Raw genomic sequence first — 56,033 nt, forward strand, 5'->3', positions numbered from 1 at the left:
TCGAGGTCGATGGCGTCTAGTCCACGCTTCTATCAAGTCAGGCCAGCCAGGCCCGGACCTTGATCACGCTGGACAGTTCTTTCACAAGCCAGCAAGGCAGTGGCTTTCTGAGTCACCACGCGACCAAATCCGGACCCTAACCACTCACACGAACAGCGCAACCACCCTGACACTGAGTGGCTTTCGCGACGGTCGGAGTCGGTACCGGAGTGAGGGCGCGAGCTTCACGGGTGACGGCGGCAGTGGGCGTTGCGAAAGCCACTTTCGCAACCTTCAACGTTGCGAAAGTGGCTTTCGCAACGTCACCGGCACGGCAAGTGCCCTCCTTCCCGCATTTAGTCCTCTGAATGCGGGAAGGGGGCCTCACTCGCCGTCGGCATCGAGGCCGTCCCGATCGGCCCATTCGAGCAGGGTGTCGAGCGAGTACGCCGTGTCGTCGATGCCCGCGTGCAGGTCGCCGAGTTCGGCGAAGCGCGCGGGCACGGTGGCGATCGTGAAGTCGCGGGGATCGACGTCGCCCACCTCGTCCCACCGGATCGGGGTCGAGACGACGGCTTCGGGCACGCCGCGGACCGAGTACGCGCTCGCGATGGTGTGGTCGCGGGCGTTCTGGTTGTAGTCCACGAACAGCTTCGAGGGATCGCGGTCCTTGCGCCACCAGGTCGTGGTGACCTCGTCGGGCATCCGCCGCTCGACCTCGTGCGCGAAGGCGAGCGCCGCCCGGCGCACCTCCTGGAAACCCCACCGCGGTTCGATCCGGACGTAGACGTGCAGGCCGTGCCCGCCGGAGGTCTTCGGGAAGCCGGTGATGCCGAGTTCGTCGAGGATCTCGTGGACGGTGCCGGCGACCTTCCGCACGGTGGAGAACGGGCAGTCGGGCATCGGGTCGAGGTCGATCCGCCACTCGTCGGGGCGCTCGGTGTCGGCACGGCGGGAGTTCCACGGGTGGAACTCGACGGTCGACATCTGCACCGCCCAGATCACGTCGGCGGGATGGGTGACGCACAGTTCGTACGCGTGCCTGCCGGAGGGGAAGTCGACCCGGACGGTCTGCAACCAGTCGGGGGCACCGTTCGGGACCCGTTTCTGGTGGACCTTCTCCCCCGAGACCCCGGAGGGGAACCGGTGCAGCATGCACGGTCGTTCCCGCAGCGCCCGCACGATCCCGTCGCCGACCGCGAGGTAGTACTCGACGAGGTCGAGCTTCGTCTCACCCCGCGCCGGGAAATAGACCCGATCCGGGTTCGAGACGCGCACCGTCCGGTCTCCGACCTCGATCTCCACCGCCGAGCTTTTCGCCATACGGGGAAACTAGCCCGAAAGCCACCGATCCGCGCTCTGCCAGGACGATCGGCATGGCACCCTCGGACAGCGGGGTCAGTGCGCCGGGCGTTCCGGAAAGCGCCCGCGATCACGACGACCGGAAGCAGTTCCCCGCCGGGATGACCGGTGGATCGCGGCGACCATGACCGCGAACACCGCGCCGAGGAAGGTCACGTCGACCGCGGGCACCCAGCGCACGTCACCACCCTTGACCACATAGGCCCCGACGGGTCGCGCGGCGAGAATGAAACCGCCGCCCTCACCTTCCTTGCCCTGCTCGCTGCCGTGCCCGCCGCCTCCACCGCCGATGACGCTCGCGGCCGGGATGATCACGACGCCGTCCTTCTCCACCGGTTCGCCGTAGACGCGCCGGACGGTGAGGTTGTCCCGCATGACACCGACGATCTTCTCGAGCCCCATCAGGTCCCCGCCCTGTCCAGTTCCAGCGCGATCGCGCCCCGCAGGAGCTTCCGCGCCCGGTCCAGCTCCATCGAACCAGAAAGCCATCGCTCGCTGAGCCCTTCGACCAGGGCGGTGAGCCGTTCCGCGGCGTCTTCGGCCTCGATCCCGGCGCCGTCGACGCGCCGGATCACCTCGGCGACCTCGTCCACCCAGATCCGGGTCGACTCCGCGAGCGGTTCGCGCAGTTCCGGCGTGAACACGGCGCTGGCCCGCAGTTCGCCCCAGGCGGTGCTGTTCTCCCGCACCGCCTGGGTGTCCTGAAGTTCCCCGAACAGCAGGAGTTCGAGCTCGGCGCGGGGATCAGCCGCGTCGGCCGCGGCCTCTTCGGTGTACGCCGCCGCGCGATCGCTGACGAACTCCAGGGTTTTCCGCAGCAGCCCGGCGCGGTTGGTGAAGTGGTAGTAGATCAGCGACGTCGAAATCCCGGCCTCGGCCGCGATCTTCTCGACCCGCAGGCCCCGCACACCGCTGCGTGCGATCACTCGCACGGCCGCTTCCAAGATCTTCTGCTGACGTTCGAACACGGGTGATCACCCTAGCGGTTTCATCCTGACTGAATTTTCAGTCAGGATGCTATCGTGTCCTCACCGGCCCGACCAAGGAGTGCAGAGTGTTCGCTTCGTCCCTTCCCCGTCGCACGGTCCTGCGTGCGCTGACAGCGGTGGGAGCCGTCGCCGTCGGGAGCGCGGGATGCTCGGAGAACCCGGCCGCGCCCGCCGCGGCGGCAGGCTCAGCCGAGCCCGCCGCCGCGGCGGCTCGCAGGCTGGGCGCCGAATGGGAAAGTCACGCACGCACCTACCTCTCATGGCCCGCGTCGAAATCCATCTGGGCGGACGATCTGCCCGCCGTCCGAGAGGAGATCGCCGGTCTGGCCAAGGCGATCGCCGACTACGAACCGGTGGTGCTCCTCGCCCGGCCCGAGCACGCCGAAGCCGCTCAGCGGGCTTGCGGGGACACCGTCGAGGTCGTCCCGATCCCGGTCGACGACCTGTGGGCACGCGACACCGTCCCGGTGTTCGTCGAGGAGGCGGGCAAGGTCGCCGGGGTCGACTTCAACTTCAACGGCTGGGGCGGCAAACAGAAGCCGCACGACAAGGACAACGCCGTCGCGAGGTCCGTGCTGGGCAAGTACGGCCTGGCCCGCACGGAAACCTGGATCACCGCCGAGGGTGGCTCGTTCGAGAGCGACGGGGCCGGCACGTTGCTGGTCACCGAAAGCTCGCTCGTCAACGACAACCGCAACAAGGGAAGGAGCCGCCAGGAGATCGAAGACGAACTGAAGAAGGTGCTCGGTGTCCGGAAGGTCATCTGGTTCGCCGGAGTACGCGGCGAAGACATCACCGACGCCCACGTCGACTGCCTGGCCCGGTTCACCGCACCCGGCGTCGTCCTGCTGGACAAGGCCGCACCCGGCACTCCGCCCGATTCGTGGTCACGGGCGGCCGATCAGGCGAGGTCGGTGCTCGCGAGCGCCACCGACGCCGGCGGAAGACCCTTCAAGGTGATCGATCTCGTTCAGCCGGATCCGGACAAGGTCGAGGGCTACGGCGAGGACAGCGTGATCTCGTATGCCAACTTCTACGTCGCGAACAAGTCCGTCTTCGTGCCGAAGTTCGGCGACGCCGAGGCCGACGAGCGCGCCCAGCAGGTGCTGCGCGAGCACTTCCCCGGCCGCGAGATCGTGCCGGTGAGGATCGCGACCATCGCCTCGGGCGGCGGCGGGATCCACTGCTCGACACACGACCAGCCGGGTCAGCCTTCCTGAGGCAGCACCGACATCACTTCGGACACCGGGCGCAAGTGCTCCTCCAGCAACCGCGACGCCTCTTTCGCGTCGTGGTCGTTCAGGGCGGCGACCAGCGCCCGGTGTTCCTCGTTGATCACGGTCAGCCGTTCCGGGCGGGCCTCCAGCGCGCGGACCGTGACGCGCTGCTGCCGCGAACGCAGGGTGTCGTACAGCTCGGTCAGGACGGTGTTGCCCGCGGCGTTCACGATGGCGCGGTGGAAGCGGCGGTCGAAGCCCGAGACGGCGAACCAGTCGCGTTCCGCGCCGGAGCTCGCCATCGCCTCGATGAGTTCCGGCAGTTCGGCCGGTGCGCCCGCCCGGTTCGCGCAGAGCGTCGCGATGGCGTGCCCTTCGATCAGCCGCCTGCTCTGGTAAACCTCTTCCAGCTCCCGCGCGGTGACGGTGCGCACCTGGGCGCCCTTGCGCGGCAGCAGGCTGATGAACCGCTCCGCGGCCAGCCGGTGGAACGCCTCGCGCACCGGCGTCCTCGACACGCCGACGACACCGGAAACCCACATCTCGTCGAGGAAGCGGCCGCCTTCCAGCTCACCCGAGATGATTCCGTCGCGCAGCCACGTGTAGACCCGCTCGCGCGCCGGGCCGCCCCCTTCGGCGGTCACAGTCATCTCGTTCCCCCTCTATGCCGTCACTTTCCGCGACTGAGCCTACACCTGGACCTGGCAAGTATCCATCATGTATACAAGAGTTCCACTTATTGGAAGGGGTCCCATGGTGCACGTCGCGGTGGCGCAGTTCGCGCCCGGCAACGACAAAGAGGCCAACCTCGCCCGCGTCGCCGCCCTTGTCGGCGAAGCGGCCGACCGCGGTGCGCGGGTGGTCGTGCTGCCCGAGTACTCGTTGTTCACCGTACCGACGATGAGCCGGGAATTCGTGACCTCGGCCGAAGAACTCGACGGCCCGTTCGTCACCGAGCTGCGCGGGCTGGCGAAGGACCGGCAGATCACCGTCGTCGCGGGCATCAACGAAGCGCTCCCCGGCGGCGAGCGGATCTCGAACACCCTTGTCGCGGCCGGTCCCGACGGCGCCATCGCCGCGCTCTACCGCAAGCTGCACCTGTACGACGCCTTCGGTTTCCGCGAGTCGGAGCTGGTCCGGCCCGGCGACATCGAAGCGCCGGAGACGTTCGAGGTCGATGGGATCACCTTCGGTCTCCAGACCTGCTACGACCTCAGGTTCCCGGAGGTCACCCGTCGCCTGGTCGACGCCGGCGCGGACGCGGTGCTGCTGCCCGCGGAGTGGATGCCCGGCCCGCTCAAGGAAGACCACTGGACCACCCTGGTCCGGGCCAGGGCGATCGAGAACACGATCTACCTCGTCGCAGCGGGACAGGCCGCGCCCGCCGGTTCGGGGCACAGCATGATCGTCGACCCGATGGGCGTGGTCGTCGCCTCGCTCGGCGAGCGCACGGGGACGGCGACCGGCGAGGTCTCCGCCGAGCGGATCTTCGAGGTGCGCGCCAAGAACCCGGCGTTGGAACTGCGCCGGTTCGCCGTCACCCCGAAGTCCTGAGTATCTTCAGACCCGGAGGTCCGTTCGTGAAGACACGCCCTCGGGCGTGGTGACGCGGCTTCCGCACGCCTGGGTGCCGGGTGGCCGCCCGGCACCCAGGCTCGTTTCACGGCACCAACAGTCCCCAGTGGACGGCCCACGGGACGAACAACGCCGCGCCCGCCAGCAGCAGGCCGACCCGGACTCCCCCGCGTTCCTTGCCCCGCCACCACGAAACGACGGTCACCGCACCGGCGGCGACGACACCGACCGCGATCAGCTGCAACGCGAGCCAGGGCAACGTCCGTCCGAAAAGGACCGGCCCCGGCGCCATCGCCGCCCCCATCGACAGGGCGATGTAGTAGACGAGGAACCCAGCCGTGGCCAGCGTCCCGGTCGACGCGAGCCAGCGCGCGGGCCCGGCGAGCGGAACGCTCTCGCGGCGGCGGAACAACGCCGTCACCGGATAGGCCGCGAACGCGAGTAACGCCAGCGCCCAGACCCCGATCTGCACCCACGGCCCCTCGTACCAGGCGAGCGGTGCGAGGGCGACGCTCTGGCTCGTCTGGACCGGAGGCGGATCAGCCGACGGCCCCTCCTTCGCTCCGTTCACCCAGTCCGCCACGAGTTCGAGGTAACCGGGAGCGAAGCCGTCGAGCTTGTCGAAACCGTCGGTGGTCTGCCGGAGCCCGTGCTGGGCCTGTGGGAACACCTTCAGCGTGTACTGACGGTTCCCCGCCCGGTCCAGCGTTTCCCGGAAGATCCGGACGGCCTCGCCGGGCGGGGTGAGCCGGTCCAGTTCCCCCCACAGGCCGAGCACGGGCTGCCGCACTTTCTCCAGCACCGGCACCGGGTCGTATCCGGCCTCGGGGAAGGCGCCCGCCCCCGCGAGGGTGCGCATGTTCGTCGACGACACCATGTCCACCATCGAGCCGGTGACCCCGCCCCGCCGCAGATAGGTTTCGAGCGCCCACGCCTGCTGACGATCGGGCGAGACCCCGTTGGCGCCGACGGTGACCGCGAAAGCGACGTCCTTCGACTTCGACGCCGCCAACGGCGCGACCCAGCCGCCTTCGCTCAAACCCCACACCCCGACACGAGCGGGATCCACGCCGGGACGCGAGCGCAGCGCCTGCACGGCGGCGAGCGCGTCGTCGGCCAGGACCGAGTAGTCCCGCTCGAACAGCGAATAGCCCTCGGTCCGCTTGTCGTAGATCAGGGTCGCGATTCCCGCCTTGGCGAAGGCTTCCGCCTCGGCACGGTAATCGTCCCGGTCGTGTTCGCCGGACCCGTGCACCATGACGATGCCCGGCGCCGGTCCGCCGCCCTCCGGCGCGACCACCGTTCCCCGCAGGGTGACCCCGTGGCTGGTGAACGAGACTTCGCCGTCCGGAGCCGCGGCCGGCAGCGGTGACGACACCGCCACGACGGCCGCGAGCACAGCGGCGATCATCGCCTGCTCACCCGGACCACCTCGAGCGACGGCGACGCGAGGATGTCCTTCTCGCAGTACCGTTCGGTGACCCACTGCTTGCGCGAGTACAGCTCCGTCTGGTCGCTGTGGTGCGCCGACTTCGGATTCGCGGACTGCGAGTAGGTCATCAACGTCGTCGTGTCCGGGCACCCGGTCCCGTTGAACGCCACGACGTGCAGATACGTCCCGCCGTGCGTGAACTCGGTGTATCCACGGGCCGGATCCCAAGGCCCGCCGACGGTGTTGTAGACCCCGCGTCCCGCGGTTCCGCCGCCCAGCGGGATCTTCCGGCCGTCACGGACGACGTAATGGTTGTCACCGTACGGCGCGTCGAGTGGGATCTTCGCCGCTCGCAGCTCCGAAACGGCGTCGGAGAGCGCTTTGCGGATCGCCGCGTTCCCCGTGTCGAGCGTGTTCGGCGTGTGGACCGGATCCTTGACGTCGAACGGGTTCTTCCAGATCTCCGGCCCCATCCGGTCCACCGCGGCCCAGAACCGGTCGAAGAGCAACGCGCCCCGGCTGCCGGCGTCCGACCGGCCGTCCCAACCCGCCAGTGCCGCGCAAGCGTCGTCCAGTCCCGGCATCGTGCGGCACATCGCGACGACGTCGGGCCGCGTGAGTTCCGCGGCGTGGTCCCGGTTCGAGAACATCAGGTCCCGCATCGCTTGCCCCGTGAAACCGCCCTTCTTCAGCTGGTCGGCGATCTCGACGAGGCCGGCGCGCGTCCGCATGTTCTGCTCGTACCGGACCGGGCCCACGATCCTGGGGAAGCCGGTCCGCGGCTCGGTGGGATTGACGAGCCACGAGCTGTCGTTCGAGTTCGCCACGTAGTCCGACCGGCTCAGGCTCGGCAGGCTGGACGGCCCGAAAGTGCCCGGCCGCAGCGCGTCCCGGTCGCGGCCCCAGGCGCAGGCCGTCTTGGAGCCGTCGAGCACCGCGACCCCGTTGGCGTCGAACAGTTCCTTGCCCAGCGGTGTGTTGCAGCGCGCGGCCTTCTCGTCGGTGACGTGCGGTACCCCGTGGATCTGGCTGAACTCCACCCGGCCGCGGTCGTCGGTGGCGAGGATGTTCATCCACGGCAGCCCTTGCGTCTCGCGGACCGCGCCGATCATCTCCCCCGCCGTCCGGGCGCGGGCGATCGAGAACATCGAGTTCGTCATGCCGAGGTTCGTGGCGTTGGCATCCGCGATGGCGAAGGCGCTCGACGCCGTCCACGGCAGCTCGCGCTGCCCGAGCCTGGTGGTCACCGGGCCGTACCGCGTCGTCCACTGTGGACGTACGACGCGTTCCAGGCTGCCGTCCGCCTTGCGCGACAGCACACTCACGTCGGAACGCCGCATCCGCTCGGGCTTCCCGTCGACCAGGTACGTCGTCGGCGAGCCGGGCACGAGCTTCAGCTCGAACAGCGTGTACGTGCGCGTGGTGTCGGTGGCGGTGCCGCTCCAAGCCGCGGTTTCGTTGTGTCCCAGCCACATCAGCGGAATGCCGGGGATACCGGCGCCACTGACGTTGAGCTTGCCCGGCAAGGTCACCTGCGACTGCCAGAGCCTGGTCCCGCTCAGCTGCCACGGCAGATGCGGGTTGGCGAGCGAGACACCTCGTCCGTTCGCCGACGCGGCGGAGCCGATCGAGATCGCGTTGCTGCCGATCCCGGTCTCCCCGAGCATCTGTTCGGTACCTCGGCCCGCGGGCGGGGCGCCCGGCAGCGACGCGGTGATCGAGTCCGCGACGCCGCCCTGCCCGAAGATCATCCCGATCGCGTGAGCGTGCCGGTGGACGTCGAGTTCGGTGATCGGCTTCAGCCAGCCCGCCCCCCGGCAGGCCGGGTCGGTGATCTCGCCGGTGCGCAGGTACTTGTTGACCCCCTCGACGTAACCGCGGATCAGCTCGCGGACCTCGCGGTACGGCCCGCGCGGCGCGGGCTCCGACAGGAGCCGCTCGACGGCGCCGCTTTCGTTGAGACCTTGGAAGTACAGGTCGCTCGCGAGGTTCGTGCTCGCCTGGCTCACCCCGCTCGTCGGCGGGGCGTCCGGCCCCAGCCAGCGGGAACGCTCGGCCCGCGTCGTGACCGCGACGTCCGCGATCGCGCAGATGTTGTCCTTGGCCGCGGCGAATCCCTGTCCGAAGCCCAGGCTCGCCCAGTCGTTCGCGACGATGTGCGGGATGCCGAATTCGGTGTAGCGGATGGTGGCGTCCGACCGGGATCGCCCGTCCGGCGGTTGCGCGGCCGCCGCGGTCCCCGCCGCGAGCAGGCTCGCCGCGGCGCAGACGGCCGCGATTCTCTTCCAGAGCAGCATGCTGCTCCCCCTTTGCATGTGGAGTCGTTCGTGAAGACACGCCGTCCGGCGTGGTGACGCGATGCCGGTGGTCGAGTGGCCGCTCTCCCACCGGTTCTTCAGTTCCCTTCCTGCACCTCCCCGTCCGCGTCCGGGAACGCGGTCCAGCGCACGAGCACCTTCCGCGCGTCCGGGCCCGGCTCCGGACGCCAATAGCGACGGAGCAGTTCCAGGTACTCGTCGAAGAACTCCTTGAGCTCTTCGAGGTTCAGATAGACCGAGCCGCGCGAGAACACCAGCGCGTCGCCCCATTCGCCCAGCTCACCGCGACGCTCGAGAAAGGTCGCCAGCTGTTCGAGGTCTTCGGTGAACGCCGCGCGCTGCGCCTCGTCGAACACGGCGCGCATCTCGTCGTTCTGCTCGCTGTGCCGGGGCCAGCGGATCTCGCGCTGACGGGCACGCCACCAGCGCTCCTTGCCATGCGCGAGTTCGGGCGCCTCGTCGACGAAGTCGTATTTCGCCAGTTCCCGCAGGTGATAGCTGGTCGCGCCCGAGCTCTCCCCCAGCTCCTTGGCCAGCTTCGTCGCCGTCGCGGGACCGCGGCCCAACGCCTCCATGATCCGGCGGCGCAACGGGTGCATCACCGCCTTCAGCACGGCGGCGTCGGCGATCTCTTCGGGTGGCGGCGGACCGGTCATGACACCAAGGTAGCCGTGCAAAGGAGATTGTGCAAAGGTGTCTTTGCACGCGGTTCAGACCACCGCACTGGACGGCCGGGAGATTTTGCTGACGATTCCGTGAACTCAGCGTGAAATTGACAACTTCACTACGAAGGTCTTGTGCCGCGAGGACGAAAACTCGACAGGATCGCGGGTTTTTCGTTGCGTCGTCCCCGAAAACCGGCTCTATCGGATAGTTTTGCGCGGAGTCGACCTTGCGGGAGAGAACATGCCGAAGCACCGCCCTCGACAGACGGACAAGTTGTCCGCCCGGCACCGGACGGCCTTCGCGCTCGCCGGCGGCCAGCTCGCCGTGCTGCCCGCGGTCACCGCGTCCGCGGGCCCCGACGCCCCGATCGCCGCGCCGAAGCCTGCCGCACCGCAGAACCAGGCCGCGGCCTGGCAGCCACCGGCGGGCACGGTCCCGGAGATCGCCGTCGACGGCAGCCTCCCCGAGCCGCCGACCCCGGATCCGCTGACCGTCCCCGGGCATTCCGGCAACGTCGGCGGCGCGTTCGCACCGTCGGGCGCGCTCGGCATCCCCGCCAGCATGATGAAGGCTTACAAGAACGCCGCCGACATCCTCGCCAAGGAACTGCCCGGCTGCCACATCGACTGGGCGCTGATCGCGAGTATTGGCCGGATCGAGTCGAACCACGCGCGTGGTGGTTACGTGGACGCGAAGGGCAACACGCTGGAGCCGATCCTCGGCCCGCAGCTCAACGGCGCCGGCCCGTTCGCGGCCATCCCGGACACCGACGGCGGCAAGTTCGACGGAGACACGGTCTGGGATCGCGCCGTCGGCCCGACGCAGTTCATCCCGTCGACGTGGAAGGGCTACGCCTCCGACGGCAACGGCGACGGCGAGTCGAACCCGAACAACATCTACGACGCGACGCTGGGCTCCGGCCGCTACCTCTGCTCCGGCGGGGTCGACCTGACCTCCGAGCAGACCCAGCGCGTGGCCGTGTACCGCTACAACCACTCACTGTCCTATGTGGACACCGTGATCCGCTGGGCGGTCGCCTATCGCGGCGGCGTCGCGACGATGCCGGACAGCCAGGTCCCCGTCGGCGCGCCCGACTCGCAGGACGTCGCCGCCGGTACGCCCGACGGTCAGGTCCCGGTGCCGACGCTGCCCGGCACTCCCCCGCCCGGCACGACCAACCCGGGGCCGATCCCGTTGCCCGGTACGTCCCTCCCGCCGAGCAGCAGCACGCCGCCGAGCAGCTCGTCGCCCTCGAAGCCGACCAGCACGCCGCCTTCGTCGACGCCTCCCTCGTCGACTCCGCCTTCCTCGACACCGCCTTCGAGCACCCCTCCGTCCTCGACGACGCCTCCGCCGTCCAGCACTTCTTCCGCGGCGCCGTCCTCGACCCCGGCGGGGGACACCGGTGAGACGTCCCCGACCAGCAGCACCTCCCCGACTCCGTGACGCTCGCGACCGGACAGGCGCTCACCTGAGTTTTCGTGAAGGGCCCCTTTGAGACGATGAAGGCCTCAAAGGGGTCCTTCACGACATAAGAGCTCGGCGCCTGGCACATCGGAAGCACTGAAGGAGCCTCGCTCATCATCGCGTCTCGTGAGTGGTACGGACGCTTAGAGCCAAGGGTGTCTTAGGTACCTACGCGGAGCGCGGCTGCGGCTGATCCAACCTGCGTCAGTAGGTACCAGCGGAGTGGTGTGGGCTGAAGGCTCCCTTCACCGAGTCTGATGCGACGAAAGGAGCCTTCGCCCCCGGTCGGCTACGGGAGCGGCGGTTCGGTCGCAGGTGCCGCCTCGTGAGTGTTTTGGGTCGTCAGGGCCAAAGGTGTCTTAGGTACCTACGCCGGGTGCCGGTCCGGGACCTGCGGTCCGTGAAGGACCCCTTCATGTACCTAGGCGCAAGGAAGGGGGCCTTCATGTACTTCATGCGAGCAGCGCCGGAATGCCCTGAAGACGGGCCGCGTTGTCGCTTGTCGTAGCTCACCTACGAGAGAAGCGAGACACGGATGTCGTCTTTCGTCATGACCGCCGAGGAACGGGAAACCTTCCTGAGCGAGGTCCACATCGGGGTCCTGGCCGTGGAGCGGGAAGGACGGGCGCCGCTGGCCGTGCCGGTCTGGTACGACTACGAGCCCGGCGGCGAACTCCTGATCTGGATGGACGGCGGTTCGGTGAAGGACAAGGCGATCAAGAAGGCGGGCAGGCTCAGCCTGGTCGCGCAGTCGGAGACGCTGCCGTACAAGTACGTGACGGCCGAGGGTCCGGTCATCGCGAACGACACGCCACCGACCAGGGAGCAGGCGCTGAAGATCGCGCACCGCTACCTGCCTGAAGACGAGGGCACGAAGTACGTCGACGGAGCGCTCAGCGACAACTCGGTGCTGGTCCGCGTCCGGCCGGAGAAGTGGCTGAGCAACGACCAGGGCAAGGCCTGACCGGACGGCGGTGTCCCGGCGGGCGAGCCGCCGGGACACCGTCGTTCAGCCCGCGATCGGCTCGAACTCGACGACGCTGTCGAGTGCCTTGCCCATCGCGGCGTTCCCTTCGCGTTCGATCATGATCTCCACCAGCACCGGCCGCGACGTCCGCTCGGCCTCCTTGCGCGCCCACTCCAGCGAAGCCCGGATCTCGCCCGGCTCGGTGACGCGGGTGCCGGAGCAGCCGTAGGCCTCCATGACCTTCACGTTGTCCGTGCCGATCTTGTCGTAGTGGATGTCGACCTCGAAGTTCATCTCGTAGCCGGTTTCGGCCTGCCGGATGAGCCCGAGATACTCGTTGTTCAGCATGATCAGCACGAACCCGACGTCGTACTGCGCGGCCACCGCCAGCTCCTCCACCAGGAACTGGAACGAGTAGTCCCCGACGACGCCGACGACCTCGGCCTCCGGTTTCGCCTTCTTGACGCCGATCGCCGCCGGGATCTCCCAGCCGAGCGGGCCCGCCTGGCCGCACACCTGGTAGTGCCGCGGCTTGTGCGCGCGCTGGAACTGCCCGGACCAGATCTGGTAGAGCCCGATCGCGGTGACGAAGTAGGCGTCCTCGCCGTAGAACTCGTTGATCTCCTTGAACACCCGGGGCGCCTTGATCGGCGTGTCCTCGAAATCCTCGCGCCGCGGCAGGCTCTCCTTGAGTTCGCCGATCCGCCGGGGCCACGCGCGGTCTCGCGCCGGGGACCGCTTCGACGCCGCCTCGATCAGCGCGTCCAGGAAGGCGCCCGTGTCGGACACTATGCCGAGGTCCGGCCCGAACACCTTGCCCAGCTGGGTCGGCTCGATGTCGACGTGGATGAACTTCCGGTTCCCCCGGTAGACGTCGAGGTCGCCGGTGTGCCGGTCGCCGAACCGCGCACCCAGCGCCAGCACCAGGTCCGCCTCCAGGAAGGCCGCGTTCGCCCAGCGCTGCGAGGTCTGGATGCCCGCCATGCCGGCGAACAGTTCGTGATCTTCGGGGAAGCTCCCCTTGCCCATCAACGTCACGCCGACCGGGACGCCGAGCAGTTCGGCCGCGGTGCGCAGCCGGTCGCTCGCGTCGCCGAGCACCACGCCGCCGCCCGCGAGGATCAGCGGCCGCTCGGCGGCCATCAGCAGGTCCAGCGCTCGCTCGACCCTGGCCGGGGACGGCGTCGCCCTGGTGACCGGGAGCGGCGAGTCGATGCTGGAGTCCCATTCGATCTCCTGCCGCTGGACGTCGATCGGCAGGTCGATCAGCACCGGGCCCGGGCGCCCGGACCGCGCGATCCGGAACGCCTCCCGGAACACCCACGGCAGCTGGGCCGCCTCCTTGACCTGCACCGCCCATTTGGTCACCGGCTTGGCGATCTCGACGATGTCGACGGCCTGGAACGCCTCGGTGTGCAGCTTCCGCGAGTCGGCCTGCCCGGTGATGCACAGGATCGGGATCGAGTCGGCCTGCGCCGTGTAGAGGCCGGTGATCATGTTCGTCCCGGCGGGGCCGGAAGTGCCGATCGCGACGCCGACGTTGCCGGTGGTCCTCGCCCAGCCGTCGGCCATATGGGTCGCGCCCTCCTCGTGGCGCACGATCAGATGCTCGATGCCGCTGTCCTGCATCGCGTGGTACAGCGGGAGGATCGCGGCGCCCGGGCAACCGAAAGCGGTGTCGACGCCCTCACTGACCAGGACGTCGACGACGGCCTGCATGGCGGGGATTCTGGGCATTCCTCACTCCTTGTTTTCCGCGCCGGACAGCGATTCGACGACCTTCAGCAGGGCGGAGTGATCGAGCGAGCCGTGACCCATCGCCCGTCCGGCGGCGACGAGCTGGGCGACCAGCCCGGTGAGCGGCAGCGCGACGTCGGCCTGCCTGGCGGCGGCGAGCGCGATACCCATGTCCTTGTGGTGCAGATCGATCCGGAAGCCCGGCGCGAATTCCCGCGCCACCATGGACTTCCGCTTGAGTTCGAGGATCCGGCTGCCGGCCAGGCCGCCCGCGAGGACGTCCAGACCGACACCGGCGTCCACGCCCGAGGCTTCGAGCAGCACGATGGCTTCGGCGATCAGCCCGTACGTGCCGCCGACGACCAGCTGGTTCGCGGCCTTGACGACCTGACCCGCGCCGTGCGGCCCGACGTGCACGATCGTCTTGCCGACCGCCTCCAGGATCGGGCGCCCGGCGGCGAAATCTGCACCGTCGCCACCGACCATAATGGACAGTGACGCCTGCTCGGCGCCGGCCTGGCCACCGGAAACGGGCGCGTCGAGCACCCGGATCTCGCGTTCACCAGCGCGCTCGGCCACCTCGATGGACGTCTCCGGCCGGATGGTGCTCATGTCGATCAGCAACGTGCCCGGCTTCGCCGATTCCAGCACCCCGCCCGCCGCGAGCACGACGGCTTCGACCTGCGGGTGGTTCGGCAGCATGGTGATGACGACTTCCGCGTCCGACACGGCGTCGGTCACCCCGTTCGCGGCCCGGCCGCCCGCGGCTTCCAGCCTCGCGAGCGCGTCCGCGTTCGTGTCGAATCCGCTCACCTCGTGGCCGGCCGCGACGAGATGTCCCGCCATCGGCCCGCCCATGATCCCCAGGCCGATGAATCCCAGCTTGGTCATGCCAGTCCCCTTCGTTCGAAAGGCAGCCACGACAGCGAATCCACGCTCGGGCCGTCGGGTTTGTACTCCACGCCGACCTGCCCGCGATAGCCCGCCGTCTGCAGCTTCTCCAGGTATCCCTCGATGTCCAGCGTTCCGGTCCCCGGCTGGTGGCGCCCTGGGGCATCGGCGATCTGCACATGGCCGATCCGTCCGGTGTGGACGGTCGTGACCGTGTCGAGGTCGTCACCGTTGACCGCCAGGTGGTACAGGTCGGCCAGCAGCTTCACGTTGTCCCGCCCGAGTTCGTCGAGCACCTTCAGTACGTCGTCCGCGGTCTTGAGCGGGTACTTCTCCGCCCCCGACAACGGTTCGAGGACGATCTCCGCGCCGATCCGCGCGGCCGCGTCCGACGCGAGCGCCAGATTCGACAGGCCGAGCTTGTCCTGCGCGGCCGGATCCGCACCGTCGATCCGGTTGCCGTAGAGCGCGTTGAACCGGCGGCAGCTGAGCCGCTCGCCGAGGTCGATCGCGGAGGCGATACCGCGGGCGTACTCGTCCTCGCGACCGGGCCAGGTGACCAGGCCACGATCACCGCCCGCCATGTCTCCGGGGAAGAAGTTCAGCCCGGTCACCGCGACACCCGCCCGCTCGACCGACGCCACGAACGCGTCGACCTCGGCGGCCTCCGGCTCCGGCGTCTCGAACGGCCACCAGTACTCGACCGCGGTGAAGCCCGCCGCGCGCGCCGCCTCCGCACGGTCGAGCAGCGGCAACTCGGTGAAGACCAGCGACAGGTTCAGCACGTAGGGCAGTGCGTGACGCGAACCGGCAAGATCAGCCATCGGAACCTCTGCAATTTCGCTCTGCGGAAACTTTCTTTCGTATATCGAGAATAGCTCGCTGACCTGTCCTCGGTCAACGGACGGCGGACCGCCAAACCGGGGAATTGTCGGACCCCTTCGTTAGCGTCAGCCGGCATGGACAGCACGCCGTTCCAAGCCCGGATCCCGGAGGCCGACCTCGAAGACCTCCGCGATCGGCTCCGCCGTGCCCGCTGGCCGGAAGACGAGACCGTCGACGACTGGTCGCAGGGCGTACCCGCCGCCTACTTGCGTGAACTGTGCGCCTATTGGGCGGAGGCCTACGACTGGCGGGCAGCCGAGTCCCGGCTCAACGCGTTCCCCCAGTTCCGAGCCGAAATCGACGGGCTCGGCATCCACTATCTGCACGTCCGTTCCCCGCATCCCGGTGCGCTGCCGTTGATCCTCACCCATGGCTGGCCGGGCTCGGTCTTCGAATTCCTCGACGTGCTCGGCCCGCTCACCGATCCGGTCGCCCACGGCGGGGACGCGGCGGACGCCTTCCACGTCGTCGTCCCGTCGCTGCCCGGGTACGGCTTCAGTGACAAACCCGCCCGCGCCGGCTGGTCGATCCAGCGCATCGCCGACGCGTGGATCCGGCTCATGGACGGCCTTGGCTACGAGCGCTTCGGTGCCCAGGGCGGCGATTGGGGCACCAGCATCACCACACTCATGGGGCGGAAGGCGCCGGAGCGGCTGGCGGGGATCCACCTCACCCCGCCGCTGGCCGCGCCGGATCCGGCGACGTTCGGCGAGCTGACCGAATCGGAACGGAAATCGCTCGACGACCTCGAAGGCGCCAAGGCGGACGGTTCGGGTTACGCGATCCAGCAGGCGACGAGACCGCAGACGATCGGTTACGCCCTGGCCGACTCGCCGGTCGCGCTGTGCGCGTGGATCGTCGAGAAGTTCCAGGCGTGGACCGATTGCGACGGTCATCCGGAGAACGCGCTGAGCCGGGACGCGATGCTCGACGACATCACGCTCTACTGGCTTACCGGCACCGGCGCGTCGTCCGCCCGCCTGTACTGGGAGAGTTTCGCCGAAGTCTCGGGCTGGTTCTCCGAATCCACCGTGGACACGATCGCCGTGCCGACGGGCTGTTCGGTCTTCCCGCGCGAGATCCCGCGCCCGTCGCGCCGGTGGGCCGAACGCCGGTTCACCGATATCAGGTACTGGAACGAACTGGACCGGGGCGGTCACTTCGGGGCGTTCGAACAGCCGGCCGTCTTCACCGAGGAGGTGCGTTCGTTCTTCCGGCTCGTGCGGTGACCGTTGACTGTGACACCGTGTCAGGCTGTCTGGTGGGAGGACCATGTTCAGTATCGGAGACTTCGCCAAGCACGGCCGGGTGTCGGTCCGGATGTTGCGTCACTACGACGCCATCGGGCTGCTGCGGCCCGCCCACGTCGATCCGTTCAGCGGCTACCGGTCCTACACCGGCGACCAGCTGGCCCGGCTCAACCGGGTGATCGCGCTCAAGGACCTCGGCTTCACGCTCACCCAGGTGCAGGAGATCCTCGACGCGGAGATCGGCGTGGACGAGTTGCGCGGGATGCTGCGGCTGCGGCGTGCCGACCTCGAAGCGGCCATCGCGGCCGACGAGGCGCGGCTCAAAGCCGTCGAGGCGAGGCTCCGGTCGATCGAAAGAGAGGGAACCATGCCTTCCGAAGACGTCGTCGTCAAAAGCCTCCCCGCGGTGCGCGTCGCCGAGCTCACCGCGACGGCGGGCGGATACGTGAACGACGAGATCGGGCCCATCGTCCAAGGGCTCTACAAGGATCTGTTCGGCGCGCTCGGCCCGATCACGCCGTCCGGACCGCTCCTCGCCTACTACGAAGACGACGCCGACGGCGAACGAGTGGTGATCCACGCCGCCGTCCCGATCTCGGCCGAAACCGACGGCACCGAAGGATTCTCGACCGTTCGCCTCGCCGAAGTCGAGACCGCGGCGACGATCCTGCACCGCGGCTCGATGGAGACCGTGCTTCCCAGCTACCAGGCGCTGGCGAAGTGGGTCGACGCGCACGGCTACCGCGCGAACGGCCCGGCGCGGGAGTTCTATCTCGAGTGCCCGGACGACGGGGACAAGTGGGTCACCGAGTTGCAGCAGCCGATCACCAAGGCCTGATCAGGACGGGAATTGCCCGCGTGTCGTGAGTGGTAAGGACGGTTCTAACCGTCTTTACCACTCACGAGGCCGGCGAGGAAATCGGTCACGGCGGCCCGGAACTCGCCAGGCGCCTCCAGCCAAGGCACGTGCCCGACCCCGTCGAACCGCACCCGCGTCACCGAAGGCAAGGCCCGTTCCAGCGAGTCGACCGCCCACCGTGGCCGGTTGTCCGCCATCCCGTCCACGATCAGCGTCGGCACCCGCAGCGACCGGCAGGCCGAGACGAGTTCCACCTCCGGCACCGTCCGCATCTCCTCGCTCAAGGCCGCGTTCGCCTCGTAGTTGACCGGAAACCAAGGCGTCGCCATCGCTTCGGCGTGGCGCTCGCCGTCGGTCACGAAATCGGCGGTCCATTGCCGCACCGCGCGTTCGCGCCCCTCCCCGCGAAGCTCCTCACCCAGCGCCCGCTCGAAGTTCCGCTTGAACTCCGCGTGCCACTCGTGGCCGAGGCCGACACCCGACACGTAAACGAGCGCGCTCACTCGTTCCGGGTGCGCGAGCGCGTACAGCAGAGCGAGGTGCGCGCCCCACGAATGCCCGAGCACCGGGACCCGGTCCACGCCATGCCATTCCCGGACGGCTTCGACGTCGGCGACCATCCGCTCGAGCGTGTACGGGCCGCGCGCTTCCGAACGACCGGCGCCGCGCTGATCCCACCGGATCAACCGGAATCGCGGACCGAGGTCGAGCGTGCCGAACATGTCCCACAGGCCGGGACCGCCGTGGCAGCACAGGATCGGTTCTCCTCGACCGGTCGCCGAGGTCCACAGCTCACGTCCGTCGTCGGTGATCATCACGGGATTATCCGATAGGCGACGGCGCCTTCGTTGGCTATGTTCCGCGGCATGACGACCTTCACGCCGCCGCAGCGGACGGCCACCCTCGCCGACGCGCCCGCCATCGCGGCGCTGATGCGGGCCTCGGTGCTGGAGTTGTTCCCCCGGTTCTACGACGAGCGGCAGACCTTGAGCGCGGCCGAACACATCGCGAGCCTCGATCTGCGCTTGATCGAGGACGGCACCTACTTCGTCCACGAGGCCGACGGCGAGATCGTCGCGTGCGGAGGCTGGAGCAGGCGCAACAGAACGCACGCCGGCGCGGGCGACGCGGCGGACGACGACCGTCCCCTCGATCCGGCCACCGAGCCGGCCCGGGTGCGCGCCATGTTCGTCCGCGGCGACTGGACCCGGCGTGGGCTCGGGCGCGCGATCCTCGAGTCCTGCCGTCTCGCGGCGAAGGCCGAGGGCTTCAGCTCGCTCACCCTGACGGCGACCCTGCCCGGTGTCCCGCTGTACCTCTCGTTCGGCTTCACCGAAGTCGAACGGGTGACGGTGACGACGCCCGACGGCGTGGACGTGCCGGGCGCCGTCATGACCAGGGACATCGACGAGCCGGATAGCATCGAAGCATGATCTCCGGGGCCACCGCACTCTCGTTCGTCCTCATCTGCCTGCTCGGCGCGATGGCACCGGGCCCCGATTTCCTGGTGGTGACCCGCAGCGCGATCCTCGGCGGGCGCAAGGCAGGGATCTCCGCCGGCCTCGGCATCGCGCTCGGCGTCTTCGTCTGGGTGGTCGCCATCGCGCTCGGGGTCGCGGCGATCCTCACCGCGTCGGCGATCGCGTTCACCGTGGTGAAGCTGATCGGCGCCGCGTACCTGATCTTCCTCGGCGTCAAGGCGTGGCTGGCGGTGCGCCGCGGCGACTACAGCGAACTCAAGGACAAGGTCGCCCCGGTCGTCTCGCCCAAGGAGGCGTTCCGGCAGGGACTGTTCACCAACCTGCTCAACCCGAAGGTCGCGATGTTCTTCCTCGCGCTCATCCCCCAGTTCCTCCCGCATTCGGCCTCGACCGCGCAGACCCTGCAGCTGGCCGTCCTGGCCACCACGGTGGCCGTCGTCTGGACGTTCGTCCTCTCGACGCTGGTCGGTTCGCTGCGGAGGTTCTTCAGCTCCGGCCGCGTCCGGCGCATGTTGGACGCGGTGATGGGCACCTTCCTGGTCGGACTCGGCATCCGGGTCGCGGTCCAGAACTGACGAAGGCACCCATCACACGGCGTCAGAGTGCTTCGGCGGCGAGACGTGTGCCCTCGACGCGGGCGGCGATCTTGGCGAACGCGATGTCCCGCGACGTCGAGGTGTCGTCGGCGAACGGGGAGAATCCGCAGTCGTCACAGGTGCCCAGCCGGTCCGGCGGGAGATACCGCGCCGCCAGGAGAACCCGGTCCCGGACCTCCTCGGCGGTTTCGACCCGCGGGTCGATCGGGTCGGTCACGCCGACGAAGACCCGCTGGTCCGGCCGCGCGTGCTCGGCGATCACGCGCAACGCCCGCTCGGGATCCGCCTCACTGGCGAGCTGGACGTAGACATTGCCGACATTCAACTGGAACAGCGTCGGCAGTAATCCGGCGTAATCGACATCGAGGCTGTGCACGGAGTCCTGATCCCCGCCGGGACAGGTGTGCACCCCGATCTTCTTCCGCTCCTCCTCGGAGAAGCGATCCAGTACCGCGTTGTTCAAGTCCACAAAGGACCGGAGCAGGCCGCCGGACGGATCGAGCTTCAGCGACAACCTGCCCTCGGTGAAGTCGATCTGAACGCTGTCCGCGCCCGCGTCGAGACTGCGGCGGATATCGGCCTCGGCCTCGTTCACCAGGTCGGCGATGAACTGTTCTTTGTCATATCCGGCCAATTCCTCACCGGGATAGACGAGGCTGACCGCCGAAGCCGCGATCACCGCCTGCTTCACCGGTTTGGTCGCATACTTCTTCGCCTCACGCAGATAGGCGTCCGCGTAGGCCTGATAGCGGAACGGCCCGGCGGTGAGCCTCGGAAGCTGCCGGGTGTGCCCGTCGGCGAACGGGATCACGACGCCGTCCGGCGCCAGCGATGTGAGGCCGGCCAAAGGATACGTGGCGAAGCTCGGCTTGCCCTGCTCCCCGTCGGTGATGACCGGGGAACCGGTCTCCTCCAGGCGTTTGATGGTGTCCACGAGAGCTTTTTCGCGTAACTCGCCGAGCCCGTCGGCGTCGAGCCGCCCCGCCGCGTGCTCGCCGAGCGCCTCGATGAGATAGCCGGGCCGGGGAATACTGCCGATCGGTTCGGTGGGCATGGTCATCGCTCGGGTCCTCCCAGATGGCACAACCGCGGCCGCCCTGGCCACAGGCGCAGAAAACTACCGAGATCTCCCCTCCTTGACGATCTTTTCGTGTGCTGAAACCCCCAATGGCGCAACCATTCGATCGAAATGGATCTTCTATGGCCGGAACGTATAGGTCGTTATACGAAAGGAAGTGGAATTCGATGCTTATCCAGCCCTCCTCCTGGGTATTCCGTGGTTGTCGACGGCCGGGGCGCGCCGAAGGAGAAACCGATGCTGAGCCATCATGATCGGCAAGAGCTGGAGAAGATCGAGCGCTGGTTCGAGCTCACCGAACCGGCGCTGGCCGCCCGGCTCCGCGCCGGCAGGCCCGCCCGGCCCCCGCTCCTTCGACTGGCCGTCCTCTTGAGCCTCGACATCACCGCGGGCCTGTTCATGCTGCTGGGCTTGATCCTGAACAGCCCAGCCCTTCTCCTGACCGGGATGATCACTGTGACCGCCGCGGTGATCGTGCATCTGTCCCGGTTCGGGCGCGACTGATCGCCTTCCCCGCCGCCGGTAGAGTCCGGGCGAAACGTCCGGTTCACTGGAAGGAAGACGTATGCGGTTCATGATCATCATCAAGGCGGACGAGGATTCCGAGGCCGGGAAGATGCCGCCGATGGAGGCCTTGACCGCCATGGCGAAGTTCAACCAGGAGATGCTCGACGCCGGGGTGCTGGTGGGCGGCGAAGGCCTGCAGGAAAGCTCGAAGGGCGCGCGGGTCACGCTCAGCGCCGCCGGGGCCACCGTCACCGACGGCCCCTTCACCGAGGCCAAAGAACTCGTCGGCGGCTTCTGGATCGTCGATGTCGCGTCGCGCGCCGAAGCGATCGAATGGGCGAAGCGCTGTCCCACTCCCCCGACCGGCGACACCGTGCTGGAGGTCCGCAAGATCCTCGAAGCCGAGGATTTCGGTGAGAACTTCACGCCCGAACTGCAGGAGAACGAGCAGCGGATGCGCGACGAGATCGCGGAACGGTCCTAAGCTCGGCTCATGGCCGTCCGGGAGTGGGTGCTCCACGTCGACCTCGACCAGTTCATCGCCGCGGTCGAGGTCTCCCGGCGGCCTGAGCTGCGCGGCAAACCCGTGGTCGTCGGCGGCACGGGCGACCCGTCCGAACGGGCCGTTGTGGCGACGGCGTCGTACGAGGCGCGGGAGTTCGGCATCCGGTCCGGGATGCCGTTGCGAACCGCCGCGAAACGCTGTCCTGACGCGATCTTCCTCGCCACGGACGCGCCCGCGTACCAAGAAGTCTCCGATCGGGTGATGGCGACGCTGCGGGAATTCCCCGTCGTCGTCGAAGTGCTCGGTTGGGACGAAGCGTTCCTCGGAGTCCGCACCGCCGATCCCGAAGCGCTCGCCGCCGACATCCGGCGGGCAGTGGCCGAAGAGACCGGACTCTCCTGCTCGGTCGGCATCGGGGACAACAAGCTGCGCGCCAAACTCGCCACCGGGTTCGCCAAACCGGCGGGGATCTTCCGTCTCGTCCAGGACAACTGGTGGGAGATCATGGCCGAGAAGCCGACGGACGCGCTCTGGGGCATCGGCGGCAAGACCACGAAGAAGCTCGCCGAAGCCGGCTACCACACCGTGCTGGAACTGGCGGGCGCCGATCCGGCGGACCTCGCGGCGCGGTTCGGCCCGAAGCTTGGCCCGTGGTACCGGATCCTCGCCGGCGGGCTCGGCGACGCCGAGGTCACCGCGACGCCCTACGTCGCACGTTCCCGCAGCCGCGAGACGACTTTCCAGCAGAACCTCACCGAGCCCGAGGTCATGGCCACCGAGGTCGTCGCGCTCGCGAGACGGGTCTCACAGGACGTCGCCGACGAAGGCAGGCCCGCCGCACGGGTCGCGGTCAAGGTCCGGTTCGCCCCGTTCCAGACCCATACGCACAGCGTGACCCTGCCCGCACCGACCTCCGACGCCGCCGCAATCGAGAAGGCCGCGCTGGCCGTGCTCGGCATGTTCGACCTCGGCAGACCGGTCCGGCTGCTCGGGGTCCGAGCGGAATTCGGCACGCCCGCGTCGCCTTGACAGCGCTCGCGGCGCTTTGCCATTCTGGTTCCGGGTCGAGAGGCGCTGCGACGGAATTCTTCCGCCACGCTCGGCCCGCCGCGACAGACGTAAGGGCGCCTCCCACTGTGGAGGTGCCTTTCTTGCGTCAGAACCCTTTTCCGGCCTTCGTCGTCGAGGCCGTGCGCTGAACCCCCGCACTGACACCGTCCTTCCCGCCACCGGCGAGAAGGACCGCTCCACCCTGCCTTCCTTGATGAATGGAGAACCAGTGAGCCCCACCCTGTCCAAGGTCAACGGGATCGAATTCGCCGTCGCCGACCTTTCCCTCGCCGAGGCCGGCCGCAAGCAGCTTCGACTCGCCGAGGTCGAGATGCCCGGTTTGATGGCGCTGCGCCGCGAATACGCCGACTCGCAGCCGCTGAAGGGCGCCCGGGTCGCGGGTTCGCTGCACATGACCGTCCAGACCGCCGTGCTGATCGAGACGCTCGTCGCGCTGGGCGCCGAGGTGCGCTGGGTGTCCTGCAACATCTTCTCCACGCAGGACGAGGCCGCCGCGGCCGTCGTCGTCGGCCCGAACGGCACCGTCGAAAACCCCTCCGGCTCCTCGGTGTTCGCGTGGAAGGGCGAGACGCTCGCCGAATACTGGTGGTGCACCGACCAGCTCTTCGACTTCGGTGACGGCCGCGTCCCGAACATGGTCCTGGACGACGGCGGCGACGCGACCCTGCTGATCCACAAGGGTGTCGAGTTCGAGGCGGCGGGCGCCGTCCCGCAGGCGACCGAGGAGGACGGCGAGGAGTACGGCCTCGTGCTGGAAACCCTGCGCGAGAGCCTCGGCCGCGACACCGGCCGGTTCACCCGCATCGCCAAGGAGGTCCGCGGCGTCACCGAGGAGACCACCAACGGCGTCAAGCGGCTCTACAAGCTCGCCAAGGAAGGCGAGCTGCTCTTCCCGGCGATGAACGTGAACGACTCGGTGACGAAGTCGAAGTTCGACAACAAGTACGGCATCCGCCACTCGCTCATCGACGGCCTCAACCGCGGCACCGACGTGATGATCGCGGGCAAGGTCGCCGTCGTCTGCGGTTACGGCGACGTCGGCAAGGGCGCGGTGGAATCGCTGCGCGGCCAGGGCGCCCGCGTGGTCGTCACCGAGATCGACCCGATCTGCGCGCTGCAGGCGGCGATGGAGGGCCTCGACGTCGTGGAACTCGACGATGTCATCGAGCGCGGCGACATCTTCATCACCACCACCGGCAACTTCGACATCATCATGGCCGACCAGATGGCCAAGATGAAGCACAACGCGATCGTCGCGAACGTCGGCCACTTCGACAACGAGATCGACATGGCGGGCCTCGCGAAGATCCCGGGCATCCAGAAGATCGAGGTCAAGCCGCAGGTGCACGAGTGGGTCTTCCCCGCGACGGCGGACCGCGAGGCGCACTCGATCATCGTGCTCTCCGAGGGCAGGCTGATGAACCTCGGGAACGCGACCGGCCACCCGAGCTTCGTGATGTCGAACTCCTTCACCAACCAGACGATCGCGCAGATCGAGCTGTTCACGAAGCCCGGCGAGTACGCCACCGACGTCCACGTGCTGCCGAAGCACCTCGACGAGAAGGTCGCCCGCCTGCACCTGGACGCGCTGGGTGTCCGGCTGACCAAGCTGACCAAGCGCCAGGCCGAGTACATCGGCGTGGACGTCGAGGGCCCGTACAAGCTGGACCACTACCGGTACTGAGCCCTTCACGCCTCGTGATTGCCGGTCGACGGGGGATCGGGGACGTTGAGTGTCCCGAACCTTCCGTTGATCAAGGTCCAAGACCAGGCGTCCCTGGCGACGATGGAGGATTTGGGACGTTCAACGTCCCAAATCCTCCATCGTCGCGCCCGGCAGCCGCGGAACCCGAATCGCCTCTCACGAGACCGGCCCTTGAAGCCGTTAGGCCGAATGCGTGAGAACTTCGGCCGGATGGACCTGTTTCTCGCGGGATCGAGGCGGGAATCCCTTGCGTAGCCACACCCCGGCAGCACTCGGGCCGGGCGACTACGAAGGAGAAGGTGTTCCCGTGATCATTCTCGGCGTCATCCTGATTGTCGTCGGTGTCATCGCCAGCATCCCCGTCCTGTACTCGATCGGGATCGCGCTGGCGGTCATCGGCATTATCCTGGCCGTTCTCGGGAACACCGGGAAGGCCATCGGCGGTCGCGCCCACTGGTACTGAGCACCGGACCGTAACCGGTACCGAGCCCCCGGTACCGGCGCTGAAACGGCCCGGGCACGCGGCGTTCCCCTCACGCCGCGTGCCCGGGCTGTTTCCGTTCTCCGTCCGCCGGGTATCCGCCCCGGACAAGGAGAAGGAGGGAGAGCCGATGCCAGGGACGGACCCTCGCCCGTACTTGACGGACGCGAAGTACCCGTGTGGACGCGACGAACTCCTGCGAGCCGCAGCGGCGGCCGGGGCCGGCGACGACGTCCTGGGCCCCTTGGGCACTTTGCCCGCGCGTGACTACGCGGACGGGGACGGTGTTTGGGAGGCCATACGCTCCTACAACGGGGCTCCGATCCACGACACCGCGAAGGAAGCACCGTGACATGAAGGGGTCCCCCGGCTCCGAGGGGGAGGGAGAGCCGGAGGACCCCGTCATAGTTAACACATTCCCGGCCGCGATGTACACGAACGCCTACACCTTCGAGTGGCAATCGGTCGCGATCACCCGAATCGGGCCGGATTGGTGTATTGGCCGCCGGTCAAGAAGCCCGCAGCAGCACCTGAGCCGAGATCTCCGCGCACGAGCAGCCGCCGTCGACGTCGAAGCAGTCGATCGTCAGCGTGTGCCGGGCGAAGTCGAAGTCCACGCAGCCGTCTTCGCTGCATTCCGTGAAACCGCCGTCGAGGTGGACGACCAGGGTGCCGTGGCAGTGGTCGAGTCCGACGGCGCAGAACGCGCACTCCATGCTCATACCGCCTCCCGCGATCAGGAAAGTTCTCCTCGATTGCCTTACTACCACCGAGGGGCGACAGATCCTGGCATACGCGCGGCGTGTCGCGGCACCCGGCGGAGTGACACCGGGCACACCGTCCACAAAGGAGAGTCAGGCGCTCTTAGGGGTTCGCTTGCCGGAGGCGGGTTTCTTCGCCGCGGTGGCCTTCTTCGCCGTCGACGGCTTCCGGCTCTTCTTCGCTTCGCTCACGCTGGCCTGCAAGGCCTCCATGAGGTCGACGACGTCGGCCTTCGCGCCGACGGCCTTCGGCTTCGTCGTCTCGTTCCCCGCGGCCTTGGCCTCGATCATGGCCTCCAGCGCCTCACGGTAGGAATCCGTGTACTTGTCCTGTTCGAACACCGGCTCGGACAGCGAATCGATCAGCGAGCCCGCCATCGTCAGTTCCTGCGGCCGCACCTGCGGCGGATCGTCGTGCAGGAAACCGAAATCCGGGACGCGGACCTCGTCGGGCCACAGCATCGTCGTCATCGTCAGGACGTCGCTGTGCACCCGCAGGATCGCGAGCGTCTCCCGCTGCCGGATGGCGACCTTCGCGACTGCCACGTGGCTCGCCTTCTGCAGCGCGTCACGCAGGACCACGTACGGTTTGACGGCGTTCTTCTGCGGTTCGAGGTAGTAGGTCTTGTCGAACTGGATCGGGTCGATGGACTCCAGCGGCACGAATTCGAGCACGTCGATCGCCCGCGACGACGCCAGCGGCAGTTCGGACATGTCCTCGTCGGTGAGTACGACCATCTCGCCGTCGGGCAGTTCGTATCCCTTGGCGATCTCGGCGTAGGGCACTTCCTCGCCGTCGATCGTGCAGAACCGCTTGTACTGGATGCGGCCGCCGTCGGCCTCGTGCACCTGGCGCAGCGAGACGTTCTTGTTCTCGGTGGCCGCGTAGAGCTGGATCGGGATGCTCACCAGCCCGAAGGACACCGAGCCCTTCCACATCGAACGCATCGAGCCGCACCTCCGCTGCCGTCACCGACCGTACTCACACACGGTGACAACGGTAGCCCGAAACGGCGCACCGCGACAGTCCCGCGCACCCGGACGCGGGACCGTCGCACTACCGGAATCAGGCCTCGGCCAGGTACTTCTCCGCCTTCGCGGGATCGAGGAACCAGTGCTGGAAATCGGTCGGATCGGAGAACCCGTTCGCGAACCGCTTCGCCACGGCGGGGTTCTCCCCCGCCGCGCCGATGATCTGGAGCACGTGCGGGGGCGGCGGCTGCAGCATCGCGTTCGTCCAGGTCGTCACGTGCTGGGCGTACTCCCAGTACTTCTCGAACGACGCGGTCATCCACTCCTCGTCGAACGGTTTGTCCCCGCGTTCGAGGATCGAGTCCAGATAGGACGCCGCGCAGTGGCTCGCGTTGTTGGAGCCCTGGCCGGTGATCGGGTCGTTGGCCACCACGACGTCGGCCATGCCGAGCACCGCGGTCCCCGAGCCCAGCTTGCCGACCGCGTTCCGCACGACCGGGGTGTACCCGCCCGCCAGCGTCGCCTTGTCGTCGGTCAGCACGGCGTTCCGCGAGCGCTCGTACTCCCACGGGAGGAACTGCTTCATCAGCGACAGGATCCGGTCGAGATGCTGCTGGGGCGTGGGCCTGTCGTCCCAGCAGTCGAGCGGACCGCCGGGAATCCCTTCGAAGAAGAGGATGTCGCAGTTCCCGCTCAGCGTGTACGCGGGGATCATGAACAGCTCACCCACGCCGGGGATGATGTTGAACCGCACCGCCGCCTTGTCCGGATGCTCGGGTCGGCGCTCCAGCCCGTGCACGTACGCCAGCGAGAGCGCGCGCTGCGGCTCGGTGTACGGCGAACGCTCCGGGATCCGGTCGAACAGCTGGACCAGCTCGCCCTTGCCCGCCGCGATGACCACCAGGTCGTACAGCTTCGCCAGCGGAGCCAGATCCGAGGTGGTGACGCCGTGGATGACGACCTTGCCGCCGCGGTCCTCCACCAGCTCCAGCCAAGCGGCCATCTTGACCCGCTGGTCCACCGACTGCGCGTAGTGCTCCAACGGCCCGAACCAGTCCAGCACGCGGCTGGAATCCGGGCCTGCGATGGAAACGCCGAGTCCCTCGACCTTGACGGTCTCGTCCTCCCACAGGTTCAGCTTGTGGTCCCGCTCGTGCTGCAGAGCGGAGTGGAACATGCACTGGGTCGACATCACCTTGCCGGAGCGGATCTCGTCCGGCGTCCGCGCCGACATCACCGTGACGTCGTAGTCGTGGGACAGCAGGCTCAAGGCCAGCTGCAACCCCGACTGCCCGGCACCGACGATCAGAACCTTGCGCATCCTCTGTGTTCCTCCCAGAACCCGTTCAGCTGAGTGCGGCGAACTCGCGGCCCGGCCCGGAGACCACCGCGAGGGACAGCGTGTGCGACACCAGTTCCTGCAGCGTCGCGACCGCTGACTTCGGGTCGCGGGCGTCGCAGGTGACCAGCGGGATGTCCGGGGAGAGCGCCAGCGCGTCGCGGACCTCTTCGAGGTCGTGCACCGGCATGCCCTCGAACTGGTTGACCGCGACGATGAACGGCAGCTCCGAGTCGTTCTCGAAGTAGTTGATCGCGGCGAACGACTGGTCGATCCGGCTGGTGTCGACCAGCACGACGGCGCCGAGCGCCCCGCGCGAAAGGTCGTCCCAGAGGAACCAGAACCGGGCCTGACCGGGTGTGCCGAACAGGTACAGGAGCAGGTCTTCACGCAGGGTGATCCGGCCGAAGTCCATCGCGACCGTGGTGGTGGATTTGGTTCCGGGTGGCACCAGCTCGTCGACCCCGGCCCCGGCCTCGGTCATCCAGGCCTCGTTGCTCAGGGGCGGGACCTCGGAGACGGAGCCGACGAACGTCGTCTTGCCCACGCCGAATCCACCGGCGACCACGATCTTGGCGGAGATCGCCAGCAGATCGGCGTCAGACCGGGAGGCGCTTGAGTCCATCGAGGATCCTCTCGAGCACGTTCGTATCGTGGTTGTAGGCGTGGGCCGTCGGGTGCACGAAGACGGCGCCCTGGGTGGCGAGGTCGCCGATGAGCACCCGGACCACGCCCAGCGGCAGATCCAGTCCCACCGAAAGCTCGGCGATCGACGAGCGTTCGCGGGCGCGCTCGTACAGCGAGCGCGACTCGGGCATCAGCGCCTCGGCCAGCGACGGGTCGTAACGCGGGACCGAGATCAGGGTCTCCACCAGCAGCAGCTGGCTGCTCTTGGTCCGGCCGCCGGTCAGCGCGTACGGCCGGATTCTGCGGCTGCGCATCTTCACGGGCCGGTCCGGAGATTGGTCGCTGGACACGGTCATCCCTTCCTTCTCCGGATTCTCAGGCCTGCGGCCGTCGGGCGGTCAGGACCTGCCGGAGTCCCGCTCGCACCTCGGGGGTGAGCGCGTGACCGGCGTTGGTGATGAACTGGGTCATCTCGTAGGCGACGACCTTCATGTCGCAGTCCGGTTCGGTGAGCACCGCGAGCCCCGCCTCGGCACCGATCCCCATGAACAGGAAGTACCCGCGGGTGAGCCGGATGATGATCTGCTCGCAGTTGCCCTTGCCGAACAGCGCGGCGCTGTTGCCCGCGAGGCTGAGCAGGCCGCTCGCGATGGCGGCGAGCTGTTCGGCGTCGTCACTCGACACCGATTCCGATGCGGTCAAAGGGAAACCGTCGACGGACATGATCAGCGCGTGGCTGGCACCGTGCACCTTGCGCACGAAGTCGTCGAGCAACCACGTGAAATCCGTGGTCGCGTCCTGGGCGGTCACTGGGTGTTTCCTCCGGTCTCACGCTCGTGCCGGTCGTCGAGAGCGGCACGCTCGCCGTCGGTGAAGGCATCGAGGTCGGCCAGCAGCGCCTCGTGCCCGTCCGCCGCGTCGGCGGGCGGGGTGGTCGGCGGGGCCGGTTCGTCGGGCAAAGTCCTGATACTGCGGGAAACCCGGCGCGGAAGACCGCTGGCCGTGGTGCCGCCGTCGGCGGGCGGCTGGAAGGCCGAGCGCGGACGCGGGCTGGGCTTCCGTTCGGGTTCCGGCGCGGCCGAGGGAGCGGGGCGGCGCCTTGGCAGCCCGGACGGCGTCGCGACCGGGTCGCCCACGGGCGCGCCGTTGGTGATCCTGGCCTGCGGCAGCACGACCGTCTGCGAACCGGACCACTGCTTCTCGGCCAGTTCCGAGACCACCGGGACCGGCAGCAGCACGGTGGCGACCGTGCCGTGCGGGGTACGGCGGTCGAGCTTCACGGTGATCTCATGCCGGTCGGCGAGCCTGCCGACGACCGCGAGTCCCATATGCCGCACGGAATCGTCGTCGAGCACCGGACCGGCCGCCAGCCGCTCGTTCAGCGCCGCGAGCCGGTCGGGCGGCATGCCGATGCCCTCGTCCTCGATGCGGATCAGCACGCTCCCCTGTTCGGTGAGATGCGCGCTGACGCTGACCGGCGAACTCGGCGAAGACTGGTTCGCCGCGTTGTCGAACAGTTCCGCGAGGATCCGGCTGACGTCTTCGGCGGCGAAGCCGACGACACCGAGCGAGACGACGCGGCCGATCGTGATCCGCGAGTAGTGGTCGATCGACGACATCGCCGCCCGCATCACGTCGAGCACGGACGAGATCCCGGCTGTCGTGTCGTCGGCGTCCCGGCCGGCGAGCACGCGGAGGTTCTCCGCGTTGCGCCGCAACCGGGTGGCCAGGTGGTCGAGCCGGTAGAGCTCGGCGAGGCGGTCGGAGTTCTCCTCCCCCGCCTCCATCGTCTCCAGCTGCGCGAGCAGCTGGTCGAGCAGATTGAGGTCGCGCAGCGCGACGTTGGAGCAGACACCGGCGAGCGCGCCGGCGTCCGGCGCCTCCACGGCAGGCCGCTGCTCCACTTCCGGTTCGACCGGTGGAGCCGACGGAGCGTGCCGGGGCGGTGCGGCGAGGAACTGCGCCGCGGCGACCCTGGAACGGTCCAGAAGAACCCGTGAGCGGTCAAGCAAGCCTCGAGCCCGCGTCACCATGTGCTTCCACTTCTTTCTCTTCGCATACCCGGACCCGTGTCGCACTCCCCAGCACAACGACGGCCATGCAAGCAGAAGTCACTATCCGTGTCCACAGTCGGTTTACGTTCAACCGCTGGCAGTGACCTGGTCACGAACGCGTTACGGCTGGTGAGCGCGGCGCGCTAGGCCATTCGGCTGCATCTTGCGTGTTGCACGCCACGGGGGATGCCCGAAAAGTGCGGGGTGCGCATAAATTTGCGCGCCCCGCAACTTTTGCCTACTCTTGACGCCGTGACCTTCCACCCGACCGCCCCTTTGGGGCTGCGAGAACGCAAGAAGCGCGCGGCCCGTCGCGCCATGGGCGAGGCAGCGCTCAGGCTCGCGATGGAGAAGGGTGTCGAGCAGGTCCGCGTCGAAGACATCGCCAACGCCGTGGGCGTCTCGCCGCGCACGTTCAACAACTACTTCTCCAGCAAGGAGGAGGCGATCTGCTCGTTCATCGTCGAGCGGCAGGAACTCCTGCGCGAGGCGCTGCGCGAGCGGCCTTCCGAAGAGACGCTGTGGGAGGCGGTCGGAACGGCGACGCTGGAAGCCTATGGCAGCATGGGCGAACCGAATCGCGAAGCGGTCGAGCTGGCCCGGTCGCTGCTCCTGCACCCGTCGATGCAGGGTGAATTCCTCAAGGCGCACGCCAAGGTCGAACAGGTGCTGGCCGACGCCATCCTGGAACGCGCGGGCGCGGGCGCGGAAAACGCGTTGAACGCGCGGCTCATGGCGGCGATCGTGGAGTCCGCGGTGAAGACCGCGTTCTTCAGCTGGTTGATCAACGAGGGCACCGGACGGTTCCTGGAGACGCTCGAGGTCCTCCTGCACGAGGCCGCCGCGGGCGTCCCGTCCCTCACCGGACCCGAAGCGGTGAAGAAACCGAAGAACCAGTAACACCCTACCCACCACTGGGGAGAAACCGTTGTGCTGACGAAGTTGTTGCGCATTCACCTGCGCCCGTACCGGCGAGACCTGTGGCTGATCGTGCTGCTGCAGTTCGTCCAGACCCTCGCCGGGCTCTACCTCCCCACCCTGAACGCCGACATCATCGACTCCGGCGTGGTCAAGGGCGACATCGACTACATCCTCGGTGTCGGCGGCGTCATGCTGCTGGTGTCGCTGGTGCAGATCGCGTGTTCGATCGGCGCCGTCTACTACGGCGCCCGCACCGCGATGGGGGTCGGCCGCGACGTCCGCGGCGCGATCTTCCACCGGGTCCAGGACTTCTCCGCCCGCGAGGTCGGCCAGTTCGGCACGCCGTCCCTGATCACCCGCACGACCAACGACGTCCAGCAGGTGCAGATGCTGACGTTGATGGCGTTCACCCTGATGGTGTCCGCGCCCATCATGTGCTTCGGCGGCATCATCATGGCGCTGAACCAGGACGTCACCCTCTCGTGGCTGCTGGTGCTCGTGGTGCCGATCCTCGGTGTCTCGGTCGGGATCATCATCGCGAAGATGCGGCCCGCCTTCCGGCTGATGCAGGAACGCATCGACAAGATCAACCAGATCCTGCGCGAGCAGATCATGGGCATCCGGGTGATCCGCGCGTTCGTCAAGGACACCCACGAGCGGCGGCGGTTCACGAAGGCCAACACCGAACTGCTGGACGTCTCGCTGGTCGTCGGCAGGCTGATGGCGCTGATGTTCCCCATCGTGATGCTCGTGATGAACGCCTCCAGCGTCGCCGTGCTGTGGTTCGGCGGGCTGCGCATCGACGACGGCAGCATGCAGATCGGCGCGCTCACCGCGTTCCTGTCGTACCTGATGCAGATCCTGATGGCGGTCATGATGGCCACCTTCATGTTCATGATGGTGCCCCGTGCCGAGGTCAGCGCCGAGCGCATCACCGAGGTGCTGGACACGCACACCAGCGTCGTCCTCCCGGCGAACCCGGTGAAGCCGGGCGAGGTGCACGGGCGGCTCGAACTGTCCGATGTGGAATTCCGTTATCCCGGCGCGGAAAAGCCGGTGTTGCAGGAGATCTCGCTGCTGGCGCTGCCCGGTGAGACCACCGCGATCATCGGCAGCACGGGCAGCGGGAAGACCACGTTGCTCAACCTGATCCCCCGGCTGATGGACGTCACCGAGGGCTCGGTGCGCGTCGACGGCGTCGACGTCCGTGAACTGGACGCGACCGTGCTGTCCGACGCCGTCGGGCTGGTGCCGCAGAAGCCGTATCTGTTCGCCGGGACGGTCGCGAGCAACCTTCGCTACGGCAAGGCCGACGCCACCGACGAGGAACTCTGGCACGCGCTGGAAGTGGCGCAGGGCAGGGATTTCGTCGAACGGATGCCGGAGGGGCTCGACTCCCCCATCGCCCAAGGCGGCACCAACGTCTCCGGCGGGCAGCGGCAGCGGCTCGCGATCGCCCGGATGCTGGTGCGGCGCCCCGAGATCTACCTCTTCGACGATTCCTTCTCGGCGCTCGACTACGCGACCGACGCCGCGCTACGGCGCGCGCTCGTGGCCGAGACCGCCGAAGCGACCGTGGTCATCGTCGCGCAGCGGGTCAGCACGATCCGCCACGCGGACCGCATCGTCGTACTCGACGAAGGCCGCGTCGTCGGCATCGGCACGCATACCGAACTCATGGACGGCAACGAAACCTACCGGGAGATCGTGCTGTCCCAGCTGACCGAGCAGGAGGCCGCCTGATGAGCGCGCCCGAATCCACCACGAAGGCCAAACCCCTGGGCGAACGCGCGAGCGCGGCCCGCGGACCCGGCCCCGGCGGAGGCGGTTTCGGCCGCGGCCCCGCCGGCTTGATGGGCGGACCGTCCGCCGAGAAGGCCCTCGACTTCAAAGGATCCTTCAAACGGCTGCTGCGGCTTCTCCAGCCGCAGCGTGCCGTGCTCTACGGCATTCTCCTGTTCGGCGTCGTCAGTGTCGCGCTGAGCGTCATCGGGCCGAAGATCCTCGGCATGGCGACCGACCTCATCTTCGCGGGTGTCGTCGCGAAGGACATGCCCGCGGGAGCGAGCAAGGAGCAGGTCATCGCCGGCCTGCGGGCGCAAGGCGACAACACCCTCGCCGACCTCTTCTCGGGGATCGACTTCGTACCCGGCCAGCGCATCGACCTCGACGCCGTCGGCCAGGTCCTGTTGTGGGTGCTGCTGCTCTACATCGTCGCGTCGTTCTTCTCGCTGTTGCAGGCGAGGCTGACCACGAACCTGGTCCAGCGGGCGGTGTTCGACCTCCGGGAACGGATCGAGGAGAAGTTCGCCAAACTCCCGCTGAGCTACTTCGACCGCCAGCCGCGCGGCGAGGTGCTGAGCCGGGCGACCAACGACATCGACAATCTCGCGCTGTCGCTGCAACAGACCCTCGCGCAGATCGTGACGTCGCTGCTGACGGTCGTCGGCGTGCTCGTGATGATGTTCCTCATCTCGCCACTGCTGGCACTCGTGGCACTGCTTTCGGTGCCGGCGTCGGTGTTCGTCGCGGCCAAGATCGGCAAGAAGGCGCAGCCGCAGTTCATCAAGCAGTGGTCCACGACCGGACGGCTGAACGCGCATATCGAGGAGATGTACACCGGGCACGCCCTGGTCAAGGTGTTCGGCCGCCGCGAGGAGGCCGAAGAGGTCTTCCGCGAGCACAACGACACGCTCTACAACGCGAGCTTCAAGGCGCAATTCATCTCGGGCACCATCCAGCCCGCGATGATGTTCATCGGCAACCTGAGCTACGTGCTGGTGGCCGTGATCGGCGCGCTGCGGGTCGCGTCCGGGACGCTGTCGCTCGGCGATGTCCAGGCGTTCATCCAGTATTCACGGCAGTTCAGCCAGCCGGTCACCCAGATCGCCAGCATGGCGAACCTGCTGCAGTCCGGAATCGCCTCGGCGGAGCGGGTCTTCGCGCTGCTCGACGCCGACGAGCAGGAACCCGAACCCGCCGAACCCGCGCGAGTGGAGAACTTGCGGGGTCAGGTCGAGTTCGAGCACGTGTCGTTCCGGTACACCGAGGACACGCCGCTCATCGAGGACCTGTCGCTCACCGTCGAGCCGGGGCACACCGTCGCCATCGTCGGCCCGACCGGCGCCGGGAAGACCACACTGGTCAACCTGCTCATGCGGTTCTACGAACTCGACGGCGGCAGGATCACCCTCGACGGCGTCGACACCGCCGGGATGGACCGCGAAGACCTGCGTGCCAAGACCGGCATGGTGTTGCAGGACGCGTGGTTGTTCGGCGGCACGATCGCGGAGAACATCGCCTACGGTTCCGCGGGCGCCACACACGACGAGATCGTGGCGGCGGCCAAGGCGACCCACGTCGACCGGTTCGTCCGCACCCTTCCGGATGGCTACGACACGGTGATCGACGACGAGGGCGGCACGGTCAGCGCCGGCGAGAAACAGCTGATCACCGTCGCGCGGGCGTTCCTGGCGAAGCCCGCGATCCTCATCCTCGACGAGGCCACCAGTTCGGTCGACACGCGCACCGAGGTCCTGATCCAGCGGGCGATGAACTCGCTGCGCGAGGGAAGGACGAGTTTCGTCATCGCGCACCGGCTCTCCACCATCCGCGACGCGGACGTCATCCTGGTGATGGAGAACGGCTCGATCGTCGAACAGGGCGACCACGAAACGCTGCTGCTCACCGGTGGTGCGTACTCCCGGCTCTACGCCGCCCAGTTCGCGGAGGCGCTGGCCGAGACCGACTGATCCTCATGGGCGCCGAAGGTCCCTTTTCCTCCTTTTACCGTGGGAAAAGGGGCCTTCGGCGCACGGAAGGACCGTGAACGGCGCTAGGCTTGCGTGACCCGAACCGGAAAGGGGTGCGCCGGCCGACCATGGCGGAGAAACTCGGCGAATACCGCCGTAAGCGCAGACCTGGGCGGACTCCCGAACCCCTGCCGGATCGCGACGGGAAGACCGGGGCCGACGATCTCTTCGTCATCCAGGAACATCACGCGAGCAGCCTGCACTGGGACATCCGCCTCGAACGGGACGGCGTCCTGGTCTCCTGGGCGGTGCCGAAGGGCCTGCCGATGTCACCGGACCAGGAACGTCTGGCCGTGCACACCGAAGACCACCCGATGGAGTACCTCACCTTCGAAGGCGAGATCCCCGCGGGCGAATACGGCGGCGGCACCATGACCATCTGGGACACCGGCCGGTACGAAACGCTGCACTTCAACGACCACAAGGTCGAAGTCGTCTTCCACGGGACGCGGGCACGCGGGAAATATCTGTTCCTCAACGTGAAGAAGGACGGGCGCGACAACGGCTGGCTGCTCAAACGGCTCGACCCCGCCGACCCCGGCCGGAAGGAACTCCCCTCCTTCCTCGCCCCGATGCTGACCAAACCGGGCCGTCTCCCGTCGACCGGCGAAGACCCGGAATGGGCTTACGAATTCGACTGGTCCGGGCGCCGCACCCTGATCCGGGTGTCCGGGGGCCGGATCACCGCCTACGACGATTCAGGCGACGACGTCACCGGGCTGTATCCCGAGTTCCGCGGCCTCGGCGAGCAACTCGGTGCCACGGAAGTCTTTCTCGACGGGGAAATCGTCGTCTTCGACGGCGGGAAGCCGAGCGCGGAAGGGCTCGGGCACCGGGTGCGGGCGACGAAGAACTCCGCGAAACGGCTCACCTCGCGCTATCCGGCGTTCTACCTGGTGAACGATCTCCTGCACCTGGACGGCCGTGCCTGTGTCGGGACGCCGTACGTCGAACGGCGGGAACTCCTCGACGAACTCGGGATCGCCGGACCGCATTGGCAGGTCCCCCGGTACTACCTCGGGGACGGCGGCGCGGTCGCCAGGGCGGCCCGCGAACACGGGCTGGCCGGCGTCGTCGCCAAACGGGCCGACTCCGCGTACCACCCGGGAAAGCGTACGGGGGAATGGCTTTCCATCACCGGAACCCTGGTACAGCAGGTGGTGCTGGGTGGCTGGCGGCCGGGCGGCGGCAGCCGGGCGGGTACGTTCGGTTCGCTGTTGCTCGGCGTCCCGCACGAAGACGGCTTGCGGTACATCGGAAACTGCGGTGTCGGCTTCGCGAGTGACGAACTGGAGGATCTCTCCAAGCAGCTGTTCCGCTTGGAGCGCAAGACATCCCCGTTCCACTCCGTTCCGGACAAACAGGCGCGGGACGCGCGCTGGTCGCGGCCGACCATCGTCGGAGAGGTCGTCTTCGGCGGCTGGACCGACGCGGGCTGCCTGCGCAATCCGCGGTGGCGGGGCCTGCTGCCGGACGTCGCCGCCGACGAGGTCGAACTCGACGACTAGTGTCAGGATTCGCGGGCATGGCGGATATTTCCCGTCCGCGACAAGCGCGTACTGGCCCTTGTGGCGGTACATCCCACCGGCCGGCGTTGGTAGACAGGAGCCGGACGCCGGCCCCGGCAGCATCGTCCGGGGCCACCGCGGAGACCAGGGGGCGGCGGAGATGCGTGCACAAGTGAAGAAATCCATCACGGTTCTTACCGAGCGGGAAACCGAGGTGCTGGTACTGATCGCCGGTGACAAAACCGATCGGGCGATCGCGCGCGAGCTCGGCATCGGCGAGCGAACGGTCCGGGCGCACGTGAGCCGCATTCTCCTCAAACTGGGAGTCGCGTCGCGGGTCGGCGCGGCCGTCGCCGCGACCAAGATGGGACTCACCGCGCAAGGCCACCACCACGGTTGACGGGGGCCAGTGGCGTAATCGCCATGGCGGAGCAGCCACTAGCTCGAATTTCCTTGTGTGAGAAGAATTCCTTCCACGGTCGGCAGCTCGCCGACTCGACTGGGAGGTTCACACCATGACCGTTCGAAATGCTATCCGCGGTACCGTCATCGGTTCCACCGTGGCGGTGGCCGGTGCCGTACTCGTCGCATTGGCACCGGGAGCGGCGGCCGGACCCGCGACCTCGAGTGGCCCCGTCACGACGCTGGGCACCTGCGGCCAGACCTTCTCCCCGAGCACTTCCGGGGCGAAGGCGTACTGGGAGGTGCAGTGCTCCGGTGGGCGGGTGCGGATCAGCGGCTGGGTGGAGGACACCGCGTCCGACGGGCAGTGCGCGAAGGTGAAGGCGATCTGGCCGAACGGCAACACCTACTTCAGCCCGGCCGCCTGCCCGAAGGGCAACCGGAAGTCGTTCACGTCGCAGTACAACAGCGGCAACAGCGTGAACGCCTACCTCTACGAGTACGACGTGTGATGTCACGAAAGCCACTTTCGGGACGTCACACGTCCCGAAAGTGGCTTTCGCGGCACAAACCTTGCCGTGCCCTCACTAGATCATCACGTCTTCGACGTCCCACCGGACGTCGAGGTCGGCTCCGACCCCGCTGACGTCGAGAATCCGGGACACCAAAGCGGTCTTCACGATCACCGAGAACCGGGGTGACGCCGCGTTGGCCTCCTCGAGTGCCTGCAAACCGGCACAGCTGAGGAAACCGACGCCGGAGAGGTCGAGGATCACATGCCTTCCTTTGACGCACGCGCCATTGAGCTCGGTGCGGAAGCGCCCGACGGTCGCCGCGTCGATCTCCCCCACCGCGGTGAGGATGAGGACGCCGTCCTTGCGGCGGCAGGTGCTCACGGCCAGGTCCGGCTGTTCGCCGGGAACGCGCTGGCCAGGCAACATTGGGGGCGCCTCTCTCCAGACCACCAAGTTCCCTCGACGTTACTCGGCGACGGCGGCAGGTCAACCCGGGCTACCTCATTCGAGCCATTTCGGGCGAGAACCTTTACCCACCTTTTGCCATTCCCCGGCGAAGCGCCGGTGCGCGGCCTCGGCTCCGGCGACCGAACGACCATGCAGAAGCCCATACGTGAAAGCGTTTTCGTTCTCGGCGTAGGCGCGGAGACCGAGGAGCCGCAGGACCTCCCGGCTGACCACGATGTCGTGATGCTCGCCGAGCGTGCTCTGCACCGCCTTGACGTTCTTTCGCCATTTTCGAAGCTTCTTGCCGGTCACCGGCCGGACCGCGTCCGCCGCGTAGCGGGCTCGCTTGGCCTTCTTGCGCGCCTCGTGCAGGGCGGCGTCCTGCTCCGCGCCGGGATCTAGCTCACTCGCCACGGCGACGGCCTTGCGCAGCTTCCGGTCCGACCGGGCCACGGCCTTGCGTAGTTCCTTCTTGCCTTCCTTGATTTTCCGCGGTTTACCGACGAGCTTTTCCAGCGCTTGCAACAGCTTCGTGTACCGCTTGCTGTCGAGCGCCCGGATGGCGCGCGCCTTGGCCTCTTCGGCCTCTCGCGCGAAGTGCCGTGTCATCAGCTGCTCGACGTTGCCCAGCACCAGCTCGGCCGGGAGTGCCTTGACCTCCTCGCCGAGGCGCGCGGCCATGACCTCGCTGTCCCTCGCCGGCCCGAGCTCGCCGCCGAGCCAGCGGAGTTCCTCGGCGAGCTCCTCGGCGACTTCGGCGTCCAGCGAGCGACGGAAGGTTTTCAAGCCGCTCCGCAGCCGCCTGCACGCGACACGCATCTGGTGTACCGAGTCCTCGACGTCCCGGCGAACCCCGATGTCGTTGCGCCGCAGCGCGTCCAGCTGCGCGGCGAGGTAGTCCGCCAGTACCGAGCCCGAAGCCCCGCGTGCCGAGGGCACGAGCTCGTCGGTCAGCCGCCGGAGCTTCGACGGCCACCTCGACCGCTCGGCCCCACCTTCCACGACCGCCCGCTCCAGGCTCTGGAGCACCGCGGGATCGGCGCCGGGCGCGAGTTCGATCTCGATCTCGCGCCACCGGTCGAGATGCGCCTTGTCCCCGCCGGCCTCGCCGGTGACGACGTCGTCGGTCAGCGTCGCGAGCTCGTGTCCGTCGGCGTCGAGCAAGGCGTACGAAGTGCGCTCGGTGCGCAGATGCGCGGCCTGGACGAGTTTGGCGCCGAGGGTATGCGCCCGGACCAGTTTCGCCAGCGCGCCGGGCACCTTGTCCGGCTTCCCCGCCAGCGGGAGGCGGAGTTCTTCACGGCTGTCCTCGCCGACCGGGAGTTTGAGGTGCCAGCCCTCGTCGCTTCCGCCGAGCCTCCGCCGCAGCGTGATACCCGCCTGCGCGAGCCGGAAGTCGGCGGTGTCGAAGTACGTGGCGTCGAGGACGTCGACCCTCGGATCGGCCTGGTTCGTCACCGGACCGGCCGGGACCAGCGGCGGGATGGGCCGGTCGGCCGCCAGGTCGTACTTCCGCTCGATCTCGGCCTCGGCGACCGGGGCACCACCCTGCGTCTTCGTCACCACGAACTCCTTCTCCTCGGCTACCCGGAATGATTACCCCGTGCGGAGGTGCCGGGAAACCCCGGCCGGATCATTCGTCCATCCGGTCGTACCGGTCCGCCCATTCGGCCAGCATTTGCCGTGATCTCTCCTCGGTCAGCGTATCGCTTTCCAGCCTCGCGACGAGCGAATAATAGGCCTCGACGGCGACCCGGTCGTCGATGAACACCCCGGCCGCATAGGAATCCGTGTACACCACCGCCGGATGTTCCGCGAATTCCATGATGGTGAAGGAATTCTCGAGCACCCTGCCCACTTCGACGCTTTCGGGGACGATGCGAATCGAGCAATAGGGCAGATTCGCCGACAGGACGAGGTGGAGCAGTTGCTCGTGCATGATCCGGGGGCCGCCGACGACCGACCGCAACGCGCGCTCGTGCACGAAGAACTTGCAGCGCGGCGGACGATCCCGCCGCAGCAACCGCTGCCGTTCCATCCGGGCGTTCACGACCTGGTCCAGCTGTGCCTGGTCGCGGTTGCCGATCAGTTCGAAGGCGGTGCGGGCGTACGGCTCGGTCTGCAGCAACCCGGGGAGCGTCAGCGACTCGTAGCGCACCAGCGTGTGGGCGAGGTTTTCCTGGATCTCCAGGGATTTCATCGGGTCGACGAGTTCGTCGAAGTACGGCCGGACCCAGTACAGGTCGCCGCCCGGCTGCGTCAGTTCCAGCAGCAGATCGCGTTCGGGCTCGGCCTCGCCGCAGGTCGCGAGATACAGCGCCGCGTCCACCACGGACAGCTCGCGCAGCCCTTGTTCCCACCTCGTGACCTTGCTCTGCAACCAGCCGTTACGGCGGCTGACGTCGGCTCCGCTGAAATGCCTGCGCTGCCGGAACGCCTTCATGCGGTGGCCCAGTTCCCGGGTCCGCGCCGTCGAATCCTTCTCAACCATGCGGGACAAACTAGGGCCGAACTCCGGCCGCGCGGCGATTGCCACGCGGCAATTCACCTCAAGTGCTGATCACTTGCACTCCCGCACGTATCTTAAACGCTGCTTCGCGTGCGAAGCGCCTTCGCGCGCGAAGGGTTCTTTGAAGCTTTATAGCGGAAGAAGGAAATGTGATCCAGTTATTCGGAAGTGGGTTTCTTGCGGTGCCGCAGTCTCGGGGCCGGGCCGTGAAGGCCTCCTTCCCTACCCTGAAGGTAGCGAAGGAGGCCTTCACGGACTGTCGCGCCGACAGGCCCCGACCGCACCGGGCGCACGTGAGGCCCCTTGCCAAGTACGTGAAGGCCCCCTTCACTGCGCTAGACGCAGTGAAGGGGGCCTTCACGTACTTCGGAAAGACCTGCGCACCGCCCGGGTGCAGGCAACCGCACATGCTCCCGATGTGGCATTGGGGTCACTGGATGTCCCCAATGCCACATCGGGGGCGAGCCGCCACCTGACGCGCGAGTTGAGGCTTTCGCACCACTGCCGCAGGTAAAACGAACCAAAGTTTCAACCGCAACATCAACGATATGCTTGAACCTCATGAGTCAAGACATCCGAGACTTCGTGACCCCCTCCTGCGACCTGCTGGCACTGGGCGAGCCGACGCACGCGATCCCGGTCTTCGCGGAGGTCCGCAACGAGTTGTTCGCCCAACTGGTCGAGCGCGGCTTCCGTTCGATCGCCCTGGAAACGGATCGCGTGGCCGCGCTCGTCGCGAACGACTACGTCCGAGACGGCACCGGAACCCTCGACCTCGCGATGAACGAAGGCTTCTCACACGCCTTCGGTGGCGTCGAGGCGAACAGGCGACTGATCGCGTGGATGCGCGAGTACAACGAAACCCGGCCTCCCGAAGAGCGCCTCACGTTCCACGGCTTCGACACCCAGACCGAGAACACCTCCGCGCCCAGCCCAAGGCGCTACCTCGAATACGCGCGCGACTTCCTGGGGCTCGACGTGGACATCGCCGGCCCGGCGGGCGACGACGAACGCTGGAGCCGCACGGAAGCCGTCATGGACGCGGCTTCCTCCCCCGGCGCCACGGCCGATGCCTACCGCCTGCGCGCGATCGCGGCCGACCTGCTCACCGCGCTTCGCTCCCGTGAGCCCGGCACGGAGGCGTGGTCGCGGGCGGAGATCCACCTCATGGCGGGGATCGACCTGCTGCGTTACCACCGGCAATGCGCCGAGCCGCTCGAACCGCACGAGCGCTACATGCCCCTCGTCGCGACCAGGGACGCCTTCATGGCGCGGAACCTGCTGGACATCCGAGCCACCGAAGCGGGTCGCGGCCGGACGCTGGTGTTCGCCCACAACCTCCATCTGCGGCGCCAGGCGAGCACCATGCGGGTCGCCGACACCGAGACGACCTGGTTCCCCGCCGGCGCGCTGGTGTCGCCGCTGCTCGGCGATCGCTACACCTTCGTCGCGACCAGCCTCGGCGGAAGCGAGGACATAGCGCTTGCCGAACCGGAACCCGACACCTACGAAGGGTTCCTGCAGAAGCACGTCACCACGGCTTGGGGCCTGCTCCCCGCCTCCGACGTCCCGCCCGCGACCGTCCGGACCGATCCCATCCCGCGGCAGGGCTACTTCCCGCTCGACCAAGGGATGCTGAACGACGCGGACGCGATCCTGCACGTCCGCAATTAGTCGGCGAACCGGGTGACGCCTCCTGCCCTCTGAAGGCGTCACCCGGCCACGAGCACGCGCCGCCACCCCCAGTTCCGCGAATTCGGGGCGGCGCGAAGTCCGCTCACGTGAGCAGCAGTCAACACACCGTCGCCATAACTTCGCCAAACGCGGCGGCCGCCGATCCCCCGCCGGGCTATGCCGGAGTCACCCCGAAGCGGATCTTCGTCAAGGCTTCACGAGCCCGATCCCGCTGGCGTCCGCTCTCGTCGACGGCGGAAAGGCCTTCAAGCGCCCGTAGTTCCCATACCGGGAATCCCAGTTCCCGGAACAGTCCCGCCGCGGTCCGGAGCCCTTCGGCGGCTTCGGTCGCGACGCCTTCGTCGGCCCGTAGGCGTCCGAAGCTGAGCAGGGCGTATCCGCCGCCTCGGCGGTCGCCGAGCTCACGGAAGGTACTCATCGCCAGGCTCAGATGTTCGGCCGCGCGGCCGTGTTCACCCGCCAGGCGCAAAGACTCGCCGAAACTTCGGTGCGTGTAGGCGGCGGCGTGCCGATGCCCGACGTCCTCGAACAGTTCCAGCGACCGCGAAAGGCATCGTTCGCTCTCCCCCGCGTCGCCGGTTTTGGCGTGCAGGTCGCCGAGGCTCCGGAGGACGTGCGCCTCCCAATGGCGTTCGCGCGAACTGCGCGTGCCGATCAGGGCGCTCGTCAGCAGCGCACCGGCCTCGTCCACGCGGCCGTTCCGTCGCAGGACGTCGGCGTACCGCTTGGCCGACCTGTCGTGCTGGTGGCCGTCCTCGCAATGGAGCGAAAGCAGCAGACTCGCGTCGAAGCACTCCTTCGCCCGGCGGAAGTCGCCGAGATCGTCCCACAGCGAGCCGAACTGGGCCGACGCCATCGCCTGCCCGGCGAGATCGCCGCAGTCCCGCAACAGGTCCAAGGCCTCCCGCAACGCGTGGACGGCCGCACCGGCCCGGCCGGTGTCCGCGTCGACGTCGGCGAGCGCGACGAGCGCGGCCCCGGTCCCCGGCTGGTCACCCACGGTGCGGAACCTGTTCTCCGCCAACGAGAAACACGTCCTCGCCCGGGCCAGATCCCCCGCGTCGGCGTGGGCATGCCCGAGTTTCAGCAGCTTCTCCGCCTCCGCGGGGACATCGAGGCGATCACGCACGATGCCGAACCCGAGCCAGGCGGAGGAACCGCCTTTGCGCGGGCCGACGAGATCGCTGTAGGCGTCGGCGAGCCGCATGGCCAGCCCGGTCCAGCCGTGGTTCTTCGCGGTGCGGACGGCGAGCGCGAGATTCGCGGTTTCCGCGACCCGCCAGCCGTCCGGGTCGGCCGCGACGCGGTCCGAAACGGCCGCCGGGACGTCCGCGCGCCGGGACGGCGGGTATCCGGCGCCGAGCGCGGCGGAAGCGTGTTCGGCCAACGCCGCCATCACCGTCAGCGCGCGCCTGAAAGCTCCGGGATCCGGCGGTTCCCGGAGCGCGAGCCGGATCAGCCCCGGCAGCCGGTACCGGAGAAACCCCGCCTGGTCCGGTTCGGCACGAAGCACGTGGTCGTCCACGAGTTCGTCGAGCAGTTCCGCCGCCTCGCCCGGCGGACAGCCCAGCATGGCCGTCGCGAACCAGTCGGCGATCTCGGTCGCGCCGGGAAAACCGAGCAGCCGCAGGGAATTCCGTTGCCGCACCGACAACTCCGCGAGGGATTCGGCGAGCACCGGGCGGACGGCGAGGTCACCGGCGGCGAATTCGTCGAGGCGCAGCCGCTCGTTCTCCAGGCGGGTCGCGAACTCGGCGACGCTCAGCCGGGGCCGCTGCAGCAGCTTCGTCCCCGCCGCCCGCACCGCCAGCGGAAGACCGTCGCAGCAGGCCAGCACCCGGCGGACGGCGTCGGGTTCGGCGGCCAACCGCGGTTCCCCGGCGATCTCGCCGAGCAGCAGCCGCGCGTCCTCGTAGGGCAGCACGCCGACCTCGATCGGCCTGGCGCCGACGAGACCGGCCAGCCGCCGTCGTGTCGTGACGATCGTGGCGCAGCCGGGACCACTCGGCAGCAGCGGGCGCACCTCGGCTTCGGACCGGCCGTTCTCGAGGATCACCAGCAGCCGCCGGTCGGCGGAGTGACTCTGCCACAACGAGAGCAGCCCCGCCTGGTCCGCAGGGATTTCCGCTTCCGCAAGCCCGAGGGCGCGAAGGAACCCGGCGAGGACGTCACCGGGTTCACGCAGGTCGGCGACGAGCTGGCCGTCCGGGAACCGCTTGCGCACGCGCCACGCGGCCTGGACGGCCAGCGCGCTCTTCCCCGCTCCCGCCGCCCCGTGCAGCACGATCGGCGCGGGAGACCGCACCGCGCGCCCCAGTTCTGCCAGCTCGGCCGTCCTGCCGGTGAAATCCGGCGTCGCGGCGGGCAGGCGGCACGGCGCGCCGCCCGCCGACCAGCCGGTGCCGGAGATCCGGCGGCGGACCGCGAGCAGGTCGTCCCCCGGTGAGACGCCGGTGTGTTCCCACAGCGCCTGGCGGCAACGGTCGAGGACGGCCAGCGCCGCGTCCCGCCTGCCGAGTCCGTGCAACGCCTCGGCCAGCCACCCGGCGAGCCGTTCGTCGCCCGGCCGGGCGGCCAGCTCCGGACCCAGCCGGTCCGCGACCGCCTTGTGGTCACCGGCGGCCAACTCCAGCTCCACGAGTTTGCCCAGCACCGAACAACGCCGGTCCTCCAGCCACAACCGGTGTGCCTCCACCAGCGGGCCGACCGGTACATCGGAGAAGGCCCGGCCGCGCCACAACCCCAGTGCCCGTTCGAGCAGTTCCTTGCGTTCGTCACCGGTCGCCCGCGCGGCCGCGGCCGTCAGCTCCGAGAAACCGGTGACGTCCAGCTCGCCGTCCGAGACCATCAGCCGGTAGCCGCTCCGGCCGGACCGCAGCCGCTGCCGTTCGTCGTCCACCGGTATGCCGGGCGACAACGCCTTGCGCAGCTTGGAAACCGCCATCTGCACGACGGCCGCGGCACTCGACGGCGGTCCCTGCGGCCAGAGTTCGTCCACGAGGGTGTCCCGGTGGACGAACTCGTTCGGCCGGGTCAGGAGCACCGCGAGCACCCGACGGGGCTGAGCCGCCGACGGCAGCGGGACCGAGGCCGCGAGCGGGCCGAGCACCTTGAACTCCACGAACCACCTATCACCTGGACGGATGACCCGAATGTAACCCGGTGCTGTCCCCGAGTCGTCGATTTCTCACCCGGATGGCCGTCCCCCTTATTTCCCGGTGTGGGCGAGGAGCCGGTCCCGCAACGCGGGTTCGTCCGCGAGTGCCTCGTTCAGCGTGTGCTCCAGCAAGGGCTTGAGATCCCCGTACGGACGCTTCGACCAGTCCAGCGGACCCTGCGGCGGCTCCGGGTCGTACTCGATGACGAACTGGATCGTCCGGGCGATCTCGGCGCCGACGAGCCGCTCGACCAGATGCAGTGCGAGGTCGATCCCGGCCGACACCCCGGCGGCGGTGATCACGTTCCCGTCCTCGACCCAGCGCTCGGCGACCGGTTCCGCGCCGAACGCGCCCAGCAGTTCGCGGAACATCCAGTGCGTCGCGGCCTTGCGGCCCTTCAACAGCCCGGCCTGCCCCAGCAACAGCGACCCCGTGCACACCGAGGTCACGAGCTCCGCGTTCGCCGCGGCGCCACGCAGGTACCCGACCAGTTTCTCGTCGGCGAGCGCCTTCAGCGTCGGCGCGGCGCCGCCGGGCACGAGCAGCGCGTACGGCGACGGGACCTCGTCGTAGGTGTGGGTCGCCACGAGCTTCAAGGGGTTGTCGGTGGTGACCGGGTCCTTCGTCTCGCCGACCACGACCGTCCGGTATTCCTGCGCCGTGCTCGCCATCCCGTCCAGCACGGTCAGCGGACCGACCATGTCGAGCGGGGTCATCCCCGGGTACACCACGAACGCGATCGTCTTCTTGTCGTCTGTCATGGCGCCAACGGTGTCCGAGAGACGGGCCCTCGGTAGCCCGGATGTCCGGATTCCTGCGAACAACGTCCGACGGCCGGGCACTACTGGTAGCGTTCGATCATGCCGGGTTCACCCAGACGAGTGTTGATCGTCGGCTACAGCAACGCCGAGTTGCTCGACATCGCCGGTCCGTCGGACGTCCTGGACGCCGCGACCAAACTCGGCGGCAAGCCGGGGTACGAGATCATGCTCGCCAGCGTCGACGGCCGCGGCATCCGCTGCGAGTCCGGGCTGACCCTGCAGGCACAGCACCGGCTCGACCAGATCACCGGCGAACTGGACACGCTGATCGTCGCGGGCGGCACCGGACACGAGGCCGCCGCCGCGGACGCCAGGTTCGTCACCCACGTCCGCAGGCTGGCGCAGCAGAGCCGCCGGGTCGCCTCGGTGTGCACCGGCGCCACCGTGCTCGCCGCGTGCGGGCTGCTCAACGGCCGCCGCGCCACCACCCACTGGCGGTTCGCGAACCGGCTCGCGACGAACTACCCGCAGGTGAACGTCGACCCGGTGCCGCTGTACGTGCGCGACGGCAACGTCTACACGGCGGCTGGGGTCACCAGCGGGATCGACCTCACCCTCGCGTTCGTCGAAGAGGACCACGGCCCGAGCGTCGCCAGGGAGGTCGCCCGCATGCTCGTGACCTACCTGCAGCGGCCGGGCAACCAGGCGCAGGTGAGCATGTTCCTGTCCGGCCCGCCGCCGGAGAACCGGCTGGTCCGCGACATCACCGCGTACGTCGCCGAACACCTCGCCGGTGATCTCGGCACCGCCGTCCTCGCCGAGCGGGCCGGGATCAGCACCCGGCAGCTGACCAGGTTGTTCGACGCGCACCTGAGCACCACACCCAGCAGGTACGTGCGGGCCGCGAGGACCGAGAACGCGGCGAAACTGTTGTGCGGCACCGAACTTCCGCTGTCCTCGATCGCGAGGCGATGCGGTTTCGGCTCGACCGAGACACTTCGCCAAGCCTTCCTCGACCACTTCGACACCCCGCCTTCGGCCTATCGCCGTGTCCACCTCCGGCAGGCATTCGGCTAGGAGGTGTCTCCCAAACTGGGGTTGACCGGGTGGGTGAGGACACGCGCGCGCGTTTCTTTTCGGCCGGAGGCCTCGGGATTGCGGAGGCGGGCCGCTGACACGGTTGGGTGAGTGGTCATGTCGATGCCACGGCCCGGCTACGGAAGCCCGATAGCGCGCTTTGAGAGAGATTGCCTAGGCCGTGTGCGCCGCCCGGCGCGCACTGTGGAGGATGTGCGGGTGAACCGCCGCGACATCTCCGACGACGACACCGGCCCGATTCGCCGGGTAACGGACACCCCGTCCGATCGATCGCCCGGAACGTCCCGTTCGCCGCGCCGGACGCCGCCGCCCGAGGGCGCACGGCGTCCCCGCCCACCGGCCCAGCGGCCGCGACCGGCGGAACCGGCCAGACGTCGCGCCACCGAACCGAAGCCCGAACCCGGGCCGGTCGGCCACGGGCACTCGCACGGCCACGGACCGGCGGCGCCCGCGTCGCGCCGCGTCCGGCTGCTGCTGATGTGGCTGCTGATCCCGCTCGCCGTCGCGACCGTCGCCGGGATGGTCTTCCTCTATCCGTGGGGCAAGGAGCCGGCGAAAAGCGCCTTCCCGCAGGGGACCCCGGTGAACGCGACGGTCACCGGGACGATCACCGGACCGTGCCTCGCCGAAGGACAGGTGCAGGTCGGCGAGCCGCCGCCGGACGCGAAACCGTGTCTCACCAGCGAGCTCACGATGACCGACGGTCCCGCGTCCGGGAAGCCGCTGAAGCTCACGCTGCCCATCGAGCCGAGCACGCCGCGGTTCGCCGCGGGCGACAAGGTGGTGCTTTCCTACAACGGCGGCGACGTCACGAACCCCGCGTCGTTCCAGATCGTCGACTTCCAGCGTGGTACGCCGCTGCTGCTGCTCGCCGGGTTGTTCGCGCTCGCGGTGATCGTCCTCGGCCGTTGGCAGGGGGTCGCCGCGCTGATCGCGCTCGGGTTGAGCTTCCTGGTACTGGCGCTCTTCGTACTGCCTTCGATCCTCGCCGGCGAAAGTCCGTTGCTGGTGGCGATCGCGGGCGCGGGCGCGATCATGTTCGTCGCGCTCTACCTGACACACGGGTTGTCCGCGAGAACCTCGGTGGCGGTGCTGGGCACCCTGGTGAGCCTGGTCCTGATCGGTGTCCTGTCGGCGATCTTCTCGGCCGCCGCGTCGCTGACCGGGCTCGACGACAGCACCTCCCAGCTGATCGGCTCGCTCGGGCACGGGATCGACGCGCGAGGACTGCTGCTGGCGGGTGTCGTGATCGGCGCGCTCGGTGTGCTCGACGACGTCACGGTGACGCAGACGAGCGCGGTGTGGGAGCTCCGGCGGGCGAACCCGGCGCTCGGGTGGCGTGAGCTGTACGGCGCCGGCCTGCGGATCGGGCGCGATCACGTCGGCTCGGCGGTCAACACGCTCGTGATGGCCTACGCGGGCGCGGCGCTGCCGGTGCTGCTGTACACGTCGCTCTCGGGCGTCGGACTCGGCTCGATCCTGGGCGCGGAGAACATCGCCCAGGAGATCATCCGGACGCTCGCCGGAAGCGTCGGCATCGTCGCGGCGGTCCCGGTCACCACCGTGCTGGCCGCGCTGATCGCCTCGCGGGAGCCCCAAGAGTCCCGGTAGCCACAAGCGCCCCAAAACGCGAGCCCACCCCGCGATCACGGGCCGGAGTCGGGTACGAAGAGGCCGCACCCGAGGTTCGGAGGGGCCATGTTCGCCGTGTTCGCCGTCCCGAGACAACTGACCGCGGTCGCGCGGCGCGTGCTCGTCTCGACGCTCGAAGCCGTCGAGGCGGTCCCCAAGATCGCCGCCGCGCTCGACGACGTCCGGGCGACGCTCAAGCACTCGGAGCGGCTGGCGACCTTCGCCGCGGGCGAACTGCCGGAGATCGTCTACCAGCTGGAGGAGATCAAGACCCGGTTGGAGAAGCTGGAGACCGCAGGCGCCCGGCCGGATCAAGTGTCATGAAAGGGTCGTTCAGGACGAAAAATGTCCTGAACGACCCTTTCATGACACTCGGAGCGGTCTCGCCCAGCTCAGTCCAGGGTCGCCACGAAGCGGCTGACCGCCTCCATCGTGAACCGCTGGATGTACTTCCCGGCGGGAGCCGCCGAGGCCAGCCGGTAGAGCGGACGCTCCGCCGCCGCGTCGCCACGCGCTTCCGATTTCAGTTGCGCCACCAGCAGTTCCGAGAACACGAGGCCGTTCGCGTCGGTGTTGTTCAGCAGCGCGTTCGCCAGCTTGCGCAGCTGCAGGATGCCCAGCTCCCTGCCGCCCGCGCCCGAGTACACGGCCAGGTCGACCTTCGCGACCTTGCGGCGCTTGCCCGCGTTGACCAGCAGGCTGACCGTCCGGGTCCCGCGCACGTCGCTGATCACCAGATCGATGCGCTCGGCCGCGGTCAGCTCGATCCGCCGCACTCCCCAGGTCCGCACGATGAGCGTGTCGCCTTCGAGCCACACCCGGCGGCGCAGGTTGTAGAACATGACGTACAGCAGCGGCAGCGCGATCACGCCGGCGACCACGAGCCCGGCGATCTCACCGCCGATCAGCCCGGCGATCCCGCCGAACGCGGCCGCGAAGATCACGACGCCGGCGACGCTGGAGCAGCCGCGCTTGCGACGGAGTTTGGGGTCGTCGTGGAACAGCGGGAGACGTTCGGGGGTCTCCGGGGTCCCGGTGGGCTCGGTCATCACGCGCCCGTCCCGGCCAGGAAGGGGTTCGCCGCCCGCTCTCGGCCGATCGTGGTGGCCGGACCGTGGCCCGGGAGGACGACGGTGTCGTCGGGCAGCGTCATCACCTTGGTGCCGAGGGAACGCACGAGCTCACCGCCGTCGCCGGAAGACCGGCCGATCGAACCGGCGAACAGGCTGTCCCCGGTGAGCACGATCCGGCCGCCCTCGGCGGAGGTCAGCCCGAAGACCACCGAACCGGCGGTGTGACCCGGTGTGCCGGACACCGTGATCTCCAGTCCGGCCAGCCTCAGCGGGCCATCGACGAGTGGCACGATCCCGTCCTTCCGTTGACCGGCGTCCTGGCCGAGGAGTGGCCGGTCCGCCTCGTGCAGATAGAGAGGTATCCCGTGGCGCGCACCGACCTCGCCCGCCGAAGCGACGTGATCGGGGTGGCCGTGGGTGGCGAGCATCGCGGCGGGCCTCAGACCGTGCTCGGCGAGCGCGGCCTCGATCGGCTCGGCGGCTTCCTCGCCGGGGTCGACGATCACGCACTCATCGCCGCCGTCCGGGGCGAGCAGGTAGCAGTTGGCTTCGAGGGGGCCTGCCGGAAAACCGACAACCAGCACGAAACGCCTCCTCAGATCTTCCGCCGAACAGGTGACAGGATGGCCCTGATCACGATCAAGTAAGCCTAGCGGCCCCTGTACGGGGGCCTCACAGGCTGTGCCAATAGACTCCCGCTACCTCAGACGTGTGACATCGAGTGGAAACCGGGAGGGCGGGTGCCGACCAACCAGCAGCGCCGCGAAGCCGCGAAGCGCAAGCTCGAGCGACAGATCGTGCGACGGGCCGAGAAGGCCAAGCGGCGCAAGATCGTCGGCTCGGTGGCGGTCGTCGGCGTCGTCGCCATCGTGGCGGGCGCGGTGTGGTGGATCGTCAGCAGTAACAGTGGTGACGATGCCGCCTCCGACGCTTCCCCGAGCTCGGCTCCTCCGACCCCCGAGGTCACCATCCCCACGGAGCGCACTCCGATGCCGAAGCGGCCGACGCCGCTGGCGAACCCGGTGGCCTGCGACTACAAGGACGACGCAAGCAAGCAGGCTTCGAAGAAGGTGAACAAGCCGGAAGGCAAGGACGTCTCTTCGAACGGCACGGTGAACGTCGTGCTGAAGAGCACCGCGGGCGACATCCCGCTGACGCTGGACCGGGCGCTCGCCCCGTGCGCCGTGCAGAGCTTCATCAGCCTTTCCCAGCAGGGCTACTTCAACGACACCAAGTGCCACCGGCTCGGCACCAGCGGCCTGCAGATGCTGCAGTGCGGCGACCCCGAGGCCACCGGCATGGGCGGCCCGGGCTACACGATGCCGGACGAGGCGTTCAAGGAGATCAAGTACGGCCGCGGCATCCTCGCGATGGCGAAGACGCAGCAGCCGAACTCCGGCGGAAGCCAGTTCTTTATGGTCTACGGCGAGGCCGAACTGCCCGCGGACTACTCGGTCTTCGGCAGCATCTCCGACGAGGGCCTGAAGGTGCTCGACAAGGTCGCCAAGGCGGGCGCGAACGCGCAGGCCGGCAACGGCGACGGCACCGGCCCGCCCAACACCGAGGTCAAGTTCACCGGCGTCACGGTCAACGCCTGACGTGAAGCTGGAGATCAACGGCGCGCCCGCCCGGTCGGAAGACCTGGCGGGCGGGTTCGGCTATGGCCACTTCACCGCGATGCAGGTGCGCGACGGCAAGGTCCGCGGCCTGGACGTCCACCTTCGCCGCCTCGTGACGAGCACGCGGCGGATGTTCGGCGGCGACCTCGACACCGACGCGGTGCGCGCGTATGTGCGTCAGGCGATCCGGGGTGAGGACGCGCTGTCGGTGCGGGTGCTGATCTTCTCCCGCGCGATGGACTGGTCCGATCCCGGCGCGCCCGCGGCACCGGACGTCCTCGTCCGGACCGGGCCGCCCCGCGAGCACGAGATGAAGCCGCTCCGCCTGCGGTCCGTGCGTTACGAACGGGTGCTTCCGGAGGTCAAGCACGTCGGCACGTTCGGGTTGCTCCACCACATGCGCGAGGCGAAGCTGGCGGGATACGACGACGCGTTGTTCGTCGACTACGACGGCCGGGTCAGCGAGGCGTCGATCTGGAACGTCGGGTTCCTCGACGGCGGCACGGTGGTCTGGCCGCAGGCTCCGGTGCTCGACGGCATCACCCAGCAGCTCGTGCGACGCGGGCTGGAGCGGAACGGGATCCCGCAGGAGATCCGCGACGTCCGCCCCGCCGACCTGCCGGGGTTCGACGCCATGTTCCTGACCAATTCGGAGTCGGTCGGCTGGCCGGTGGCGTCGGTGGACGACGTCGAGCTGTCGCACGCTCCGGAAACGAGCCGGATCCTCGCCGAAGCGTACGACAGCAATCCCTGGGACGAGATCTAGCTCGGCGCTTGGAAGCCGCCGAGCGTCCGTTCGAGCAGTTCCGCCAGCCGCAGCGGGGTGCGGTCCTCGAACGCCGGACCGATGAGCTGCACACCCACCGGAAGGCCCTCGTCGGAACGGCCGGTCGGCACGGCCGTGGCGGGCAGGCCGGGCATGGTGGCCACACCCGCCCAGACGAGCTGGTCGAAGTACGGATACCCGGCGCCGTCGATGTCGATCCGGCGTCCCAGCAGATCGGGATCGTGATCGTGCGGGAACGCGGGGGTCGGCGTGATCGGGCAGACCACCGCGTCGAACTCGGCGAACAGCTGCCGCCAGCCGTGCCGGTGGCGTTCGCGATGGTCGTATACCGCCAGCCAGTCTCGATGGGTGAACACCATGGCGCGTAGCCGCGCCGCGTCGAGACTCCGGTGGTCCGCGCTCAGCCCGGCGGCGTCGGCCTGCAGTTGCTCGTACGCCTCGACGGGGAAACGCGCGACGGTGCTCGAGAACAGCAACTGCGTGTAGAGCGTCGCAGACTCGGTCAGATCGGGGAACAACGGGCTGTAGCGTTCGACGCGGGCGCCGCCGTCGGCCAGCGCGTCGGCCACCCGGTTCACACCGGCCCGCACAGCAGCCCCGGTCGGGATGAGCGGATGATCTTCGATCACCAAGACCCGGAAGTCGCCGAGCCGCTCATGGCGCGCCGGCGGCAGCTTCACCTCGTACGCCATCCCGTGTGTCAGCGGATCGGGCCCGGCCATGACGTCGAGCAGGAGCGTGAGATCACGGGCGGTGCGCGCCATCGGACCGGCGACGGCCAGATCGAGGTCGACCGGCAAGGCAGGCGCCGGAGGCGGGACCATGCCGCGGGTCGCCGCGAGTCCGACCGTCGGTTTGTGCGCGTAGATGCCGCAGAAATGCGCGGGGGTGCGCAACGAACCGGCGAGGTCGGAGCCGATGGACAGCGCGCCGAAGCCGGACGCAAGTGCCGCCGCCGATCCGCCGGACGATCCACCCGAAGTCCGATCGTGATCCCAAGGGTTGTTCGTGGTGCCGTAGAACTCGTTGAAGGACTGGATGTCCTGCAACCCCAGCGGCACATTGGTCTTGCCGAGCACCACCGCGCCGGCGGCCTTGAGGCGCGACACCTGCACCGCGTCCTCGGCGGGCACGAAGTCCTGATGCTGCGGCATGCCCCAGGTCGTGGGCAGGCCGGCCATGTCGAAGGACTCTTTGACCGTCACCGGGATGCCGAGCAGCGGCCGGTCCTCGCCGCGCGCCCGCGCCTGGTCGGCGTCGCGCGCGGCGGCCCGCGCGCGGTCGAAGTCCGGTACGCAGATGGCGTTGATCGCCTTGTCTTCCCGCTCGATGCGGGTGATCGCCTCTTCGGTCAGTTCCGCCGAAGTCACCTCACCGGCGCGCAAAGCGGTCGTAAGCTCTTCGGCCGATTGAAATTTCCACTCCATGAATCGACCATAAGCACGTCCGGCTCAAGCCATAAAAAACTTTCTCGCGCAACAACAACGCGACCAATCGAGGCAGGAAAATGCGGCGGGCGCCATCCGGCAACGCGAACCTCAGCGATAGGTGAACTTCGGTGGCCGCCGCGCCAAGAACGCCGCCACCCCTTCGGCATAGTCCTCGCCGTGCAGCGCCCCGAGCCGGATCTCGTCCACTTCGGAGTCGGATTCCTGTTGCCCCGCAACGATTTTCTCGATGATCCGGTTCATCCCGCGTACCGACGCCTGTGAACGCGAAGCCAGCGTCCCGACGAACTTCGCCGTCGAGGCCTCAAGCTCGTCGGCCGGGAAGACGTCGTTTAGCAGCCCGATCTCCCGCGCCCGCCGCGCGTCGACGAGCTCGCCCGAGAGCAGGAAGTACTTCGCGTTCGCCGGGCCGACCAGTGAGACGAGCTGCCGTGTCGAGTCGAAGTGGTAGACGATCCCGAGCTTCGCCGGCGTGATACCGAAGCGCGAACCCTCCGCCGCGAACCGGAAGTCGCACGCGACCGAGATCTGGCAGCCGCCGCCGATGCAGTTGCCCTGGATCATCGCGACGGTCGGCTTCCGGGACGCCGTCAGCGCCGCCACGGCCCCGTCGACGGCCTTGTCGTAGGTCTCGGCCGCGTCGGCGGTCGACCGCAAGTCCCGGAACTCGCTGATGTCCGCGCCAGCCGAGAAATGCGCGCCCGCGCCGGTCAGCACGAGGACCTTGATCGCCGGGTCCGCCTCCACCCGCGCCACCACGTCCGGGATCGCCGACCACATCCCGTAGGTGATTGCGTTCATCTTCTCCGGCCTGGTGAACGTCAGCCGTGCGACCTCGCCGTCGCGAGTGAATTCGAACCCGTCAGTCATCCTCGGACTCTAGCCGGGACCCACCGGCGGTCACGAAGCCGAAGTGACCCGATACACGTCGTAAACGCCTTCGACTCCCCGGACCACCTTCAGCACGTGCCCGAGGTGCTTCGGGTCGCCCATCTCGAACGAGAACCGGCTGACCGCGACCCTGTCGCGCGACGTCGTCACCGACGCGGACAGGATGTTGACCTTCTCGTCCGCGAGCACCTTGGTGACGTCGGAGAGCAGACGGTGCCGGTCCAGCGCCTCGACCTGGATCGCGACGAGGAACACCGAAGACGCCGACGGCGCCCATTCGACCTCGACTAGCCTCTCGGGCTGGGCCCGCAGGTCGTCGGCGTTGGTGCAGTCGGTCCGGTGGACGCTGACGCCGCCGCCACGCGTGACGAAACCGAGGATCTCGTCGCCCGGCACCGGCGTGCAGCAGCGGGCGAGCTTGGCCCAGATGTCGCTGGCGCCCTTCACCACGACGCCGACGTCGTTCGAACCGCGGCGGCGGGTGACGGTGGACGGGGTCGCGCGCTCGGCGAGCTCCTCCTCCGCCTCGTCGACGCCGCCGATGAGCGCGACCAGCCGCTGCACGACGTGCTTCGCGCTGGTGTGCCCCTCGCCGACGGCCGCGTACAGCGAGCTGATGTCCGGGTGCCGCAGTTCGGTGGCGACCGCGCCCATCGACTCGGCGGAGACCAGCCGCTGGATCGGGAGGCCGACCTTGCGGACCTCCTTGGTGATGGCCTCCTTGCCGCCCTCGATCGCCTCGTCACGGCGTTCCTTGGCGAACCACTGCCGGATCTTCGCGCGTGCCTTGGGCGAACCGGCGAACTGCAGCCAGTCGCGGCTCGGCCCCGCCGTCTCGGCCTTCGAGGTGAAGATCTCGATGACCTCGCCGTTCTCCAGCTTGCGCTCGAGCGCGACGAGCCTGCCGTTGACGCGGGCACCGATACACCGGTGGCCGACCTCGGTGTGCACGGCGTAGGCGAAGTCCACCGGCGTCGAATCGACCG

General features: G+C 68.5%; 55 protein-coding genes (1 of these 55 running past the window's edge). 26 read left to right on the plus strand and 29 right to left on the minus strand.

What is annotated here, in order from left to right; genetic code table 11:
- Positions 1–363: 363 nt before the first annotated feature.
- From ligD to DMC61_RS37325, 3 genes are all read right to left on the minus strand, one after another.
- A complete protein-coding gene (gene ligD, locus DMC61_RS37315; protein WP_125695225.1) occupies positions 364–1,302 on the minus strand; it encodes a non-homologous end-joining DNA ligase in 939 nt (312 codons plus the stop codon).
- Between the two features lie 75 nt (positions 1,303–1,377).
- Positions 1,378–1,743, minus strand: coding sequence for a hypothetical protein (locus DMC61_RS37320; RefSeq protein WP_016334703.1), 366 nt, complete (start codon positions 1,741–1,743; stop codon positions 1,378–1,380).
- Positions 1,743–2,309, minus strand: a complete 567-nt coding sequence (locus DMC61_RS37325) for a TetR/AcrR family transcriptional regulator (RefSeq protein WP_125695226.1) — start codon at positions 2,307–2,309, stop codon at positions 1,743–1,745. Before DMC61_RS37325 ends, DMC61_RS37320 begins: the two co-directional genes overlap by 1 nt.
- Before the next feature lie 86 nt (positions 2,310–2,395).
- On the opposite strand from DMC61_RS37325, the gene DMC61_RS37330 reads away from it, so the two are divergent.
- Positions 2,396–3,550 carry an agmatine/peptidylarginine deiminase gene (locus DMC61_RS37330; RefSeq protein ID WP_125695227.1) on the plus strand — a complete coding sequence of 385 codons (1,155 nt, stop codon included), beginning with the start codon at positions 2,396–2,398 and terminating at the stop codon, positions 3,548–3,550.
- Here DMC61_RS37330 and DMC61_RS37335 read toward each other — a convergent pair.
- On the minus strand, positions 3,538–4,197 hold the full coding sequence (locus DMC61_RS37335; protein WP_174492026.1) for a GntR family transcriptional regulator: 660 nt from the start codon (positions 4,195–4,197) through the stop codon (positions 3,538–3,540). The genes DMC61_RS37330 and DMC61_RS37335 overlap by 13 nt on opposite strands.
- 103 nt (positions 4,198–4,300) lie before the next feature.
- On the opposite strand from DMC61_RS37335, the gene DMC61_RS37340 reads away from it, so the two are divergent.
- Positions 4,301–5,101, plus strand: coding sequence for a carbon-nitrogen hydrolase family protein (locus DMC61_RS37340; RefSeq protein WP_125695228.1), 801 nt, complete (start codon positions 4,301–4,303; stop codon positions 5,099–5,101).
- A 106-nt stretch (positions 5,102–5,207) separates the two neighbouring features.
- Here DMC61_RS37340 and DMC61_RS37345 read toward each other — a convergent pair whose 3' ends face one another.
- The 3 genes from DMC61_RS37345 to DMC61_RS37355 form a co-directional block, all read right to left on the minus strand.
- On the minus strand, positions 5,208–6,533 hold the full coding sequence (locus DMC61_RS37345; protein ID WP_125695229.1) for a S9 family peptidase: 1,326 nt from the start codon (positions 6,531–6,533) through the stop codon (positions 5,208–5,210).
- The gene (locus DMC61_RS37350; RefSeq protein ID WP_125695230.1) at positions 6,530–8,851 is read right to left on the minus strand and encodes a penicillin acylase family protein; all 2,322 of its coding nucleotides are present in this window, start codon (positions 8,849–8,851) and stop codon (positions 6,530–6,532) included. The genes DMC61_RS37345 and DMC61_RS37350 overlap by 4 nt, the downstream gene beginning before the upstream one ends.
- Positions 8,852–8,949: 98 nt before the next feature.
- Complete coding sequence (locus DMC61_RS37355; RefSeq protein WP_125695231.1) at positions 8,950–9,528, minus strand: helix-turn-helix transcriptional regulator; 579 nt, start codon at positions 9,526–9,528, stop codon at positions 8,950–8,952.
- Positions 9,529–9,778: 250 nt separating this feature from the next.
- Here DMC61_RS37355 and DMC61_RS37360 point away from each other — a divergent pair, with 250 nt between their 5' ends.
- Positions 9,779–10,984, plus strand: coding sequence for a lytic transglycosylase domain-containing protein (locus DMC61_RS37360; protein WP_125695232.1), 1,206 nt, complete (start codon positions 9,779–9,781; stop codon positions 10,982–10,984).
- A gap of 556 nt (positions 10,985–11,540) precedes the next feature.
- Positions 11,541–11,969: a pyridoxamine 5'-phosphate oxidase gene (locus tag DMC61_RS37365; RefSeq protein WP_125695233.1), complete on the plus strand. Its 429-nt coding sequence runs from the start codon at positions 11,541–11,543 to the stop codon at positions 11,967–11,969.
- 45 nt (positions 11,970–12,014) lie between these two features.
- Here the strand turns inward: DMC61_RS37365 and gcl are convergent, their stop codons facing one another.
- The 3 genes from gcl to DMC61_RS37380 are packed head-to-tail and all read right to left on the minus strand — an operon-like array spanning position 12,015 to position 15,424.
- A complete protein-coding gene (gene gcl / locus DMC61_RS37370) occupies positions 12,015–13,709 on the minus strand; it encodes a glyoxylate carboligase (protein ID WP_125695234.1) in 1,695 nt (564 codons plus the stop codon).
- A 3-nt stretch (positions 13,710–13,712) separates the two neighbouring features.
- Positions 13,713–14,600, minus strand: a complete 888-nt coding sequence (locus DMC61_RS37375) for a 2-hydroxy-3-oxopropionate reductase (protein ID WP_125695235.1) — start codon at positions 14,598–14,600, stop codon at positions 13,713–13,715.
- Complete coding sequence (locus DMC61_RS37380; RefSeq protein WP_125695236.1) at positions 14,597–15,424, minus strand: hydroxypyruvate isomerase family protein; 828 nt, start codon at positions 15,422–15,424, stop codon at positions 14,597–14,599. The genes DMC61_RS37375 and DMC61_RS37380 overlap by 4 nt, the downstream gene beginning before the upstream one ends.
- A 135-nt stretch (positions 15,425–15,559) precedes the next feature.
- Here DMC61_RS37380 and DMC61_RS37385 point away from each other — a divergent pair, with 135 nt between their 5' ends.
- Together DMC61_RS37385 and DMC61_RS37390 are read left to right on the plus strand one after the other, a co-directional pair.
- Positions 15,560–16,714, plus strand: a complete 1,155-nt coding sequence (locus DMC61_RS37385) for an epoxide hydrolase family protein (protein WP_125695237.1) — start codon at positions 15,560–15,562, stop codon at positions 16,712–16,714.
- Positions 16,715–16,757: 43 nt separating this feature from the next.
- A complete protein-coding gene (locus DMC61_RS37390; protein ID WP_016334717.1) occupies positions 16,758–17,573 on the plus strand; it encodes a MerR family transcriptional regulator in 816 nt (271 codons plus the stop codon).
- 44 nt (positions 17,574–17,617) lie between these two features.
- On the opposite strand, the gene DMC61_RS37395 is transcribed toward DMC61_RS37390, so the two are convergent.
- Positions 17,618–18,409, minus strand: coding sequence for an alpha/beta fold hydrolase (locus DMC61_RS37395; protein WP_125695238.1), 792 nt, complete (start codon positions 18,407–18,409; stop codon positions 17,618–17,620).
- A gap of 51 nt (positions 18,410–18,460) precedes the next feature.
- Between DMC61_RS37395 and DMC61_RS37400 the strand changes: the two genes are divergently transcribed.
- Positions 18,461–19,027: a GNAT family N-acetyltransferase gene (locus DMC61_RS37400; protein WP_125695239.1), complete on the plus strand. Its 567-nt coding sequence runs from the start codon at positions 18,461–18,463 to the stop codon at positions 19,025–19,027.
- The gene (locus DMC61_RS37405) at positions 19,024–19,650 is read left to right on the plus strand and encodes a LysE family translocator (protein ID WP_125695240.1); all 627 of its coding nucleotides are present in this window, start codon (positions 19,024–19,026) and stop codon (positions 19,648–19,650) included. The genes DMC61_RS37400 and DMC61_RS37405 overlap by 4 nt, the downstream gene beginning before the upstream one ends.
- Positions 19,651–19,672: 22 nt before the next feature.
- Here the strand turns inward: DMC61_RS37405 and DMC61_RS37410 are convergent, their stop codons facing one another.
- Positions 19,673–20,731, minus strand: coding sequence for a cobalamin-independent methionine synthase II family protein (locus DMC61_RS37410; protein WP_125695241.1), 1,059 nt, complete (start codon positions 20,729–20,731; stop codon positions 19,673–19,675).
- Between the two features lie 255 nt (positions 20,732–20,986).
- Here DMC61_RS37410 and DMC61_RS37415 point away from each other — a divergent pair, with 255 nt between their 5' ends.
- From DMC61_RS37415 to DMC61_RS37435, 6 genes are all read left to right on the plus strand, one after another.
- On the plus strand, positions 20,987–21,253 hold the full coding sequence (locus DMC61_RS37415) for a DUF3040 domain-containing protein (protein WP_016334722.1): 267 nt from the start codon (positions 20,987–20,989) through the stop codon (positions 21,251–21,253).
- Between the two features lie 61 nt (positions 21,254–21,314).
- The gene (locus tag DMC61_RS37420) at positions 21,315–21,740 is read left to right on the plus strand and encodes a YciI family protein (RefSeq protein ID WP_125695242.1); all 426 of its coding nucleotides are present in this window, start codon (positions 21,315–21,317) and stop codon (positions 21,738–21,740) included.
- A 9-nt stretch (positions 21,741–21,749) separates the two neighbouring features.
- Positions 21,750–22,790, plus strand: coding sequence for a DNA polymerase IV (locus tag DMC61_RS37425; RefSeq protein ID WP_125695243.1), 1,041 nt, complete (start codon positions 21,750–21,752; stop codon positions 22,788–22,790).
- 250 nt (positions 22,791–23,040) lie between these two features.
- Positions 23,041–24,516, plus strand: coding sequence for an adenosylhomocysteinase (gene ahcY / locus DMC61_RS37430; RefSeq protein ID WP_199750193.1), 1,476 nt, complete (start codon positions 23,041–23,043; stop codon positions 24,514–24,516).
- A gap of 328 nt (positions 24,517–24,844) precedes the next feature.
- Entirely contained in the window at positions 24,845–25,000 is a 156-nt protein-coding gene (locus DMC61_RS41525) for a DUF6131 family protein (RefSeq protein ID WP_007034891.1), read from the plus strand.
- 148 nt (positions 25,001–25,148) lie between these two features.
- Complete coding sequence (locus tag DMC61_RS37435; RefSeq protein ID WP_016334726.1) at positions 25,149–25,370, plus strand: DUF2795 domain-containing protein; 222 nt, start codon at positions 25,149–25,151, stop codon at positions 25,368–25,370.
- A gap of 157 nt (positions 25,371–25,527) precedes the next feature.
- Here the strand turns inward: DMC61_RS37435 and DMC61_RS37440 are convergent, their stop codons facing one another.
- From DMC61_RS37440 to DMC61_RS37470, 7 genes are all read right to left on the minus strand, one after another.
- Positions 25,528–25,740 (minus strand): hypothetical protein, encoded by a 213-nt coding sequence (locus DMC61_RS37440; protein WP_125695245.1) that lies wholly within the window; start codon positions 25,738–25,740, stop codon positions 25,528–25,530.
- A 132-nt stretch (positions 25,741–25,872) separates the two neighbouring features.
- Positions 25,873–26,727: a Ku protein gene (locus DMC61_RS37445; protein WP_016334728.1), complete on the minus strand. Its 855-nt coding sequence runs from the start codon at positions 26,725–26,727 to the stop codon at positions 25,873–25,875.
- A gap of 118 nt (positions 26,728–26,845) precedes the next feature.
- Positions 26,846–28,072, minus strand: a complete 1,227-nt coding sequence (locus DMC61_RS37450; RefSeq protein ID WP_016334729.1) for a styrene monooxygenase/indole monooxygenase family protein — start codon at positions 28,070–28,072, stop codon at positions 26,846–26,848.
- A gap of 25 nt (positions 28,073–28,097) precedes the next feature.
- Positions 28,098–28,715 (minus strand): ATP/GTP-binding protein, encoded by a 618-nt coding sequence (locus tag DMC61_RS37455; RefSeq protein WP_016334730.1) that lies wholly within the window; start codon positions 28,713–28,715, stop codon positions 28,098–28,100.
- Positions 28,690–29,073, minus strand: coding sequence for a DUF742 domain-containing protein (locus DMC61_RS37460; protein ID WP_016334731.1), 384 nt, complete (start codon positions 29,071–29,073; stop codon positions 28,690–28,692). Before DMC61_RS37460 ends, DMC61_RS37455 begins: the two co-directional genes overlap by 26 nt.
- A 19-nt stretch (positions 29,074–29,092) precedes the next feature.
- On the minus strand, positions 29,093–29,527 hold the full coding sequence (locus DMC61_RS37465) for a roadblock/LC7 domain-containing protein (RefSeq protein ID WP_005159022.1): 435 nt from the start codon (positions 29,525–29,527) through the stop codon (positions 29,093–29,095).
- The gene (locus DMC61_RS37470; protein ID WP_125695246.1) at positions 29,524–30,750 is read right to left on the minus strand and encodes a sensor histidine kinase KdpD; all 1,227 of its coding nucleotides are present in this window, start codon (positions 30,748–30,750) and stop codon (positions 29,524–29,526) included. The genes DMC61_RS37465 and DMC61_RS37470 overlap by 4 nt, the downstream gene beginning before the upstream one ends.
- Before the next feature lie 339 nt (positions 30,751–31,089).
- On the opposite strand from DMC61_RS37470, the gene DMC61_RS37475 reads away from it, so the two are divergent.
- From DMC61_RS37475 to DMC61_RS37500, 6 genes are all read left to right on the plus strand, one after another.
- Positions 31,090–31,671: a TetR/AcrR family transcriptional regulator gene (locus DMC61_RS37475; protein ID WP_125695334.1), complete on the plus strand. Its 582-nt coding sequence runs from the start codon at positions 31,090–31,092 to the stop codon at positions 31,669–31,671.
- A gap of 30 nt (positions 31,672–31,701) precedes the next feature.
- Positions 31,702–33,435, plus strand: coding sequence for an ABC transporter ATP-binding protein (locus DMC61_RS37480; protein ID WP_125695247.1), 1,734 nt, complete (start codon positions 31,702–31,704; stop codon positions 33,433–33,435).
- The gene (locus DMC61_RS37485) at positions 33,435–35,444 is read left to right on the plus strand and encodes an ABC transporter ATP-binding protein (protein ID WP_125695248.1); all 2,010 of its coding nucleotides are present in this window, start codon (positions 33,435–33,437) and stop codon (positions 35,442–35,444) included. Before DMC61_RS37480 ends, DMC61_RS37485 begins: the two co-directional genes overlap by 1 nt.
- Before the next feature lie 128 nt (positions 35,445–35,572).
- The gene (locus tag DMC61_RS37490) at positions 35,573–37,012 is read left to right on the plus strand and encodes a DNA polymerase ligase N-terminal domain-containing protein (RefSeq protein ID WP_233595076.1); all 1,440 of its coding nucleotides are present in this window, start codon (positions 35,573–35,575) and stop codon (positions 37,010–37,012) included.
- 172 nt (positions 37,013–37,184) lie between these two features.
- Entirely contained in the window at positions 37,185–37,412 is a 228-nt protein-coding gene (locus tag DMC61_RS37495) for a LuxR C-terminal-related transcriptional regulator (RefSeq protein WP_199750195.1), read from the plus strand.
- A 115-nt stretch (positions 37,413–37,527) separates the two neighbouring features.
- The gene (locus DMC61_RS37500) at positions 37,528–37,926 is read left to right on the plus strand and encodes a hypothetical protein (RefSeq protein WP_125695251.1); all 399 of its coding nucleotides are present in this window, start codon (positions 37,528–37,530) and stop codon (positions 37,924–37,926) included.
- A 75-nt stretch (positions 37,927–38,001) separates the two neighbouring features.
- Here the strand turns inward: DMC61_RS37500 and DMC61_RS37505 are convergent, their stop codons facing one another.
- From DMC61_RS37505 to DMC61_RS37515, 3 genes are all read right to left on the minus strand, one after another.
- Complete coding sequence (locus DMC61_RS37505; protein ID WP_125695252.1) at positions 38,002–38,355, minus strand: STAS domain-containing protein; 354 nt, start codon at positions 38,353–38,355, stop codon at positions 38,002–38,004.
- A 75-nt stretch (positions 38,356–38,430) separates the two neighbouring features.
- Positions 38,431–39,942 (minus strand): CYTH and CHAD domain-containing protein, encoded by a 1,512-nt coding sequence (locus DMC61_RS37510; protein ID WP_125695253.1) that lies wholly within the window; start codon positions 39,940–39,942, stop codon positions 38,431–38,433.
- 67 nt (positions 39,943–40,009) lie between these two features.
- Positions 40,010–40,867 carry a helix-turn-helix transcriptional regulator gene (locus tag DMC61_RS37515; protein ID WP_125695254.1) on the minus strand — a complete coding sequence of 286 codons (858 nt, stop codon included), beginning with the start codon at positions 40,865–40,867 and terminating at the stop codon, positions 40,010–40,012.
- A 579-nt stretch (positions 40,868–41,446) separates the two neighbouring features.
- On the opposite strand from DMC61_RS37515, the gene DMC61_RS37520 reads away from it, so the two are divergent.
- Positions 41,447–42,559 carry an erythromycin esterase family protein gene (locus tag DMC61_RS37520; protein WP_125695255.1) on the plus strand — a complete coding sequence of 371 codons (1,113 nt, stop codon included), beginning with the start codon at positions 41,447–41,449 and terminating at the stop codon, positions 42,557–42,559.
- A gap of 175 nt (positions 42,560–42,734) precedes the next feature.
- Here the strand turns inward: DMC61_RS37520 and DMC61_RS37525 are convergent, their stop codons facing one another.
- Complete coding sequence (locus DMC61_RS37525; protein WP_125695256.1) at positions 42,735–45,701, minus strand: BTAD domain-containing putative transcriptional regulator; 2,967 nt, start codon at positions 45,699–45,701, stop codon at positions 42,735–42,737.
- An 87-nt stretch (positions 45,702–45,788) separates the two neighbouring features.
- Positions 45,789–46,499 (minus strand): DJ-1/PfpI family protein, encoded by a 711-nt coding sequence (locus tag DMC61_RS37530; RefSeq protein WP_125695257.1) that lies wholly within the window; start codon positions 46,497–46,499, stop codon positions 45,789–45,791.
- Between the two features lie 99 nt (positions 46,500–46,598).
- Between DMC61_RS37530 and DMC61_RS37535 the strand changes: the two genes are divergently transcribed.
- The 3 genes from DMC61_RS37535 (at position 46,599) to DMC61_RS37545 (ending at position 49,553) form a co-directional block, all read left to right on the plus strand.
- Entirely contained in the window at positions 46,599–47,576 is a 978-nt protein-coding gene (locus DMC61_RS37535; RefSeq protein ID WP_043848155.1) for a GlxA family transcriptional regulator, read from the plus strand.
- Positions 47,577–47,795: 219 nt separating this feature from the next.
- Positions 47,796–49,208 carry a YibE/F family protein gene (locus DMC61_RS37540; RefSeq protein ID WP_125695258.1) on the plus strand — a complete coding sequence of 471 codons (1,413 nt, stop codon included), beginning with the start codon at positions 47,796–47,798 and terminating at the stop codon, positions 49,206–49,208.
- 87 nt (positions 49,209–49,295) lie between these two features.
- On the plus strand, positions 49,296–49,553 hold the full coding sequence (locus DMC61_RS37545; RefSeq protein WP_016334745.1) for a hypothetical protein: 258 nt from the start codon (positions 49,296–49,298) through the stop codon (positions 49,551–49,553).
- Between the two features lie 68 nt (positions 49,554–49,621).
- Here the strand turns inward: DMC61_RS37545 and DMC61_RS37550 are convergent, their stop codons facing one another.
- Entirely contained in the window at positions 49,622–50,278 is a 657-nt protein-coding gene (locus DMC61_RS37550) for a hypothetical protein (protein WP_043848156.1), read from the minus strand.
- Positions 50,278–50,886: an MBL fold metallo-hydrolase gene (locus tag DMC61_RS37555; RefSeq protein ID WP_016334747.1), complete on the minus strand. Its 609-nt coding sequence runs from the start codon at positions 50,884–50,886 to the stop codon at positions 50,278–50,280. Before DMC61_RS37555 ends, DMC61_RS37550 begins: the two co-directional genes overlap by 1 nt.
- 156 nt (positions 50,887–51,042) lie before the next feature.
- On the opposite strand from DMC61_RS37555, the gene DMC61_RS37560 reads away from it, so the two are divergent.
- Together DMC61_RS37560 and DMC61_RS37565 are read left to right on the plus strand one after the other, a co-directional pair.
- Positions 51,043–51,900 (plus strand): peptidylprolyl isomerase, encoded by an 858-nt coding sequence (locus DMC61_RS37560; protein WP_125695259.1) that lies wholly within the window; start codon positions 51,043–51,045, stop codon positions 51,898–51,900.
- A gap of 1 nt (position 51,901) precedes the next feature.
- Entirely contained in the window at positions 51,902–52,687 is a 786-nt protein-coding gene (locus DMC61_RS37565) for an aminotransferase class IV family protein (protein ID WP_125695260.1), read from the plus strand.
- On the opposite strand, the gene DMC61_RS37570 is transcribed toward DMC61_RS37565, so the two are convergent.
- From DMC61_RS37570 to DMC61_RS37580, 3 genes are all read right to left on the minus strand, one after another.
- Entirely contained in the window at positions 52,684–54,135 is a 1,452-nt protein-coding gene (locus tag DMC61_RS37570) for an amidase (RefSeq protein WP_125695261.1), read from the minus strand. The genes DMC61_RS37565 and DMC61_RS37570 overlap by 4 nt on opposite strands.
- 111 nt (positions 54,136–54,246) lie before the next feature.
- Positions 54,247–55,026, minus strand: coding sequence for an enoyl-CoA hydratase/isomerase family protein (locus DMC61_RS37575; protein ID WP_125695262.1), 780 nt, complete (start codon positions 55,024–55,026; stop codon positions 54,247–54,249).
- A gap of 30 nt (positions 55,027–55,056) precedes the next feature.
- Positions 55,057–56,033: the end of a bifunctional (p)ppGpp synthetase/guanosine-3',5'-bis(diphosphate) 3'-pyrophosphohydrolase gene (locus DMC61_RS37580; RefSeq protein WP_037338923.1), read on the minus strand. 1,354 nt of this gene lie beyond the right edge of the window; 977 of the gene's 2,331 nt are visible here — the last part of the coding sequence; its start codon lies off the right edge, out of view; the stop codon is at positions 55,057–55,059.

Source organism: Amycolatopsis sp. WAC 04169 (assembly GCF_003947535.1).
Lineage (GTDB): Bacteria > Actinomycetota > Actinomycetes > Mycobacteriales > Pseudonocardiaceae > Amycolatopsis > Amycolatopsis keratiniphila.

What these genes read in the sequence shown, in the direction of transcription:
- ligD (WP_125695225.1), bottom strand. Translation starts at nt 1,302, where the DNA reads ATGGCGAAAAGCTCGGCGGTGGAGATCGAGGTCGGAGACCGGACGGTG.
- DMC61_RS37320 (WP_016334703.1), bottom strand. Translation starts at nt 1,743, where the DNA reads ATGGGGCTCGAGAAGATCGTCGGTGTCATGCGGGACAACCTCACCGTC.
- DMC61_RS37335 (WP_174492026.1), bottom strand. Translation starts at nt 4,197, where the DNA reads ATGACTGTGACCGCCGAAGGGGGCGGCCCGGCGCGCGAGCGGGTCTAC.
- DMC61_RS37340 (WP_125695228.1), top strand. Translation starts at nt 4,301, where the DNA reads ATGGTGCACGTCGCGGTGGCGCAGTTCGCGCCCGGCAACGACAAAGAG.
- DMC61_RS37345 (WP_125695229.1), bottom strand. Translation starts at nt 6,533, where the DNA reads ATGATCGCCGCTGTGCTCGCGGCCGTCGTGGCGGTGTCGTCACCGCTG.
- DMC61_RS37350 (WP_125695230.1), bottom strand. Translation starts at nt 8,851, where the DNA reads ATGCTGCTCTGGAAGAGAATCGCGGCCGTCTGCGCCGCGGCGAGCCTG.
- DMC61_RS37355 (WP_125695231.1), bottom strand. Translation starts at nt 9,528, where the DNA reads ATGACCGGTCCGCCGCCACCCGAAGAGATCGCCGACGCCGCCGTGCTG.
- DMC61_RS37360 (WP_125695232.1), top strand. Translation starts at nt 9,779, where the DNA reads ATGCCGAAGCACCGCCCTCGACAGACGGACAAGTTGTCCGCCCGGCAC.
- DMC61_RS37365 (WP_125695233.1), top strand. Translation starts at nt 11,541, where the DNA reads ATGTCGTCTTTCGTCATGACCGCCGAGGAACGGGAAACCTTCCTGAGC.
- gcl (WP_125695234.1), bottom strand. Translation starts at nt 13,709, where the DNA reads ATGCCCAGAATCCCCGCCATGCAGGCCGTCGTCGACGTCCTGGTCAGT.
- DMC61_RS37375 (WP_125695235.1), bottom strand. Translation starts at nt 14,600, where the DNA reads ATGACCAAGCTGGGATTCATCGGCCTGGGGATCATGGGCGGGCCGATG.
- DMC61_RS37380 (WP_125695236.1), bottom strand. Translation starts at nt 15,424, where the DNA reads ATGGCTGATCTTGCCGGTTCGCGTCACGCACTGCCCTACGTGCTGAAC.
- DMC61_RS37385 (WP_125695237.1), top strand. Translation starts at nt 15,560, where the DNA reads ATGGACAGCACGCCGTTCCAAGCCCGGATCCCGGAGGCCGACCTCGAA.
- DMC61_RS37390 (WP_016334717.1), top strand. Translation starts at nt 16,758, where the DNA reads ATGTTCAGTATCGGAGACTTCGCCAAGCACGGCCGGGTGTCGGTCCGG.
- DMC61_RS37395 (WP_125695238.1), bottom strand. Translation starts at nt 18,409, where the DNA reads ATGATCACCGACGACGGACGTGAGCTGTGGACCTCGGCGACCGGTCGA.
- DMC61_RS37400 (WP_125695239.1), top strand. Translation starts at nt 18,461, where the DNA reads ATGACGACCTTCACGCCGCCGCAGCGGACGGCCACCCTCGCCGACGCG.
- DMC61_RS37405 (WP_125695240.1), top strand. Translation starts at nt 19,024, where the DNA reads ATGATCTCCGGGGCCACCGCACTCTCGTTCGTCCTCATCTGCCTGCTC.
- DMC61_RS37410 (WP_125695241.1), bottom strand. Translation starts at nt 20,731, where the DNA reads ATGACCATGCCCACCGAACCGATCGGCAGTATTCCCCGGCCCGGCTAT.
- DMC61_RS37415 (WP_016334722.1), top strand. Translation starts at nt 20,987, where the DNA reads ATGCTGAGCCATCATGATCGGCAAGAGCTGGAGAAGATCGAGCGCTGG.
- DMC61_RS37420 (WP_125695242.1), top strand. Translation starts at nt 21,315, where the DNA reads ATGCGGTTCATGATCATCATCAAGGCGGACGAGGATTCCGAGGCCGGG.
- DMC61_RS37425 (WP_125695243.1), top strand. Translation starts at nt 21,750, where the DNA reads ATGGCCGTCCGGGAGTGGGTGCTCCACGTCGACCTCGACCAGTTCATC.
- DMC61_RS37435 (WP_016334726.1), top strand. Translation starts at nt 25,149, where the DNA reads ATGCCAGGGACGGACCCTCGCCCGTACTTGACGGACGCGAAGTACCCG.
- DMC61_RS37440 (WP_125695245.1), bottom strand. Translation starts at nt 25,740, where the DNA reads ATGAGCATGGAGTGCGCGTTCTGCGCCGTCGGACTCGACCACTGCCAC.
- DMC61_RS37445 (WP_016334728.1), bottom strand. Translation starts at nt 26,727, where the DNA reads ATGCGTTCGATGTGGAAGGGCTCGGTGTCCTTCGGGCTGGTGAGCATC.
- DMC61_RS37450 (WP_016334729.1), bottom strand. Translation starts at nt 28,072, where the DNA reads ATGCGCAAGGTTCTGATCGTCGGTGCCGGGCAGTCGGGGTTGCAGCTG.
- DMC61_RS37455 (WP_016334730.1), bottom strand. Translation starts at nt 28,715, where the DNA reads ATGGACTCAAGCGCCTCCCGGTCTGACGCCGATCTGCTGGCGATCTCC.
- DMC61_RS37460 (WP_016334731.1), bottom strand. Translation starts at nt 29,073, where the DNA reads ATGACCGTGTCCAGCGACCAATCTCCGGACCGGCCCGTGAAGATGCGC.
- DMC61_RS37470 (WP_125695246.1), bottom strand. Translation starts at nt 30,750, where the DNA reads ATGGTGACGCGGGCTCGAGGCTTGCTTGACCGCTCACGGGTTCTTCTG.
- DMC61_RS37475 (WP_125695334.1), top strand. Translation starts at nt 31,090, where the DNA reads ATGGGCGAGGCAGCGCTCAGGCTCGCGATGGAGAAGGGTGTCGAGCAG.
- DMC61_RS37485 (WP_125695248.1), top strand. Translation starts at nt 33,435, where the DNA reads ATGAGCGCGCCCGAATCCACCACGAAGGCCAAACCCCTGGGCGAACGC.
- DMC61_RS37490 (WP_233595076.1), top strand. Translation starts at nt 35,573, where the DNA reads ATGGCGGAGAAACTCGGCGAATACCGCCGTAAGCGCAGACCTGGGCGG.
- DMC61_RS37500 (WP_125695251.1), top strand. Translation starts at nt 37,528, where the DNA reads ATGACCGTTCGAAATGCTATCCGCGGTACCGTCATCGGTTCCACCGTG.
- DMC61_RS37505 (WP_125695252.1), bottom strand. Translation starts at nt 38,355, where the DNA reads ATGTTGCCTGGCCAGCGCGTTCCCGGCGAACAGCCGGACCTGGCCGTG.
- DMC61_RS37515 (WP_125695254.1), bottom strand. Translation starts at nt 40,867, where the DNA reads ATGGTTGAGAAGGATTCGACGGCGCGGACCCGGGAACTGGGCCACCGC.
- DMC61_RS37520 (WP_125695255.1), top strand. Translation starts at nt 41,447, where the DNA reads ATGAGTCAAGACATCCGAGACTTCGTGACCCCCTCCTGCGACCTGCTG.
- DMC61_RS37530 (WP_125695257.1), bottom strand. Translation starts at nt 46,499, where the DNA reads ATGACAGACGACAAGAAGACGATCGCGTTCGTGGTGTACCCGGGGATG.
- DMC61_RS37535 (WP_043848155.1), top strand. Translation starts at nt 46,599, where the DNA reads ATGCCGGGTTCACCCAGACGAGTGTTGATCGTCGGCTACAGCAACGCC.
- DMC61_RS37545 (WP_016334745.1), top strand. Translation starts at nt 49,296, where the DNA reads ATGTTCGCCGTGTTCGCCGTCCCGAGACAACTGACCGCGGTCGCGCGG.
- DMC61_RS37550 (WP_043848156.1), bottom strand. Translation starts at nt 50,278, where the DNA reads ATGACCGAGCCCACCGGGACCCCGGAGACCCCCGAACGTCTCCCGCTG.
- DMC61_RS37570 (WP_125695261.1), bottom strand. Translation starts at nt 54,135, where the DNA reads ATGGAGTGGAAATTTCAATCGGCCGAAGAGCTTACGACCGCTTTGCGC.
- DMC61_RS37575 (WP_125695262.1), bottom strand. Translation starts at nt 55,026, where the DNA reads ATGACTGACGGGTTCGAATTCACTCGCGACGGCGAGGTCGCACGGCTG.